Annotated in this window: 55 protein-coding genes and 1 pseudogene (2 of these 56 only partly in view); 34 read left to right on the top strand and 22 right to left on the bottom strand. The window is 41.5% G+C overall.

The window, feature by feature from the left end:
- Window positions 1-1,826 carry the 3' portion of an ATP-dependent DNA helicase DinG gene (dinG, locus tag PR699_RS07690; RefSeq protein ID WP_014657781.1) on the top strand. Its footprint begins 283 nt before the window's first position, so only the last 1,826 of its 2,109 coding nucleotides appear in the window; the start codon falls outside the window, past its left edge; it ends in the stop codon at window positions 1,824-1,826.
- Window positions 1,827-1,916: 90 nt separating this feature from the next.
- Here the strand turns inward: dinG and dps are convergent, their stop codons facing one another.
- The gene (dps, locus tag PR699_RS07685; protein ID WP_004917871.1) at window positions 1,917-2,420 is read right to left on the bottom strand and encodes a DNA starvation/stationary phase protection protein Dps; all 504 of its coding nucleotides are present in this window, start codon (window positions 2,418-2,420) and stop codon (window positions 1,917-1,919) included.
- 289 nt (window positions 2,421-2,709) lie between these two features.
- Window positions 2,710-3,597: a threonine/homoserine exporter RhtA gene (rhtA, locus tag PR699_RS07680; RefSeq protein WP_014657782.1), complete on the bottom strand. Its 888-nt coding sequence runs from the start codon at window positions 3,595-3,597 to the stop codon at window positions 2,710-2,712.
- Window positions 3,598-3,960: 363 nt separating this feature from the next.
- Here rhtA and PR699_RS07675 point away from each other — a divergent pair, with 363 nt between their 5' ends.
- The 13 genes from PR699_RS07675 (at window position 3,961) to PR699_RS07615 (ending at window position 16,185) form a co-directional block, all read left to right on the top strand.
- Entirely contained in the window at window positions 3,961-4,536 is a 576-nt protein-coding gene (locus PR699_RS07675; protein ID WP_004917874.1) for a TIGR00730 family Rossman fold protein, read from the top strand.
- A gap of 17 nt (window positions 4,537-4,553) precedes the next feature.
- Entirely contained in the window at window positions 4,554-5,012 is a 459-nt protein-coding gene (locus tag PR699_RS07670) for a GNAT family N-acetyltransferase (protein WP_004917876.1), read from the top strand.
- A 355-nt stretch (window positions 5,013-5,367) separates the two neighbouring features.
- Entirely contained in the window at window positions 5,368-6,966 is a 1,599-nt protein-coding gene (locus PR699_RS07665) for an ABC-F family ATPase (RefSeq protein ID WP_014657783.1), read from the top strand.
- A gap of 982 nt (window positions 6,967-7,948) precedes the next feature.
- The gene (locus PR699_RS07660) at window positions 7,949-8,275 is read left to right on the top strand and encodes a helix-turn-helix domain-containing protein (RefSeq protein ID WP_004917882.1); all 327 of its coding nucleotides are present in this window, start codon (window positions 7,949-7,951) and stop codon (window positions 8,273-8,275) included.
- Between the two features lie 141 nt (window positions 8,276-8,416).
- On the top strand, window positions 8,417-8,932 hold the full coding sequence (locus PR699_RS07655) for a fimbrial protein (RefSeq protein WP_014657784.1): 516 nt from the start codon (window positions 8,417-8,419) through the stop codon (window positions 8,930-8,932).
- A gap of 45 nt (window positions 8,933-8,977) precedes the next feature.
- Window positions 8,978-9,508, top strand: coding sequence for a fimbrial protein (locus PR699_RS07650; RefSeq protein WP_004917888.1), 531 nt, complete (start codon window positions 8,978-8,980; stop codon window positions 9,506-9,508).
- Window positions 9,509-9,545: 37 nt separating this feature from the next.
- Entirely contained in the window at window positions 9,546-12,044 is a 2,499-nt protein-coding gene (locus tag PR699_RS07645) for an outer membrane usher protein (RefSeq protein WP_014657785.1), read from the top strand.
- Window positions 12,045-12,123: 79 nt separating this feature from the next.
- A complete protein-coding gene (locus PR699_RS07640) occupies window positions 12,124-12,873 on the top strand; it encodes a fimbria/pilus periplasmic chaperone (protein ID WP_014657786.1) in 750 nt (249 codons plus the stop codon).
- A gap of 32 nt (window positions 12,874-12,905) precedes the next feature.
- Window positions 12,906-13,517 (top strand): fimbrial protein, encoded by a 612-nt coding sequence (locus PR699_RS07635; protein WP_014657787.1) that lies wholly within the window; start codon window positions 12,906-12,908, stop codon window positions 13,515-13,517.
- Between the two features lie 11 nt (window positions 13,518-13,528).
- Window positions 13,529-14,032, top strand: coding sequence for a fimbrial protein (locus tag PR699_RS07630; RefSeq protein ID WP_014657788.1), 504 nt, complete (start codon window positions 13,529-13,531; stop codon window positions 14,030-14,032).
- Entirely contained in the window at window positions 14,029-14,565 is a 537-nt protein-coding gene (locus tag PR699_RS07625) for a fimbrial protein (RefSeq protein ID WP_004917896.1), read from the top strand. The genes PR699_RS07630 and PR699_RS07625 overlap by 4 nt, the downstream gene beginning before the upstream one ends.
- A gap of 9 nt (window positions 14,566-14,574) precedes the next feature.
- The gene (locus PR699_RS07620; RefSeq protein WP_014657790.1) at window positions 14,575-15,120 is read left to right on the top strand and encodes a fimbrial protein; all 546 of its coding nucleotides are present in this window, start codon (window positions 14,575-14,577) and stop codon (window positions 15,118-15,120) included.
- Between the two features lie 54 nt (window positions 15,121-15,174).
- On the top strand, window positions 15,175-16,185 hold the full coding sequence (locus PR699_RS07615; protein ID WP_014657791.1) for a hypothetical protein: 1,011 nt from the start codon (window positions 15,175-15,177) through the stop codon (window positions 16,183-16,185).
- 386 nt (window positions 16,186-16,571) lie between these two features.
- Here the strand turns inward: PR699_RS07615 and PR699_RS07610 are convergent, their stop codons facing one another.
- The 4 genes from PR699_RS07610 to moeA form a co-directional block, all read right to left on the bottom strand.
- Window positions 16,572-16,919 carry a hypothetical protein gene (locus PR699_RS07610; protein ID WP_171830753.1) on the bottom strand — a complete coding sequence of 116 codons (348 nt, stop codon included), beginning with the start codon at window positions 16,917-16,919 and terminating at the stop codon, window positions 16,572-16,574.
- Window positions 16,920-17,135: 216 nt separating this feature from the next.
- Entirely contained in the window at window positions 17,136-17,471 is a 336-nt protein-coding gene (locus PR699_RS07605; RefSeq protein ID WP_004917906.1) for a zinc ribbon domain-containing protein YjdM, read from the bottom strand.
- Between the two features lie 162 nt (window positions 17,472-17,633).
- On the bottom strand, window positions 17,634-18,392 hold the full coding sequence (gene moeB, locus PR699_RS07600) for a molybdopterin-synthase adenylyltransferase MoeB (protein ID WP_004917908.1): 759 nt from the start codon (window positions 18,390-18,392) through the stop codon (window positions 17,634-17,636).
- Window positions 18,392-19,633: a molybdopterin molybdotransferase MoeA gene (moeA, locus tag PR699_RS07595; protein WP_041705217.1), complete on the bottom strand. Its 1,242-nt coding sequence runs from the start codon at window positions 19,631-19,633 to the stop codon at window positions 18,392-18,394. Before moeA ends, moeB begins: the two co-directional genes overlap by 1 nt.
- 248 nt (window positions 19,634-19,881) lie before the next feature.
- On the opposite strand from moeA, the gene PR699_RS07590 reads away from it, so the two are divergent.
- The 3 genes from PR699_RS07590 (at window position 19,882) to yeiB (ending at window position 23,089) form a co-directional block, all read left to right on the top strand.
- Window positions 19,882-21,051 carry a YbfB/YjiJ family MFS transporter gene (locus PR699_RS07590; RefSeq protein WP_014657795.1) on the top strand — a complete coding sequence of 390 codons (1,170 nt, stop codon included), beginning with the start codon at window positions 19,882-19,884 and terminating at the stop codon, window positions 21,049-21,051.
- Window positions 21,052-21,265: 214 nt separating this feature from the next.
- Window positions 21,266-21,925, top strand: coding sequence for a GTP cyclohydrolase I FolE (gene folE / locus PR699_RS07585; RefSeq protein ID WP_004917919.1), 660 nt, complete (start codon window positions 21,266-21,268; stop codon window positions 21,923-21,925).
- 6 nt (window positions 21,926-21,931) lie between these two features.
- Entirely contained in the window at window positions 21,932-23,089 is a 1,158-nt protein-coding gene (gene yeiB, locus PR699_RS07580; RefSeq protein WP_014657796.1) for a DUF418 domain-containing protein YeiB, read from the top strand.
- A gap of 54 nt (window positions 23,090-23,143) precedes the next feature.
- Here the strand turns inward: yeiB and sanA are convergent, their stop codons facing one another.
- A complete protein-coding gene (sanA, locus tag PR699_RS07575; protein ID WP_004917922.1) occupies window positions 23,144-23,845 on the bottom strand; it encodes an outer membrane permeability protein SanA in 702 nt (233 codons plus the stop codon).
- A gap of 277 nt (window positions 23,846-24,122) precedes the next feature.
- Between sanA and PR699_RS07570 the strand changes: the two genes are divergently transcribed.
- Both PR699_RS07570 and PR699_RS07565 read left to right on the top strand, forming a co-directional pair.
- Window positions 24,123-24,965 (top strand): MurR/RpiR family transcriptional regulator, encoded by an 843-nt coding sequence (locus tag PR699_RS07570; protein WP_014657798.1) that lies wholly within the window; start codon window positions 24,123-24,125, stop codon window positions 24,963-24,965.
- Window positions 24,966-24,971: 6 nt separating this feature from the next.
- Complete coding sequence (locus PR699_RS07565; protein WP_014657799.1) at window positions 24,972-25,754, top strand: sulfite exporter TauE/SafE family protein; 783 nt, start codon at window positions 24,972-24,974, stop codon at window positions 25,752-25,754.
- Between the two features lie 12 nt (window positions 25,755-25,766).
- Here the strand turns inward: PR699_RS07565 and PR699_RS07560 are convergent, their stop codons facing one another.
- Window positions 25,767-26,612: a rhomboid family intramembrane serine protease gene (locus tag PR699_RS07560; RefSeq protein WP_004917931.1), complete on the bottom strand. Its 846-nt coding sequence runs from the start codon at window positions 26,610-26,612 to the stop codon at window positions 25,767-25,769.
- 338 nt (window positions 26,613-26,950) lie between these two features.
- On the opposite strand from PR699_RS07560, the gene PR699_RS07555 reads away from it, so the two are divergent.
- On the top strand, window positions 26,951-27,301 hold the full coding sequence (locus PR699_RS07555) for a hypothetical protein (RefSeq protein ID WP_004917933.1): 351 nt from the start codon (window positions 26,951-26,953) through the stop codon (window positions 27,299-27,301).
- Window positions 27,302-27,722: 421 nt separating this feature from the next.
- Here PR699_RS07555 and PR699_RS07550 read toward each other — a convergent pair whose 3' ends face one another.
- From PR699_RS07550 to metG, 5 genes are all read right to left on the bottom strand, one after another.
- A complete protein-coding gene (locus PR699_RS07550; protein ID WP_004917935.1) occupies window positions 27,723-29,420 on the bottom strand; it encodes an NAD-dependent malic enzyme in 1,698 nt (565 codons plus the stop codon).
- Between the two features lie 547 nt (window positions 29,421-29,967).
- On the bottom strand, window positions 29,968-30,855 hold the full coding sequence (cdd, locus tag PR699_RS07545) for a cytidine deaminase (protein ID WP_004917936.1): 888 nt from the start codon (window positions 30,853-30,855) through the stop codon (window positions 29,968-29,970).
- A 177-nt stretch (window positions 30,856-31,032) separates the two neighbouring features.
- On the bottom strand, window positions 31,033-31,728 hold the full coding sequence (locus PR699_RS07540) for a CidB/LrgB family autolysis modulator (protein ID WP_004917940.1): 696 nt from the start codon (window positions 31,726-31,728) through the stop codon (window positions 31,033-31,035).
- Window positions 31,722-32,195, bottom strand: coding sequence for a CidA/LrgA family protein (locus PR699_RS07535; protein ID WP_014657800.1), 474 nt, complete (start codon window positions 32,193-32,195; stop codon window positions 31,722-31,724). The genes PR699_RS07540 and PR699_RS07535 overlap by 7 nt, the downstream gene beginning before the upstream one ends.
- Before the next feature lie 155 nt (window positions 32,196-32,350).
- On the bottom strand, window positions 32,351-34,378 hold the full coding sequence (gene metG / locus PR699_RS07530) for a methionine--tRNA ligase (RefSeq protein ID WP_014657801.1): 2,028 nt from the start codon (window positions 34,376-34,378) through the stop codon (window positions 32,351-32,353).
- Between the two features lie 225 nt (window positions 34,379-34,603).
- Between metG and apbC the strand changes: the two genes are divergently transcribed.
- From apbC to htpX, 3 genes are all read left to right on the top strand, one after another.
- Window positions 34,604-35,716, top strand: coding sequence for an iron-sulfur cluster carrier protein ApbC (gene apbC / locus PR699_RS07525; protein WP_004917946.1), 1,113 nt, complete (start codon window positions 34,604-34,606; stop codon window positions 35,714-35,716).
- Between the two features lie 238 nt (window positions 35,717-35,954).
- Window positions 35,955-36,515, top strand: a complete 561-nt coding sequence (locus PR699_RS07520; protein ID WP_004917948.1) for a LemA family protein — start codon at window positions 35,955-35,957, stop codon at window positions 36,513-36,515.
- Window positions 36,516-36,584: 69 nt separating this feature from the next.
- Complete coding sequence (gene htpX, locus PR699_RS07515) at window positions 36,585-37,541, top strand: zinc metalloprotease HtpX (protein ID WP_014657802.1); 957 nt, start codon at window positions 36,585-36,587, stop codon at window positions 37,539-37,541.
- Window positions 37,542-37,679: 138 nt separating this feature from the next.
- Here htpX and PR699_RS07510 read toward each other — a convergent pair whose 3' ends face one another.
- Window positions 37,680-38,465: a helix-turn-helix domain-containing protein gene (locus PR699_RS07510; RefSeq protein ID WP_004917951.1), complete on the bottom strand. Its 786-nt coding sequence runs from the start codon at window positions 38,463-38,465 to the stop codon at window positions 37,680-37,682.
- 386 nt (window positions 38,466-38,851) lie between these two features.
- Between PR699_RS07510 and PR699_RS07505 the strand changes: the two are divergent.
- From PR699_RS07505 to asmA, 8 genes and pseudogenes are all read left to right on the top strand, one after another.
- A pseudogene (locus PR699_RS07505) lies at window positions 38,852-41,273 on the top strand (DMSO/selenate family reductase complex A subunit).
- Complete coding sequence (locus PR699_RS07500) at window positions 41,270-41,911, top strand: DMSO/selenate family reductase complex B subunit (protein ID WP_014657804.1); 642 nt, start codon at window positions 41,270-41,272, stop codon at window positions 41,909-41,911. Before PR699_RS07505 ends, PR699_RS07500 begins: the two are co-directional and overlap by 4 nt.
- Window positions 41,908-42,810: a DmsC/YnfH family molybdoenzyme membrane anchor subunit gene (locus tag PR699_RS07495; RefSeq protein ID WP_014657805.1), complete on the top strand. Its 903-nt coding sequence runs from the start codon at window positions 41,908-41,910 to the stop codon at window positions 42,808-42,810. Before PR699_RS07500 ends, PR699_RS07495 begins: the two co-directional genes overlap by 4 nt.
- Window positions 42,811-42,821: 11 nt before the next feature.
- Entirely contained in the window at window positions 42,822-43,394 is a 573-nt protein-coding gene (gene dmsD, locus PR699_RS07490; protein ID WP_004917969.1) for a Tat proofreading chaperone DmsD, read from the top strand.
- A 218-nt stretch (window positions 43,395-43,612) separates the two neighbouring features.
- Window positions 43,613-43,864, top strand: coding sequence for a uridine/cytidine kinase (locus PR699_RS07485; RefSeq protein ID WP_014657806.1), 252 nt, complete (start codon window positions 43,613-43,615; stop codon window positions 43,862-43,864).
- Window positions 43,865-44,697: 833 nt separating this feature from the next.
- Window positions 44,698-45,342 (top strand): uridine kinase, encoded by a 645-nt coding sequence (udk, locus tag PR699_RS07480; RefSeq protein ID WP_004917981.1) that lies wholly within the window; start codon window positions 44,698-44,700, stop codon window positions 45,340-45,342.
- Window positions 45,343-45,393: 51 nt separating this feature from the next.
- Window positions 45,394-45,975 (top strand): dCTP deaminase, encoded by a 582-nt coding sequence (dcd, locus tag PR699_RS07475; RefSeq protein ID WP_014657808.1) that lies wholly within the window; start codon window positions 45,394-45,396, stop codon window positions 45,973-45,975.
- Between the two features lie 123 nt (window positions 45,976-46,098).
- Window positions 46,099-47,946: an outer membrane assembly protein AsmA gene (asmA, locus tag PR699_RS07470; protein WP_004917985.1), complete on the top strand. Its 1,848-nt coding sequence runs from the start codon at window positions 46,099-46,101 to the stop codon at window positions 47,944-47,946.
- Between the two features lie 76 nt (window positions 47,947-48,022).
- Here asmA and PR699_RS07465 read toward each other — a convergent pair whose 3' ends face one another.
- Together PR699_RS07465 and PR699_RS07460 are read right to left on the bottom strand one after the other, a co-directional pair.
- Window positions 48,023-48,568 (bottom strand): hypothetical protein, encoded by a 546-nt coding sequence (locus PR699_RS07465; RefSeq protein ID WP_076914363.1) that lies wholly within the window; start codon window positions 48,566-48,568, stop codon window positions 48,023-48,025.
- Window positions 48,569-48,741: 173 nt separating this feature from the next.
- Window positions 48,742-50,316: a TerC family protein gene (locus PR699_RS07460; protein ID WP_004917989.1), complete on the bottom strand. Its 1,575-nt coding sequence runs from the start codon at window positions 50,314-50,316 to the stop codon at window positions 48,742-48,744.
- 244 nt (window positions 50,317-50,560) lie between these two features.
- Between PR699_RS07460 and gndA the strand changes: the two genes are divergently transcribed.
- Window positions 50,561-51,967 carry an NADP-dependent phosphogluconate dehydrogenase gene (gene gndA, locus PR699_RS07455; RefSeq protein WP_014657811.1) on the top strand — a complete coding sequence of 469 codons (1,407 nt, stop codon included), beginning with the start codon at window positions 50,561-50,563 and terminating at the stop codon, window positions 51,965-51,967.
- 135 nt (window positions 51,968-52,102) lie between these two features.
- Here the strand turns inward: gndA and PR699_RS07450 are convergent, their stop codons facing one another.
- On the bottom strand, window positions 52,103-52,303 hold the full coding sequence (locus PR699_RS07450) for an Imm53 family immunity protein (protein WP_272572885.1): 201 nt from the start codon (window positions 52,301-52,303) through the stop codon (window positions 52,103-52,105).
- A 787-nt stretch (window positions 52,304-53,090) separates the two neighbouring features.
- Here PR699_RS07450 and PR699_RS07445 point away from each other — a divergent pair.
- Both PR699_RS07445 and PR699_RS07440 read left to right on the top strand, forming a co-directional pair.
- Window positions 53,091-54,281: a multidrug effflux MFS transporter gene (locus tag PR699_RS07445; RefSeq protein WP_014657812.1), complete on the top strand. Its 1,191-nt coding sequence runs from the start codon at window positions 53,091-53,093 to the stop codon at window positions 54,279-54,281.
- 120 nt (window positions 54,282-54,401) lie between these two features.
- Window positions 54,402-55,037, top strand: a complete 636-nt coding sequence (locus PR699_RS07440; RefSeq protein WP_014657813.1) for a CatB-related O-acetyltransferase — start codon at window positions 54,402-54,404, stop codon at window positions 55,035-55,037.
- Window positions 55,038-55,090: 53 nt separating this feature from the next.
- Here the strand turns inward: PR699_RS07440 and PR699_RS07435 are convergent, their stop codons facing one another.
- From PR699_RS07435 to hisA, 5 genes are all read right to left on the bottom strand, one after another.
- On the bottom strand, window positions 55,091-55,333 hold the full coding sequence (locus tag PR699_RS07435) for a DUF883 C-terminal domain-containing protein (RefSeq protein ID WP_014657814.1): 243 nt from the start codon (window positions 55,331-55,333) through the stop codon (window positions 55,091-55,093).
- Window positions 55,334-55,423: 90 nt separating this feature from the next.
- Window positions 55,424-55,924: a YbaK/prolyl-tRNA synthetase associated domain-containing protein gene (locus PR699_RS07430; RefSeq protein ID WP_036944158.1), complete on the bottom strand. Its 501-nt coding sequence runs from the start codon at window positions 55,922-55,924 to the stop codon at window positions 55,424-55,426.
- A 296-nt stretch (window positions 55,925-56,220) separates the two neighbouring features.
- On the bottom strand, window positions 56,221-56,832 hold the full coding sequence (hisIE, locus tag PR699_RS07425) for a bifunctional phosphoribosyl-AMP cyclohydrolase/phosphoribosyl-ATP diphosphatase HisIE (protein WP_004918003.1): 612 nt from the start codon (window positions 56,830-56,832) through the stop codon (window positions 56,221-56,223).
- Complete coding sequence (hisF, locus tag PR699_RS07420; RefSeq protein WP_004918004.1) at window positions 56,826-57,602, bottom strand: imidazole glycerol phosphate synthase subunit HisF; 777 nt, start codon at window positions 57,600-57,602, stop codon at window positions 56,826-56,828. The genes hisIE and hisF overlap by 7 nt, the downstream gene beginning before the upstream one ends.
- On the bottom strand, window positions 57,584-57,671 hold the 3' end of the coding sequence (gene hisA / locus PR699_RS07415) for a 1-(5-phosphoribosyl)-5-[(5-phosphoribosylamino)methylideneamino]imidazole-4-carboxamide isomerase (protein ID WP_014657815.1). The gene runs 650 nt beyond the window's last position; the window shows 88 of its 738 coding nt (coding positions 651-738); the start codon falls outside the window, past its right edge; the stop codon is at window positions 57,584-57,586. Before hisA ends, hisF begins: the two co-directional genes overlap by 19 nt.

Below are 57,671 nucleotides of genomic sequence, written 5' to 3'. Positions count from 1 at the left end.
AGGATCTGCCCTTACTCAGTAAAATTATTCCTGATCTTAAATATACAGGGGCTTTTGGGCGAGCACGCTATGTGTGTCCACGCAATCTGGAAGCAATCTGTGCCGCAGAAGGCGAACAAATTGACTTAATGTTGCTGGTGGAAGATAAAACCGAAATCGCAAACAGTGAAGAGAGAGCGATTTGCCAGCAGCTACGTAATGATTTTCATAGTTTTGCATGGGATGGCTTACGGGATCACCATAAGCGTGCTTTTAGCGATAGCTTATGGCGTAAGGTCAGCACTGACAAAATGAACTGCTTAGGCCGTAATTGCCAATTTTATCAGCGTTGTCCCTTTTTTATTGCTCGGCGGGAAATTGAAGATGCGGATGTGGTGGTTGCAAACCATGCGCTGGTGATGGCGGCAATGGAAAGTGAATCGGTATTACCTGATCCTAAAAAACTCCTTTTAGTACTGGATGAGGGGCATCATGTGCCTGACGTAGCAAGGGATGCGTTGGAAGTGGAAGGCGAGATCACACTCGTTCAATTAACAGCACAGGTGGATAATTTTCTTCATCATGTGGGGCAATATCTCGCTCAGTTTAGGCCTGCCAAGCCGCCAAAATTAGCGAACCCAGAGCGGTTACAGCAGCACGCGGAAAAGTTAAGAGAAGCATTTCGTGATTTTTCGCTACTAACCAACGCATTATTACCAGAAACCTCAAAGGATAATGAGTACTTATTTCCGATGGGGCTGTTGCCTGAGGCAATGCAGCTATGTTGCCAAGAACTTTTCAAACTGACCGACGGGCTAAGAGGGTTAGCGGAATCAATTCTCAATGATTTAACCGAGCAAACGGCTAAACAGGATATTGTTCGCTTACATCGCTCTATTCTATTAACTAGCCGAGCAATGGGCTATTTTGAAAATATGGCGAAATTATGGCGGTTAGCGTCAATTGACCAAACATCAGGAGCGCCAATTTCGAAATGGCTTAGCCGTCGTTATGAGAAAAACCAGTCTCGTTTATTTCTGCACTGTGCTGGGATACGGGTTAGTGAGCAATTACAGCAGCTATTATGGCGCAATGTGCCACACATCGTGATCACATCAGCGACGTTACGCTCACTTAATAGCTACTCTCGTTTTCAAGAATTGAGTGGGTTATCAGAAAAAAGTGATGACCGTTTTGTGACGCTGTCTTCACCCTTTAATCATATTGAACAGGGTAAACTGATTATTCCTCAAATGAAGTACGAACCAACTATTTCGAATGAAGAGCTGCATTTAGCGGAGATGGCAACGTATTTCCGGCATCAATTAGAAAAAGGTACTCATCGAGGTATGCTGGTGTTGTTTAGTAGCCAGCGAGCGATGGAAGGGTTTCTGGAACATGTAAAAGATTTACGTCTACAATTGTTAGTGCAAGGGGATCAGCCGCGCTATCGGTTAGTTGAAACCCATTGTGACAGGATCAATAAAGGGTTAACCAGTGTACTGATAGGGTTGCAGTCATTTGCGGAGGGGCTTGATTTAAAAGGTGAGTATTTAACACAGGTACATATCCATAAAATCGCTTTTCCACCGGTGACTAACCCCGTGATTATTACTGAAGGTGAATGGTTAAAATCGCTTAAACGTTATCCGTTTGAAGTACAAAGTTTACCAAGTGCATCATTTAATTTGATTCAACAAGCAGGAAGGTTGATCCGTAGCCATGAATGCTATGGTGAGATTGTTATCTATGATAATCGATTGATCACCAAAAATTATGGTAAGCGGTTGCTGAACGCATTACCCGTGTTCCCGATTGAACGGCCGGCTATGCCAAGCGGTACGTAACGTTAACGTCTTTCTTAATAGTGTAATAACAATAAGGCCACACATTAGTGTGGCCAAGGGGTCAATCAACGTTGACTATTTTTATCGACATTACTCAATATTAGCTTCTAAGAACCATAAGAACTTATCGAGGTCGCGTGATGCCGCAGTAAACATATCCGCGGTATCTTCATCTTCGACTTCATCGATAGCTTTACGAATATCGTTAGCCACAACCGCATAACGGTCTGCTAATGCTTTTAGATGATCTTGAACATCGTGGATATCAATTGGATAAGCTTCTAACGATGTAAATTTATTGACTTGCTGAGTCGTACCAATTGCAACTCCACCAAGTTGTACAGCACGCTCAGCAAATTCATCAAGGTGCTCAACTAAAGTGGTACGGAAGCCATCTAGCATTTCATGTACGGCAATAAAGTTACGACCGCGCATATTCCAATGTGCTTGTTTGGTCATTAAAGAAAGATCAGTAAAATGGATGACCATAACATTCAAAATATTGATAGACTCTAATTTAACGCTATCCTCAACATCATTGCGGGTATATAAAAGATTTGCTTGAGGTGCTTTTACTAATTTAGCTGTACTCATAATCTTCCCCTTATAAGTAATTAATTATTCAATAATCTGTTTCTGTTAATTAATATAAAACAACAGAACCAACTTGTCATAATGTAATATTCTATTACTTTGATAGGTAAAATTGATAACGGCTTATAATTAAATAAACGCTTAATAAATATTACTATAGGATTAATAAGCTAATATTTCAATGATATTAAAGAAAGTTTACAATAAATAAGGTTAATAAAGAAAATGTTGTTAACTTTATTAACCTTTATACAAATTAAATAATAAAGAAATTTCTTCCTCTATTTATTTAAGAAACCTCTTCTATTTTTGTTTTAGAGCGTGCTGTGGATGTTGAGCCTATTGAGGCACAAACAATACATAATAGTGCTAACCATTGAGTAACGGTTAAATGCTCTTGGAGGAAGACAATTCCAAGGAATGCCCCCATACAAGGCTCAAGGCTCATCAAAGTCCCGAAGGTTTTTGCTGGAAGTCGGGTAAGCGCTATCATCTCTAAGGTATAAGGAAAGGCTGTAGAGAGAACAGCAACAGCCAACGCCAACGGCAAAATAGCAGGGTCAAACATAACTTCAACACCTGTCTGCATTAGCCCAATAGGGAAAAAGATCAGGGTTGAAATAAAGGAGCCTATTGCTACGGTTGCGGCACCATAACCTGCGCCAGCCCGTTGGCCAAAAATAATATAGATCCCCCAACAAACGCCCGCACCAAGGGCATATAAGGCACCGACAAGATCTAGGCCATTAATATCATCACCGATAGGCAATAAAAAGAGCAGCCCAACGATGACCAACGCTATCCATAAAAAGTCAATGGGGCGGCGGGATGAAAACATTGCGACAGCCAGTGGCCCTGTAAACTCAAGTGCTACCGCGATCCCAAGTGGAATTCGTTCTAAGGATAAATAAAACAAATAGTTCATGGTCCCCAAAGAAAGACCATAAGTTAACAGGGGAATAAGAGAGTTTCGCCTAAACTTTAATCGCCAAGGTTTAAAAATGACAAATAAAATAATGGTCGCAAGCAATAAGCGTAGCCCAGTCACTCCTGGTGCACCGATAACAGGAAACAGTGTTTTAGCTAGAGATGCTCCGCTCTGAATTGAGGTCATTGCCAGTAATAGCAATCCCACGGGTAATAGAGGAAAGGCACTCTTTTTAGTATCGGCAGACATGGATCGTTGAACCTCAGAAATACGTAATAAAATCAGCAAAAAAATGGCTGATTATTCTTCAATAAAAGAAAATTTTGACAAAGAAAATGTACGTGCTGACTATTAACAACTCAGGTACATAACATAAGCGGTGATTATGACATAAATTTAACATGGATAATATGTATTTATAAAATAGAGAGCACGATAAAACATAGCATTTAATATTTATTTTGTTGACTATATACCCCATGTGTAGGCGCTTTAATTAATTTTAGACAGAGTTTTATATGTTGATGAGGGCGGGATGAGAATGTGTGTTGAGCTTATCCTTATGTAACGTATAATTATTTTCCATAAAAACACGATAAAAACGAGGAAAAAATGAGAAAAATTAACAGTATTGCCGTTTATTGTGGTTCCAGCATGGGAGCTAATGAAGTTTATAAGCAACAGGCGATTAAATTTGCAGAAGAAATGGTCAAGCGCAATATTACTTTAGTTTATGGTGGGGCAAGCGTTGGTATTATGGGCACGGTGGCCGACACTATTTTATCTCAAGGTGGTCAAGCAATTGGAGTTATTCCTTCACTACTTGAAGAGCGTGAAATTTCTCATAAAAATCTGACTAAATTGTATAAAGTTGACACGATGCATCAACGTAAAAGTAAGATGATTGAGCTTGCCGATGGCTTTGTTGCTCTACCTGGAGGTTACGGCACTCTTGAGGAATTTAGTGAGGTGTTCACTTGGAGTCAAATAGGGCTACACACTAAGCCTTGTGGGCTATTTAATATTAATAACTATTGGCAGCCACTAATTGATATGACGAACAAAATGGCTGATGAGGCTTTTTTACAGGAAAAATATCGCCATATGGCGATAGTTGAAAATGATCCAGCAGCACTACTCGATCGTTTTGAAACCTATCTTGCGCCATCGGTTAAAACTTATGATTAAACTTCGGTGAGGTATTTATGATCCGCTGTGCAGTAAAACACGATATTGAAGCTGTGCTGTCTCTCTATGAGCTGTTATTTACTGAAATGGCAGCGCTTGATAGTGAAAGAATGCAGCCTGCTAAACAGATGAGAGATTTTGTTGAAAATACCATTAGTGATGAAAACTTTCATTTGCTCGTGGCGGAATATGATGGGCAAGTTAAAGGCTTTTGCATTGCTCAAAAGCAAACGGCACCGCCTTATAATTGTATGGTTCCTCGGCAATTTGCCTATATTTTTGACCTTGTCGTATCTCCCGAGTTGAGAGGCCAAAAAGTGGGGCATCAATTAATTGAGCAAATGAAAACATGGGCAAAAGACAATCAATTAAGCCATTTAGAGCTTACTGTGTTAGCACAAAACCATAAGGCAATTAAGTTTTATGAGAGAGAGGGGTTAACAGAAATCACGCGTACCATGGGAATTAAGTTATAAAATACCATTGATGGTCTAATAATAAATATTAGGCCATCACGACATTATAAATAAATTCTATCTTTTATTATCGCGATATTAAGTTGCCTTAGCGAGCAATATTTTTATTTAGAACTTAAAGTTCATCATACGACTTTTTAATTCCATTTATTATATCGCCATAATAGCAATAATAAGTATTGGTATATTGTGGCATAACCGATAAATGCTTACCTCGTTTGATTATATACAGGGCTGGATGGATTACTATTCATCTAGGGTGATGCAATCAGTACAAGATCTAAGCGAATGATTGTGGCATAATGCGCCGCTATTTGGTTGGGTATCCTCGACATCGTAAATTAAAGGCATAGAAGTGTTACAGACAAGCAATATCACTATGCAGTTTGGCAGTAAGCCGCTGTTTGAAAATATTTCCGTTAAATTCGGAACAGGGAACCGTTATGGTTTAATCGGGGCAAATGGCGCCGGTAAATCGACATTTATGAAGATATTAGGGGGCGATCTTATACCAACTGCGGGGAATGTGAGTACCACTGACCCTAATGAGCGCATTGGTAAACTTCGTCAGGATCAATTTGCCTTCGAAGAATACACAGTGCTCGATACTGTCATTATGGGGCATGTTGAGCTATGGAATGTAAAACAAGAGCGCGACCGTATTTACGCACTTCCTGAAATGAGTGAGGAAGATGGCTACCGCGTTGCTGATCTTGAAGTCGCTTACGGTGAAATGGATGGCTACAGTGCGGAAGCTCGTGCGGGTGAACTGTTACTCGGTGTGGGCATTCCTGTCGAGCAGCATTACGGCCCGATGAGTGAAGTCGCTCCAGGTTGGAAATTACGGGTACTGTTGGCTCAAGCACTGTTCTCAGATCCCGATATTTTGTTACTCGATGAACCAACCAACAACTTGGATATTGATACTATTCGTTGGTTAGAGCAAGTGTTGAACGATCGTAATTGCACTATGGTCATTATTTCCCATGATAGGCACTTCTTGAATACGGTTTGCACGCATATGGCTGACTTAGATTACGGTGAATTGCGTTTGTTCACGGGTAACTATGATGAGTATATGATTGCTGCAACACAAGCCAGAGAGCGCCTACTTGCAGATAATGCGAAGAAAAAAGCGCAAATTGCCGAATTGCAATCCTTTGTGAGTCGCTTTAGTGCGAATGCTTCAAAATCAAAACAGGCCACTTCTCGAGCACGTCAAATTGATAAAATTCAGCTTGAGGAAGTTAAAGCTTCTAGCCGTCAAAACCCATTCATTCGTTTTGAACAAGAGAAAAAATTATTCCGTAATGCCCTTGAGTTGGAAGGGGTGACGAATGGTTATGATCAAGCTCCGCTGTTTAAAAACTTAAATTTATTACTTGAAGTAGGGGAAAAAATGGCGGTTATCGGTGCGAACGGTATCGGTAAAACCACATTTTTGAAAACACTCGTTGGCGAACTTCCTCCTAAGAGTGGTACGGTTAAGTGGTCTGAAAATAGTGCTATTGGTTATTATGCACAAGATCATGCAGAAGACTTCGAAACAGATCTGACCGTTTTTGACTGGATGAGTCAGTGGAAAAGTGAAGGCGATGATGAACAAGCGGTTCGCAGTGTTTTAGGACGCTTACTCTTCACTCAAGATGACATCAAGAAAAAAGTATCAGTACTGTCGGGGGGTGAGCAGGGTCGTATGTTATTTGGTAAGCTAATGATGCAACAACCAAATATCTTAATTATGGATGAACCTACCAACCACTTGGATATGGAATCTATTGAGTCCTTAAACCTAGCCTTAGAGCTTTATAAAGGCACATTGATTTTTGTCTCTCACGACCGTGAATTTGTCAGTTCATTAGCAAGTCGTATCTTAGAAATCAAAGAAGATAAAGTCATTGATTTCAAAGGAACTTATGATGAATATTTGAAGAGCCAAGGTGTGATTGAATAAGTTTACTGGCGTCAGATAGTCAATGGAAGACCTAGCTTTAAGCTAGGTCTGAGATGACTGAACCTGCAATTTAAATGGCATCGTTACCTGTTTTAGATAGGTTAAATTACCCAATAAAGTAGGTAATATTAAAAAATTAGTGAAATTTGCAGCAAGCCCTCGACCCGTTTTGGCGCCTTCATGTGGTTTCGTCAACCGAAAATGACATTCAGTGCCGCTAGGGTTATTTTCGGCTCACCATTACGAAATACTCAAAAACGCATTTCCTCAAGTAATACGCATTCAGCTTAACTCAACTGACAATATCGTTTTCACTAAACATTTCCCGCGAGCAGTTTTAATGGCCTGTGACCACATAATGTAACTTTCTACTTTGGTAGCGAGTGCTAGAGGTAGTGGCTCCTCTGAGAGATATCATTAAGTTTATATAACTCAATATTAAGCGATATATGGTGATCTCAATATAAAACATGTGCTGTATTAGGAAATAGCCTCAGAGCCATTGTCATTAATTTATTAATTTAATTTATTTGTATAAAATATCTTTTCAATGTCTTATATCCCTATAAATTAAGTCGATATTAACATGTTATTGTATTTTAATAAGAAGTAGTTAAAAAATGAGTAAATAGATGTACATGATTTACAATTGACTTTTTACTCATAATTTGATGGTTAATTGTTGAGCAGTTATAACTTAAATGACCAAAAATATGCCTTATTTTTATAATATATATCGTCATAAAATCACCAGAAGTGAGTAATTGTGGTGATTATCATCTTCCAATAAAGACTATCAAAATTAGATCATCATAACTCATTGTAATCAAATGAGATTATTTTTTTGTATTGATGGTTTTTTTTATATTTAGATAAAGTGAGATTTTCACAGGTATTTAAATAATAAATTAAATTCGTATAATTATCGCGACAAAAGGAAGTAGTAAGTATTAGTCTTAAATATCAGGAGTGGAGACGCTATATGCATATAGAAAAATTTAATTATTCTAGCACCAATGATGGTAAGTCTATTACAAAGATAGTTGGTGCCTCCATGAAAAGAGCAAGAAGAGAAAAGGGATTATCTGGATATGAAATTGCAGTTAAATTAAATATCTCTCAACAACAAATCTCGAGATATGAAAGGGGAATTAATCATATTAGTGTCGATACGCTATTTAATTTTATATTAGCGCTAGATATTAGTTATGAAATCTTAATTCAATATATATTAGAAGAAATGAAGTTAAGTGATATTTATATATTAGATATTAACAATGCCAGTAGGAATGACTTTTTAGTTATATAAATTCTTTTTATTTAAAATCATATGTAAGAATAAACATAATATCCATATTGGATATTATGTTTATTTTCTCAATGGGAAATAAAACGAAACAATACCCCTTATTATAATGGGTATCTATTATCTTATTTTATAGAGGCAGTTATGAGTAAAAAAATTATTTTAGCAGCATTAATTTCCGGGGTAATGAGTTCATCCGTTTTTGCCGCAGGAAGTGGCACGGTATCTTTTCAAGGTGAAATCATTGATGCTCCATGCGGTATCAGTGCTGACACTGCTAGCCAAATTGTACCAATGGGTAAAATCTCCAATGCTTCATTAGCGGATGGTGGTAAATCTACTGCACAAAATTTTAATATTCAATTAGTTGATTGTGATGTTAGCACACTGAAAACAGTTGATGTTTCTTTTACTGGCGGTGCAATTGGTACTGATAGCGATATGTTAGCGATACAAGGTTCAGCATCAGGTGCAGGTGTTGTGGTTATAGGCATGAATGGTGAAAAAGTGAAATTCGATGGCTCATCGGTCACTAACCAAAACCTACTAACAGGTCGAAATACACTGAACTTTTCTGCTTATTTACAAGGATTAAGTGGCCAAGCGATTGTTCCTGGTGATTTTACCGCAGTATCTAATTTCTTATTAGAGTACAAATAATACTTGAAAAGTATTGATATTTAATTTTGAACATAGGACTTCAGTATGAAAGAAAATATGTATTATACCACTATGGCCTTCTTGATTTCTGGAGTCCTTTCATTTGCACATGCTGATGAAGAAACAGGGTTGTTAACTATTCAAGGAGAAATTACAGATGCAGCATGTGCAATCGCGACAGGCTCGAAAGAACAATCTATTGATTTAGGAACGATTCCTATAAGTTTAATTAAACAAGATGGCAAAGGTCCGGAAAAAAGTTTTTCAATTCATCTTATTAATTGCAATTTAATAAGACATAACAGCCAGAATCAATTATGGAATGCAGTTGAATTAACTTTTGATGGTCCATCTGAAGATAATATTTTTTCAATTTTTGGCGATGCTCAGGGTGTGGGGTTATCTTTAAGAAATTCGAGCGATATAAATATTATTCCCGGTAGGCCAGTATCAAAAATAGATATTACTCCACCATCAATGAGATTGGATTATCATGTGAGATTAGTCTCCAATACCAAACCATTACAATCAGGGTCTTATTACTCTGCGATTCGATTCAAACTTGAATATTATTAAAAATCATTGATGAAATTATTTAATTAGGGATGCTTATATGTATTCATATAAATTGGTTTCCTATCGGCCAAATATGGTTTATTTATATATTTCAGTTGCGTTAAATATATACCCAATAAACTCTATTGCTCATAATGATATTGAATTTAACACGGATGTGTTAGATGTCGAAGATAAAAAAAATATTAATTTAAATCATTTTTCCCGCGCCAACTATATTATACCGGGTAGCTATTCTTTGACTCTCAGAGTGAATGGCGATGAATTATCAGAAATACCCGTTAAATTTATTACGCCTAAAAATGATCCAAAAGGAAGTGAACCCTGTCTTTCACCTGTAGAAACACAAAAGTTGGGGCTAACGAAAGACGCTTATAATTCACTGGCATGGTGGAACGATAATCAATGTGTGGATCCTAATAGCTTAGCAGGGATGTCAATTACTGGGGATTTTTCAACATCTTCTTTAAATGTAAGCGTTCCTCAGGCTTATTTAGAATATAGTGCACCTAATTGGGATCCACCTTCTCGTTGGGATGAAGGTATTCCAGCAATAATGTTGGATTACAATTTAAACGCGACAGCCAATCATTCTTACAATGATGGTAACGATATTTATGCACTAAATGGTAACGGGCTTGTCGGCATCAATACAGGTGCTTGGCGCTGGCGTGCAGAGTGGCAAAGCCGTTTAGATTATAATACTCAGTCATACGTAAAAACGAATAACGATTTTCGTTGGAACCGCTTTTATACCTATCGTGCAATTCCATCATTACAGTCAAAACTAACACTGGGTGAGGATTACTTACAGTCAAATATTTTTGATAGTTTCCGCTTTATTGGTGGTAGCTTGCGCTCGGATATCAATATGATGCCACCGATCTTACGTGGTTATGCGCCAGAGGTAACAGGGATCGCACAAACCAACGCGACAGTGATGATTAGCCAACAAGGACGCACTATTTACGAGACACAGGTCGCACCTGGCCCATTTCGTATTCAAGATTTGAGTGATGCGGTTTCCGGCAAGCTTGATGTCACTGTAAAAGAGCAAGATGGTTCGACGCAACAGTTCCAAGTAGATACGGCAAGTCTACCTTTCTTAACGCGTCCGGGACAAGTGCAATATAAGTTAGCTTTAGGGCAGCCAACGGATATCGATCGACATAGCCAAGGTGATAGCTTTGCCACAGGGGAGTTTTCATGGGGGGTGACTAATGGCTGGTCTTTGTTCAGTGGAACGCTAAATAGCCAAAATTATAATGCACTCTCATTAGGCCTAGGACGTGATTTGCTCAGTTGGGGGGCTATTTCAGGAGATATTACGCACTCGATTTCTAAATTACCGAGTGAAGAGCGCATACATGGTGGCTCATATCGTGTGAATTACTCAAAACGTTTCGAAGCGATCGACAGTCAAATTCAATTTGCGGGCTACCGTTTTTCTGATCGCAACTATATGACTATGTCTGACTATCTAAGTGCTAGGCAATATGGTGAACGTTACGGCAGTAGTAAGGAGCAATACACCGTATCGATGAGCAAGAATTTTAGTGACGCAGGCGCATCTGTTTACCTCAATTATAATCATCAAACCTTCTGGGATCGTCCTGATAATGATTATTACAGCGTTATGTTTTCCAAATATTTTGATATTGGAACGATTAAAAACGTCAGTCTAACGGTTTCGGCAAATCGTAGTATTTACCAAGAGAGCCATGACGATAGCGGTTATTTATCGGTGAATATTCCATGGGGCAGTGGGGTACAAATCGGCTACTCGCTCGATACTAACCGTCACGATACAACCAATCGTATGACGTATTACAACAGCACTGATGAACGTAATAGCTATCAATTGAGTGTAGGGAATACGCGTAAGGGGCTATCAAGTAGTGCGTTCGTGACTCATCAAGGCGATCTTTCGCGCATTACAGCTAATGCTAGCTATATGCGTGGGCAATATAGCGCAGTGGGAGCTTCTTTTAATGGTGGTTTAACACTAACACCAAATGGCGGTGCTTTCCATCGTATGAGTTCGATGGGAGGAACGCGTCTATTAGTTGATACTGATGGTATTTCTGATGTTCCTATCAAAGGTTATGGCAGCCCGATAACGTCAAACCGATTTGGTAAAGCGGTAGTGACTGAGCTCAGTAGCTATTATCGCAATAAAGCCAGTATCGATCTCAATGCGTTGCCTAATGATGTTGACGCTCAACAATCTGTTGTTCAAGCCACTTTGACAGAAGGTGCTGTTGGTTACCGCAAATTCTCTGTCATATCAGGGCAAAAGAGAATGGTGGAGATCCGTTTGGCAGATCATTCTTTCCCACCATTTGGGGCTCAAATCTTTAATCAAAAAGGGCAAGAAGTCGGCATCGTCGGTGATTCAGGAAGCGCTTACGTTAGTGGGATCAACGCAAATGAAGTGATGAGTGTGCAGTGGGGTGGTGATGCTCAATGTCAAATCACCTTCCCTGAGCCACTTCAAAATAGTGAACACGCATTGTTATTGCCGTGCCGTGTATAGCTGTCATGCATATAGCTTAAATACCCAGAACAATCATTGATAAACCACATTAGGTACTACATAGGAAGGTAACGATTAAATGAAACTAAACACCAAATTTATTGCAGGGGTTGGGTTAGCCAGTTGCGTGTTATCCAGCACCAATGTATTAGCGGCTATTTCAATGGACCGAACGCGTATCATTTTTGAGGGAATGCAGAAATCGGTATCGTTAAATGTCGCTAATAATAACAAACAACTTCCGTATTTAGCTCAAGGTTGGATAGAAAATGAAAAAGGAGAAAAAATCACCTCTCCATTAATTGTGTTACCGCCTATTCAACGTATTGAGCCTGCGAAATCAAGCCAAGTAAAAATTGAAGCATTACCCGCTATCAATTCATTACCACAAGATAGAGAGTCGTTGTTTTATTTCAACTTACGGGAAATTCCGCCTAAAAGTGATAAACCCAATACATTACAAATTGCACTACAAACACGGGTCAAACTTTTTTATAGGCCAAAAGCCATTATTAGCGGACCAAATACCGTTCCTTGGCAACAAAAATTAACCTTATTAAAAGAGGGGAATAGCGTAACGATAAATAATCCAACGCCTTATTATGTCACCGTTATTGAAGCTGGTGAAAGTAATCAGTCTGCACCAATTAAAGATTTTAAGCCGATTATGCTAGCCCCTTTTAGTGAGCAAAATCTTGGCGTGAATAGTCATCAACTCGGTAATACGCCAGTGCTGACTTATGTTAATGACTATGGTGGTCGCCCTAATCTCACTTTCAGTTGTCAAGGAAGTACGTGCCATGTTGATCCAGATGCAGCAGAGAAATAAGGCTAATGGTGCCTATGAAAGAGGGTAGATAAATGACTTTACATAAGCGATTGGCTATCTTTTGGACGCTGCTAATAGGGGCGCCATTGGGATGGGCAATGAATGAAAATACTCAGCTATATAATTCAGCGAATAATTGGGATGTCGATGGTCAACAAGGCGTGTTGTATGTTCGTGGTTCTTTATCGGAAAGTCCGTGCCGCTTAGCGATGACATCTGAATACCAATCTATTGATATGGGTAATTTTGAAACTGCGCAACTTAATCGTATTGGGGCAAAAGGGCGGGCGGTTCCTTTTCAAATAGAGCTATTAGATTGTATTTCTCATCCAACATCATTACTTGATGAAAAAACAGGACAAACAGCGTGGAGTCACTCTCAGCCAGCGGTAAAAATACGCTTTGTAGCACCATCAACAAATGAAATGCCTAACTTGGCTTTAGTCGAGGGGGCAAAAGGGTTTGGGTTACAGCTAAGTAATGCGTCAGGTACGGTTTTGTCTTTAGGGGAAGAGAGTCACCCTGTGTTATTACCCTCTGGCCAACGTCAACTGACCTACACGATTACACCGATTAGGACGGGATCACTCTTAATCGCTGGAGCATACCATGCGGTGATCTCATTCCAGATGCTCTATGAATAGGAGCAGTGATAATGAAAAAATCGTTTATTCATCGGGTGAGGTGTTTGCGTAGCCTAGTGCTCAGTAGCATTTTATTAGTGAGTACCAATACTAGTGCGGATATTTATACTTTAAGGATTAAAGTCAAAGTATTACAGCAAACCTGTACCGTTAATCAAAACCAAATTATCACTGTTGATTTCCCTGACATGGTTATTAAGGATATTGATGGACAGCGTTATGAAACGTCGATCCCTTACACATTAGCTTGTGATGGCTCTGCGAATAATCCAGCATTGAAACTCAAATTTAGTGGAACGCCAGCCAGTTTTAACACCCAGTATCTTGAAACATCAGAGAGTGATTTGGGGTTAGAAATTCGCGTTGATGGCACGGCAACTGAGCCAGGACGTTGGGTTGATTTCTACTTTAACACATTACCTAAATTAACCGCAGTCCCTGTATTAAAAAATGGGGGTTCGGTGAATGCTGGGGTATTCAATGCATCAGGCACATTAAGTGTGGAGTACCTATGATGAGCAAACAAAACAGGCGTCTAATAAAGCCCATGTTTGCCTTTATGATAGGCGCTTATATGTCGCCTGCATTAGCCAATACCGTGGATGTGAAATTTAAAGGAACATTACTTGAAAATCCCCCTTGTGATGTTTATAGCGATAAAGGAATTAATCAATCAATACAGATTGATTTCCAAGACATAGGTATCAATAAAATTAACGGTATCGACCATCAACGGCCTTTTACCGTAAATATAGATTGTCGAAGTTATACGTCACGACCTTCATCTTTAGCACTGTCTTATAGCGGTGATGCTGCGAATGGTTTTGATGCCAATGCGTTACAAGCCGATGTAACAGGTCTCGGTGTACGTTTATATCGAAATGAAAATGGAAGTGTTGTGGCACCAAATAGCCACTTCACTTTTAATTTGCCTAGTAATGGCTTTACGGCGCTGAATTTCTATGCCGTACCTGTAAAGGATCCACAAGTGAACTTACAGGAAGGCCCTTTTGAAGCGATTGCAACCATTGCATTGCAGTACCCCTAAGGAGGAAAAATGAAGCATATGGGTATTTTTTTAGGGGTAAGTTCGTTGGTGGGGGCGCTTTCTGCAAATTTATATGCTGCCACAAATAGTAGCCAAGTGACATATGGCGGCACATTGGTAGCAGAACCCTGCGAAATTGTGCCTGAATTTGAGAACTTTTCTGTTGAGTTCAATAGTATCTCAACGAAAGAGTTGTACTCAAACAGCAGGATCTTAAGTAAGGAATTTGAGCTTCAATTGAAAGATTGTGACGCTTCAATTGCAAATTCAGTAACGACTATTTTTAATGGCAACGCCACGCCGGATGGGCTTTTAGAGTTTGATGCCAATAGTGAGGCATCGGGAGCCGCAATCGGTATTGAAACGTTAAGTGGTGTGAAACTCCCATTGAATCCGACGAGTGGAGTATCTTATCCATCACAGCCGATAAAAAATGGTGCCATGACGATCCGATTACGTGCTTATCTTCAAGGAAAAGCTGGAGCGATTGCCAATAACAGCATCAAACCCGGTAATTTTTCTGCCACCATGACATACACCCTAAGCTACCAATAAGTGGCTGAAATATGTCTTCAACGGGCCAATAATTCAGTTTAAATCGAGGATCATATGAAAAACATATGGGGTCAACGTTTATTTAAAAATTATCTGTTATTTAGTGTATTGTTATTGTTAGGCACTAAAAGTTTTGCATCAACACCTTGGATAAATTCGCAGTGGATCGGTGTTAACAGTTATGAAGTGAGGATCCCTTCGAGTTCAGGGCGCTGTTATAACCCCCAAAATTTAACGAATGGGAGTTGTTCTAATGTCAATATTTCTTCATACCGTCTTTTCCACTATGCGCCAGTGAATCAGTTTCCATGGATGAGAACAGTCAACCAGTGTACTGTGGAAATTGAAATAATTTTGTTACTAAGAAGCGTTGTTTATGATAGGTATGGCGCTTTTCTCTTAACTCCACCACCGACAGGAACACGCTACATCAATTCATCTGGACGATTAAACCATTCATATTATAGGTATACCGCAAATCGGAGTTGTGAAAGTGTCTTAAATGATCTATCGCTGTTTCAAATGTCAGGTACTAGAGGGGTAGGCCAAGCGGCTCCAATAATTATATCTAGTGTGGCGAATCCGAACGATTTTAGACAAATATGTTGGCGGGTGAATGTATATGGTGCGAATAACACATCATCTTCTTTAGTTGCAGGTAGTGGCATCGATGAAGCGGACTGTACACGTTCTACACCCCAAGTACCGATTGCTTGTACATTTGAGATGTCGACATTACTGGATCATGGAACGGTAGATTCTAATCAGCTCAATGGACATAAGGCAACGGCCACAGGGTATGTAACCTGTACAGGGAATACCAAAGTGACCACACAGTTACTCGGTAACGGCACTACCAGCAATACCATTCTTGCACCAGGCTTATATTCAGAAGCAAAGGTCTGTGCACGCAACACTTGCTCTTCAGGTAATGAACAATACACGATTGATACGGCTATGAATGTAAAAACGCCTTTTAATGTGGAATCGACATTACATAGTTCAGGAAGTATTGCTGCTGGGGAATATCAGGGAACTGTGGTATTAGTAACGAGTATGTTTTAAAGAGTATTATATAGACTTTAAACGGCTCGCTTTCGTTATTGTGAGCCGTTTGCTTTATTGACTGACCAATCCTTTTAAGCACGTTTCTAAAAATTATTTAGCAGATTATGTATTGATAACATCGGGAACAGTGTGGTTTCCCAATGTGTATTGTCGGTCAAAAAATGATTTTTCTAATCATCATTTATTATGTTTCGAGACCGAATCTAAGCCTCATTAAGTTTGTGAACGCTCTGAAACCTAGCTGAGCTGGGCCAACAGACTGTTATCGTTAAATGAGTTCTCAAAGGTGATGACTAATCTAGACATCATTCTTTCTAAGAAATTAATTCGACAACAAGCATATAGAGATGAACGTAGCGCCCTGATCATACAGAGAGGCTACGCTACTCCCAACCGTTCGAATGCTCTTTTGATAAATGCGGTAAAAGTGATAAAAAGACCTCGATTTTTCGCTCGACAGTCATATTCACAAAATCATCCATCGCAATCTCTACGCGTTGTATCGTTCCATCACGGATCGTGAATTTATACATCAAATGCCCAGTCCAGCTTCTGTGAACGAAAACACAGCCATCCTCACTGTATGATAGCCATTTATCTTCCATGCATGAAGGAAGCCAGCCATTCAGTATGTTTCTTTCGGCTGTTTCCGACAGAGGGTAATTCAAATGGTGAACCAATGGCTCATTTTCAAAAAACTTCAGATTTTTAAATTGGCTCTTATCGATCACTTAATTTACCAGACTAATAATATCTTACGGTACAGCCTATACAAACATCCGATTGAGATCAAAGTTAATCATAGTTTCATGGGGGGAATTTTGTCAGCTGACGAGGTGGGGATACTGGAACCTTTTTAGATCAAACTCCTCAATAAAAAATGAGGACTTTATTCGCACTTTGAGACCTAGCTGAGCTAGGTCTTAGTATTTAACTGAACAAGTTAATTAATTCTTTTTCACAAACTCAGATTTCAGCTTCATTTGGCCGAAACCATCAATTTTACAATCAATATTGTGGTCGCCTTCGACTAAGCGAATGCCTTTTACTCGAGTACCAATTTTCAACATTGATGAGCTACCTTTCACTTTTAAATCTTTAATGACAGTGACGGTATCGCCATCCGCTAATAGGTTCCCGTTAGCATCTTTAACGATCAACTCATCGCTTTCTTCTACAGGCTCGGCATCATTCCATTCATGCGCACACTCAGGGCAGATATACATATCGTTATCAGTATAGGTGTATTCAGACTGACATTTCGGGCAAGGAGGGAATTGCATATTAAATACTCTCAGTAACTTATTTAAAAATGTAAAGTGATGACTGCTTATTGATGTCAGCCAACACGAAAGGGGATAGTATAAGGTTAAAGCAAAAATAATTTATTTTTTAGGAATATTCTTAATCGAGCGGTGCGTTTGTCACCGCCCTAATGGAAGAAATTATTGGTGTGCGCACACTTCACAATGGGGGTCTTTGGTCAGTTTGAATTGGCGGAATTCCATCGTCATCGCATCAAAAAACAACACGTTACCAGTATTGACCTTGCCATATTGGGTGAGCAATTTGAGGGTTTCCATTGCTTCGAGTGTACCTATCGTACCAACCAAAGGCGCCATTACGCCGGCTTCTACACAGGTTAGACTATTTTCACCAAACAAGCGGCTCAAGCAGTGGTAACAAGGCTCTCCTTCTTGATAGGTGAAAACAGATAGCTGCCCTTCCATACGGATAGCGGCACCGGAAACAAGTGGTTTCTTATGCTGGAAACATAAGCGATTTAACTGCTCTCTAATAGCCACATTATCAGTGCAATCAAGGATAACATCATGGGTCATTATCCGTTCATTCAGTTGCGCATCGTCCAACTGTGCATTGACCGTTTCAATACAAATATGTGGATTGATTGCGGCTAACTGTGCTTTAGCTGAATCAACTTTAGGTTGACCAATCGTCGCATCACGGTGCAAGGTTTGTCGCTGTAGATTAGACAGTGAAACAGTATCGAAATCGACTAAAGTGAGTTGACCTACACCAGCGGCAGCTAAGTATTGTGTGGCTGCGCAACCTAAACCACCAAGGCCAATGACCAGCACTTTGCTGGCCTTGAGTTTCTCTTGCCCGTCAAAATCAAATCCACGTAAAATGATTTGGCGGTTATAACGCAACATCTCTTGATCGGTAAGCTCTTGCACGGTCATTATTCGCTTTTGAGTAAGTCATTAAACATTTCGACATCAACGGTTTCGCCTACCGCGACATGCCCACGCTCCCTTTCTAAGACGATAAAGCAGTTGGCTAAGCTAAAGGAGCTAAATACATGAGAGCCTTGGTGGCCAGTTGTTGCAACTTGCAGTTGCCCATGTTCATTGACGCTTAGGATCCCGCGTTGAAAATCCAGACGACCGGGGCTTTTTTTCAACGGTGTGGTAACAGGAACTTTAAATTTCATTGGCGCTTTCCATTGGCTATTCCCAGAAAGGCGAGCAATCAACGGCTGCACGAGTTGATAAAAGGTGAGTGCTGCGGAAACTGGGTTACCCGGTAATCCACAAAACCACGCTGAATGGAGTTTACCAAAAGCAAATGGTTTACCGGGTTTGATTGCTAGCTTCCAGAAGCCGATTTCTCCTAGCTCCTCTAAAATTTGTTTGGTGTAATCCGCTTCACCCACGGAGACGCCACCACTACTAATCACTAAATCAGCTTGGTTATCTGCATCAATAAAGGTCTGCTTGAGCTTTTCAGGGGAATCAGGAATAACACCAAGGTCGATAACCTCACAGTTAAGTTTTTCGAGCATTAGGCGAACAGTAAAACGGTTAGTGTCGTAGATCTGCCCCTCTTTGAGTGGTTGACCCACCGCTTGCAACTCATCTCCCGTAGAAAATACCGCAACTTTTAGACGGCGGTGTACATCAACCGTTGAAATACCCAAAGAAGCAATAAGAGGCAATTGAGCCGTGGATAGCAGAGTACCCGCGGGGATCACACTACTACCTTTTGCGATATCTTCCCCAGCACGGCGGATATTGCTGCCTTTTTTAACTGTACCTGTAAACACGACCCCTTGAGCTGTCTCTTCCGTTTCCTCTTGCATGACGACAGTATCGACACCTTGTGGAATAGGGGCGCCAGTCATAATGCGCACACAGCTACCGTGCGGAAGCTTCCCTTGCATTGGTTGACCTGCGAATGATTTTCCTGCTACAGGCATAGGGGTTTTCCCATCCCACTCAGCGAAACGAAAACCATATCCATCCATTGCAGAGTTATCAAATGGGGGAACATTCATTGGCGAGGTGATGTCGGCTGCGGTGATGCGTTGGGCCGATTCTGTGAGCGGAATGCGCTCTGAGTGAGTCACTGTTTGTGTTTGAGTGAGTATTTTATCGAGTGCTTGCTCAAGTGAGATCAACCCAGCGGTATGACACATGTCCATTAGTACCCCTATTATTCTGCTTTGCCATTGAGGCTTAAGATTTTGTCGTGCTGCTTATTATGGCAGAGATATCGCGAGGGGTGAATGAATAGAAATTGATTAAGAATAGCTTTTCGTTGGATTTTACGAGAAGTCTCGCGCGAATAAATGCCTTAGATAGCCCTACGGACATAAATTGTATTTTTGTTAATGTTATGTTAAACAGTAATCTGATTAATTATTGCATTCTAAATGAAACTAAGGAATTTATGGTTTCCGCCAATGAACAGGCGCACCCTAGCCGTAGCGCAGCCGCCTTCCATATTGCTTTTAGTGGATTTCTTTCGCTCGTTGTTGTTATGGGGATAGGGCGCTTTACGCTAACTCCCCAAGTCCCTTTAATGATTGAAGAGCATCAACTTACACTCTCTACAGCCAGTGTGGTCGCTGCTTTTAATTATTTAGGGTATTTGTTGGGCTCCTTTGATGCAATGCGTGCGCGTCAACACGTTGAAAGACGCATGTGGTTGGGAATATGGGGAGCCGTTGCGATAACCTTGATTTCCGCACTTCTTGATGGCCCTATTTTACATAGTATTGCCCGTTTTTTTATTGGCTGGGCGAGTGGCATGGCACTGGTACTCGTGGTTGCTTGGGCTAATGAGAATTTAGCAAAATTAAATCGACCTGCATTAAGTGTGGCGGTATTTGCTGGAACCGGAGCTGGAATATTTCTTAGCGGTCTGTTTGCGGTAGCCATCCAAGATTGGCAATTATCTGCCAGCCAAGGTTGGTTAATCTACGGTGGGTTAGCACTAATTTTTAGTCTATACATTAGCTGCCATATTCCACGTACGGGGCAGTGGCATCGGCCTGTCGGGGAAATAAAAAAACTTCAGCTTACGTCAGAAATCAAGCGACTGGTATGGAGCTATGGATTGGCTGGCTTTGGTTATATTTTGCCAGCGACATTTTTATCACAAATGGCCGCGCAGCGTTTCCCTGATAGTTTATTTGCCCAATTTGTTTGGCCGGTCTTTGGTATATCCGCGGTGGTGGGCATTCTAATCGCCATGCTACTACGTAATTTCTCGACAACCCAAAACCGATTAGCGATCACTTTATGGTTACAAGGGATCGGAATATTAATCTCAGAAGTTATTTCGGGTATTTCAGGGTTGGTGATTGCCGCAATCCTAATTGGTGGGGGGCTTATGTGTGCGGTACAGTTGTCAATGCAACTAGGACGTGAATTGGCCCCGGAACATAACCGTTTTATGGCGGGTTTACTCACGACATGTTATGCAATCGGGCAGCTTATTGGCCCTATGTTGTCTTTTATTTCCACGACATTCACCGGAAAACTAGAACCTGCTTTATACAGTGCGTTTATCGCATTGTGTGTCGCGGGTGGGTTAGTTTATCGCCGTTCTCGATAAAGAATAGCTCTGAAAATATGTTATTAATTATAGTTAAATGATGATATATCCGAGGGGAGCATCAAAGGCTATCCTGATAAAATGAATATTTGTTGATGCAAATATTTCATCTGATCTATGGATGTAATGCTGGATTATCTAAACTTGCTGTTTTAGAGTACAGCGCACACCTGCATTTTCATAAAAAATCGTTATATCGTTTGTGGAGAATCTAATGTCATCTCTGAGTAAAGAAGCCGAATTGGTGCATGCTGCTTTGGAAGCAAGAGGGCTTGAAACCCCGTTGCGTATCCAACCAAAATCAGGCGAAGAGCGTAAGCAACTGATTGAAGGGCATATGACAGAGATCATGAAGTTACTGAATTTGGACTTAACTGACGATAGCTTGGCGGATACACCAAAGCGCATCGCTAAAATGTATGTCGATGAAATTTTTTCAGGTCTAGATTACGCGAACTTCCCAAAAATCACCGTCATTGAAAATAAAATGAAAGTTGATGAGATGGTCACTGTGCGTGATATTACCTTAACAAGTACATGTGAACACCATTTTGTCACTATTGATGGTAAGGCTACAGTTGCTTATATTCCGAAAGATAAAGTGATTGGCCTGTCAAAAATCAACCGTATTGTTCAATTTTTCTCACAACGTCCTCAAGTACAAGAACGCTTAACTCAGCAGATTTTGGTGGCCTTGCAGACATTGCTAGATACTAATAATGTTGCGGTATCAATTGATGCTGTGCATTACTGTGTTAAAGCTCGGGGTATCCGTGATGCGACCAGTGCCACCACCACTACTTCGTTGGGTGGACTGTTTAAATCTAGTCAAAACACACGTCAAGAGTTTTTGCGCGCAGTGCGTCACCTGTAATCTATTATGACTGCCATATTATCGCATCGCTCCCAAGAAGGGCGAATTGATAGGCTTGATGCAACACGTGGCATCGCAATCTTAGGTATTCTATTAATGAATATTTTTGGGTTTGCTTTGCCGCAAATGGCTTATATTAATCCTGTTTATTCTCAATCTATTAGCCAAACTGATATGGCTATTTGGGTGGTTTTTAACCTATTTATTCAGGGTAAGTTTTTAACGATTTTTTCGATTTTATTTGGTGCGACGTTAGCATTATTACGTCGCAAAGGCGACCGATGGAATATGAGTCGTTTAGTCATTTTGGCGGTACTAGGGCTGATTCATGGTATCGGTTTTTGGTCAGGAGATATTTTATTTGCTTATGCAGTAACGGGATGTATTGCATTACTGATATTTAAACAATATGACCCTGGCAACCTATTAAAAATAGCAGGCTTTGTCTATTTTATTGGATTAGTGAATTTATTGTTGTTAGGTAGCACGGTGGGGTCGAGTGATTTTTGGGTCGTTTCTGAAGAGCAAGCGTTGTACGAATCACTGGGAAACACTGCGGGGGGGAGTGTTAGCTTAATCTATCGCACTCAATCGATGTTAACCATGGTGGAAATGCTGTTTATTCAGTATGGGTGGCAGCTGCTGGGGCTAATGATCGCGGGGTATGTCGCGATGCGCAGTGGATGGTTAAGCGGGCAATTCAGTTCCCAGCATTATCGACGTATGGCAATGCTATTAATTATTCCCGCTTTGCTTGTTCAAGCCGTATCTCTTTATATGCAAAGCCTATCAGGATGGAGTTATTTTGCGACAGCCATTGTGGGCTATGTTATCAACGAATTGATGTCCCCATTACAATCTTTTGGTTATATCGCCCTTATTTACGGTTTTTGGGGAACGCTACAGCATAGTGTGTTGGCCAAAATGCTACAGTGCACGGGGCGAATGGCATTAAGTAATTACTTATTGCAAACCTTAATTTGTGTGACGATTTTTTATTATTTAGGCTATTTCAACCATTTTTCACGGTCTGAGTTGTTGCTCTTTATTGTGCCAATTTGGGCGGTAAACCTATTATTTTCTTATTTCTGGCTCTCCTTTTTTCATCAAGGCCCGATGGAGTGGGGGTGGCGAAGGTTAACCGAAAAGTTAGATAGAATATAGAAAAGGCGAGATAAAACAATTCAGGCAGTTACCCTGCCTGATTGCTAGAAATTTTTAAATTTTGTTGATTTCATCGGGAGAAACAGCCGGATAGCCCTTGATCCCTTCTGGCATTTTAATGGGCGCAGGGATAGACTCTTGCTCCCCTAAAAACTTAGGTTCGCGGTTTAAAACATAGAGATCCGCTAAAGCCCCCAACCGAGCAAACACTTCACGTATTCTTACTTTAAACATCGCTTTTGGTGTTGGCACCGCTAAACATTGCGCATCTATCCCTTTGTGCTTAGCGATAAACAACGCGCGTTCGCAATGGAAGCGCTGGGTAATAATCGTAAAATTGTCGGTATCAAATACTTTCCGTGTGCGCACGACAGAATCCAATGTTCTAAACCCTGCGAAGTCGAGAACAATTTTTGAAGCGGGCACGCCTGCTTTGATTAAATCCTTACGCATGGCGATGGGTTCATTATAACTGTGTGCACCATTATCACCGCTAAGCAGTAGATACTTCACCTTTCCACTGTGATAAGCATCTGCTGCCCCCTGAATTCGGTAGCTATAGTATAAATTTTGGACGCCACTTGAATAATATTTAGATGTACCCAATACCATACCAACATCACGTATTGGCAGATCAGCGACATCTTCATAAATATCAGGAGCCGTATCCCACGCTATCCAACGGTCAAGTAAAATAATAGTGACTAACGCTATCCCTAAAATCGCTATCAGACCATAAAGCAGACGTTTCCTCATTGTCCTTGCCTTTAATATTAATAGTCATGGTGATAAGGCTACTTGAGTTAAATAGGGGAAGCAAGTCGGGCAACGTAAAGTCCTGTCAATCGATTTAAGGGAGGGTTCTGTCGATAGTGCAAAAATGCGAATTGGCGGCTAATAAGAAAAATCTAACCTAGTTGATGTAGATCAATTTTCTATCTATCACTTGCGGCAGTAGGTACATGATTGTCGATTTTATTGTCAGTATGATAATAGCTCCCAACTACCCTACAAAGAATAAGAAGGAATGGGTATGTCAACATTGACATCAAAATTGGAAAGCTTATTGAATAGAGGTAAAGGAACTGAACAGCGTCTTGCCCGTTTTTTGCTAGATAGTCGTGATAATTTTGTTGCAATGAATGTGGCGGAGTTGGCTCAAGCTGCGGGAGTGAGCAGCGCATCTGTCATTCGTTTTACTCGCCAAATGGGGTATCGCGGATATTCTGATTTTAAAGTGGACTACTTATCGGATGAAAAACAATATAAAGCTGAAAGCCTCAGCGGTAGCTTGAACCCTTATGATGATACAGAGCAAATTATCGCTAAATCGGGGCAAATGTTTATTACAGCCATTGAAAAATCGCTGGAATTACTTGATCCCAACACCATGGATGAGATTGCGCAAAAAATAGTTGAAGCGAAACGTATTGTTTTATTTGGGGTTGGTACTTCTGCGATTGTGGCTTATGACATCTTCTATAAATTAATCCGTGTAAACAAGTATGCACTATTTAGCCCTGACTTACATGTACAGCTAAGTTATTCGTCTAATGTAGATGCCGATGATCTGGTTATCGCGATCACGGCAAAAGGGAATACGCCAGACATTAACCATATGTTAAAGTTAGCAAATAAAAAAGGGTGTAGCACCATCGTATTAACCCGCTTTGGGCAAGATGAAGCCGTGCGTTTGGCGGATTTAGTCCTTCCCTATTTCTATGATGAACAGCTCTTTCAGACTGGCGTGATCACACCACAAGTTTTGCAAATGGTCGTTTTTGATACGCTGTTTTTTAAATATTTAACACTCACCAATGAAGATGTCGTGCTTGCATTACAGAAGGAACGAGAAGCCATAATACAATTAGGATGAGGCAGAATGATTTTTACTGAGTTAGTTATCGGTGCATTGATTGGTTTGGTTATTAGTACAACGGGGGTCGGGGGCGGAGTTATTGTTTTGCCAATATTGACCTATTTTTTTGGTCTTAATGCGCTGGCTGCTGTGGCGACGGCTAATTTTCTTTCGATGTTGATGAAAGTGTCATCGTCATATATGCATTTTCGTTTAGGGAATATTCCCCTTAAAGGGGCATTAATTGTGCTTGCTATCATGCTACCTAGCACATTTCTATCAAGCCTCCTTGTTACTTGGTTGGGGAGTCTGCCTGAATATACCCAACAAGTTGAGCGGGGGATCAATCTACTTGTTGCTGCCGCTATTATTTTTTCGCTGTACTTATTTATTCACCGTATGTTTTTTGCCACACCGATACAAAAAACGACCCTGAAACAACATCAAATTGGGGGAATGTTTTTTCCTGCTGTGATAGCTGGGGTCGTGCTTGGTGCGACGGGGGTTGGAGGTGGGGTGGTGGTTTTACCCATGCTATTACGTTATATGCAATTAAACATTAAGCAAGCGATTGGAACTTCTATTGTGGTGACTACTGTCTTATCCGGCTCTTCTGCATGCGCTTATGCGCAAGATGGACACACCGATTTAACATTGGCGTTAACCTTATGTGTTGGTGCATTACTGATTATGCCACTCGCAAAATATTTGCTGCTCAAACTATCAGAGCGTACCTTTCAATATCTGACATTGCTGCTGATCTTATGTAGTGCCATTATGATGACACTTAAGGTGGTGATAAACTGACCCTTCTCAAAATTATTGGTTGGCATCAGCAAGCTCTGTATAGACTTCCTGATAAATAAACTCACGCTCCTCTAGTAAGTGCTTATTTGTAGAAAATGAATAGAGGTAGATCATCATCGTAAGCAAACTTGCTGCAATGACCGTAATACAGAGATTAGCAACACGTAACTTATGGGGAACAAGTATATAAGCGATGCTGATTAAGGCGCCGATGATAGCACCACCAATATGTGCTGCATTATCAACGCCGGACTGCAATCCATTAATTAACGTTAATGCAATCATGGCAATCAGATTATAGAGTTGGTATTTTTGTCTACGCTGTATTACGGGATGAGGATTGGGTTTATTGATAACCACTTTAATTAAATATATCACTGAGGCTGCTGCAATTCCCATAATCGCGCCAGAAGCCCCAACACCGATAGTAATGTATACAGTACTATCAGTCCAAAGGTCGCTATTTGATATTTCGTAGTATTGCCAATATGCACTAAATAAGGCCGCGCCGATGCCTGAGATAATATAAATAGCTAATAATTTGAATTTGCCGTAGGCACGTTCACAGCCGATACCTATCACAAACAATGCTAAGCAATTGAAGGCAAGGTGCGTGCCATTAGAATGTAGCATCATACTGATTGGATAGCGCCACCAATCACCCGTTAATGAAAGCTGATAAATATTCGCTCCAAACAAAATAAGATTACTTTCACGAGAATCAAGGGGGGATGCAAAGACGATTTGATAGAAATAGACAGCAATATTCAGTAAGACTAAAGTCAGAGTCAGCGCTATCGCGCCCAAAGAGAAGCGAGCTTTTGATTTTATTGAGAAAGGATTTTGCTGCTCTGCCATATTATTACTCTACAAGACGACCACTATAGTTGAAATATTATAATATAGTAATATATTTTCGTTAATTTTAATATAATTGAATGAGGATTGACGTTATCCAAAGCATAATGTGCTGTTCTCAGTGCTTTTAGTTATGACCAGTGTTAGGAAATAAAATTATTCCATATTAAGAGTATTACCTTTTAAGTATATTCCTAATGTTGAAATAAAAGTGATCATTTCGGCAATTTTAACATAATAGTATTTCACTTAATCCAAATTTTTTATTACCATGCGTGGTTACTTTTTAATGTTTATCAAAAAATAAATAATTATCTTTTTAAGATAGGGAGATATCGATGTCTTACGAAAACAAAAGTGTTCCAAATGAAATCAAACGCTGGAATTGGGGGGCATTTATTTTTAATATCTATTGGGGTATTGGTAATAAATCTTATTTGCCATTACTCACATTAATTCCTTTATTGAATATAGTCTGGATATTTGTTTGTGGTATTAAAGGCAATGAATGGGCTTGGAAAAATGGCGATTATGACTCTGTTGAAACCTTTATGAAGGTACAAGAGACATGGAACAGAGCTGGGTTATTTTGTTTCATTATAAGCATTGTTGTCACATTTATTATGTTCTTCTTCTTGTCTTCAATAATCGCAATATTTGGAGCAGCATCAATGCAAGGGCACTATTAATAGCGAATATGTCAGCAAACGCTGATAATACATCAAGATTATATAATATGTTCGCTTATTTTCAGTCTAATCATGATTGAAAAAGAGAAAGCTGAAAAAGGCCGTTAAGGTGCTATCAGATTAAAACCCCATGTTATTATCCTCATGGGGTTTTGTTTTTGAATAAGTCAGTTTAAGTGACCACAATTAGGCAGTTTTCATTAGCTATTGGCATAAAAGATATGCAGTGGCAGTTGAGTAAGTTCAAAATCGATAGCAGTCTTCATTTTCGGTATGAAATGGCCTTGATAAGAGGATTCATTGAGAGGCTGGTTTTCAATTGATATAGATGAAAAAAGTTTTTTAGACTCTAATTGATTAAAGCCCTAACCAAAAGGTTAGGGCTTTGCCTGTAATATAAGGGTAACGTCCTTAATTACAACTAAAAAGAAGTACGTTTATAAGTACGATACTCTGGTTTCCAGAAGTTACGTTCAATGGCTTCATCCAATGCATTATCAGACGTTACGGTTGCAACACCTTGCACCTGTGCCTCTTTGGCGACTTGTTTTGCAATAATACGTGAAACTTGTTGGATATCAGATAGAAGTGGTAATAGTGGGCCTTCCCCTTCTTTAGCAAGTGGTGAACATTCGGCTAATGCACGGCTTGCTGCCATTAACATTGTTTCAGTGACACGTTTTGCACCTGAAGCAATTACACCTAAACCAATACCAGGGAAGATATAGGAGTTATTGCATTGAGCGATAGGATAGACTTTATCCTTGTAATTTACAGGTGAGAACGGGCTACCTGTTGCCACCAGTGCTTTACCATCGGTCCAGTTAATAATATCTTCTGGGCGAGCCTCAACTCGTGATGTTGGGTTAGATAATGGCATGACAATTGGGCGTTCACAGTGTTTATGCATCTCTTTGATGATCTCTTCTGTGAATAGGCCTGCTTGACCTGAAACCCCAATTAGAATAGTGGGTTTTGCATTACGTACAACATCCAGTAAAGAGATTGAATCACTGTTTACATCCCAATCACTTAGGTTGTTGCTGCTTTGCGTTAGCTTACTTTGGAAATCGAGGAGGTTAGGCAGTTTATCGGTTAATAAACCAAAACGGTCGACCATGTAAATGCGTGAACGCGCTTGTTCATCGCTTAACCCTTCTGATTTCATTTGTGCGATGATTTGCTCTGCAATTCCGCAACCAGCAGAGCCAGCGCCTAAGAAGGCGACACGTTGATCACTGAGTTTACTCCCCGCAGCATGGCTAGCGGCAATCAAACTACCTAAAGTGACAGCAGCAGTGCCTTGAATATCATCGTTAAAGCAGCACAACTCATCACGGTAACGGTTGAGTAATGGCATCGCATTTTTTTGCGCAAAATCTTCAAATTGCAGCAGTACATTAGGCCAACGACGTTTTACCGCTTGAATAAACTCATCGATAAATTGGTCATATTCTTCGCCTGTAATACGTGGATGACGCCATCCCATATACAATGGGTCATTTAAACGTTGTGGATTATTAGTGCCGACATCAATAACAATCGGCAGGGTATAGGCTGGGCTTATACCACCACAAGCGGTGTACAGTGAAAGCTTACCGATTGGGATCCCCATACCGCCGATACCTTGGTCACCCAAACCTAAAATACGTTCGCCATCAGTGACAACGATCACTTTAACATTTTGTTTGGTCGCATTTTGTAGCATATCATCAATATATTCACGGTTTGGATAAGAGATGAATAAGCCACGAGCACGGCGGTAAATATCAGAGAAATGCTCACATGCTTCACCGACTGTTGGCGTATAAATGATGGGCATCACTTCAGTCAAATGAGCATCAATCAGGCGGTAAAACAGGGTTTCGTTGGTATCTTGGATATTTCTTAGGTAGATATGTTTGTCGATATCGGTTTTGAAATCGATTAACTGGCGATAAGCACGCTCAACTTGTTCTTCAATAGTTTCTACCTGTTCAGGTAGGAGACCATATAGGTTAAAGCTAGCACGTTCTTCTTCGCTAAAAGCACTACCTTTATTTAGCAAAGGAAATTCAAGCAGGATAGGGCCTGCATAGGGAATGTACAGAGGGCGTTTTGTTTCGTATTCATGTTCCATGAAAAATCACTCTTTGGACGATTAAAAAACAACAGTCGATGTAGATCCTAAGGTAAACAGAAAATATGTACAGTGATTATTGATACAAAGAGTTAAAATATTTGTTAAATAGCATTATCTATATGATAAATAATATAATCGATTTTTTCACCATGGAAAGAAATTGTACTGGAATGGTTTTTTTAGCCCTTACTTTTTGTCAAATGGAAGGGATGGCCTATCTATCTCGATTGTAGGGAAGCAAAGTGTAGGTTAAGTAAGATGTTTTCAATTAGAGCAATGTGTTAAATATACATAAGAAAAATTATAGAGTTAACCTTTTCTAAGCGATAAATATTATTCTTTATCTTACGAATTTTTTATTTTAATCGCAGCGAGCTTTGTGAGTATTAATATTTTTGATAAGAATGGTTTTATAGAAATATTAAAAGATCGTATAAATCAATTGATAATCTTTAAGTCGAATTGGGCAGTACACTAAAAAGTAGAGAAGGGCTATATAACAAATTGCCGCCATACTCTCTGGCGGCAATCAGCGATAAAACGATTAATTAAGATAAATTAACTCTTTTTGTTGGCAGCCTAGTGCCTGCAATGTATTTTCAGTGATACACCACTGTTTAACGATAGCATCTTGTTTTTCAACAAGTACCGCTTGCTCAATAGCGTGTAGGTCTTTACCTGCCATGTTTACCATAATCAACGCGGCTTGTAGAGGAGGTAAGCTTGGGTTAAATGCTGCGTTTTCAGCATAGCGACCCGTGAATAATGAGCCATCTTTTAGCTGTAGCGCAATGCCTGAGTGAGATTGGCTATAAGGGGCATGAGACTGGTTTGCCGCTTCGATAGCAGCACATAACAAGCGATTACGGCTTGGTGTGCTATAGCCGTGATCAACACTATCCATTAACAGCGTTGTGATTGCTAAATCAGCCGGTCCAAACGAATCGGGTAAATAGTCATGTAATGTTGCAGGCTGGCGCTCAGGTAAACGGATTGCGATTTTACCGCCACCGCGTAATTCATTCATAAACTGGCGGCAGTGGCCACAAGGTGTGTGGTTTACGGTGATGGAAGTGAGCTGTTTTTCACCTTTCATCCATGCATGGGTGACGGCACACTGTTCCGCATGGATGGTTTGTGCGATAGCGACATGGCTAAATTCCATGTTAGCACCGAAATAGAGGTTGCCACTGATGCCTTGAGCAATCGCACCGACATTAAAGTGGGAAATTGGTGTGACGGCGTAAGCGGCTGCGAAGGGCAATAATAAAAATGCCAATTCACTATCACTATAACCACAATCAGCTTTAAGCTGATTAACTTGTTCAGCACTCAGCATCCCTTGAAAGTCTGGCGTATCAATAATGGGTTTGAGTGCGGTTTGCAACTTTTCTGGAAGTTGAGACCAAGCGGACTTAAATCTTGAATGCATGAGATACCTCCCTAATCACTTATTTACATTCTATGTAATAAATCATTAAACCATATGTGATCAATGTCACTTTTCAAATGAAATAAATGAAACTCATCTTATAATTGAGAGATGTATCTCAAATTTTTGACGCGGTAAAAACCAAAAGAGGCAAATAAGCCTCTATTGGTTTTGAGTCTAGCCGAAAAGATGAAGAATAACAGGGAAGACAAAGGGGGCGAGCAGTGAGGTAATCACCCCGCAGGTCATTAAGGCTAAAGAGCTATATGCGCCTTCAATATAGTTGATTTCAGCACATCTAGCTGTACCGAGCGCATGAGAAGCGGTTCCCATTGCTAGCCCTCGTGAGGCGTGAGTGCGAATGCGCAATGCATCAAATAAGGCGTGACCAAACATGGCTCCTAGTATCCCGACAAAAATGACACAGGCGGCGCTAATAGCAGGGATCCCACCAATGGAATCAGCAACCGCCATAGCAATCGGCGTTGTGACGGATTTCGGTAAGACAGAGGCGGCGATATCCGGTGTTGCGCCGAGCCATAAAGCAATTGCAGTACCTGTAAACATAGCAACTAGGCTACCTGCTAAACAGATACTCAATAATGACTTCCATTGCGCTCGAATTTGGTGCATCTGCTCGTATAGAGGGAAAGCTAATGCAACAACAGCAGGTTGCAATAAGTCATTTAAGATCTTACTTCCCGCAAAATAGTGCTCATAAGGCGTATTGGTGAAAATCAGTAATGGAACAATGATGGCGATTGCGACTAACAATGGATTCAATAAAGGCAGTTTTAATTTTACTGACAATTTTCTCGCAATATAAAACACAATAATTGTTAGTGGTAACGACCACCAGATATGTTCTAGCATTTGTCATTCCCCTTATTTTGTTCAGTATCGCTAGTCACGCTGATAGTGTCTTCAGGCGGGAGGGGAACTTCATCAGGTTTAACCCCAACAATTTGGCGCTCTTTATGGATATAGTGGGAGCTAAAAGCCACCACAACCATGACGATTAGCGTGCTAATAAAACAAGAAACGAGAATAGGAACCAGTTGCTGACTTAATTGACCATAATAATTCATGATGCCGATACCTATTGGTACAAACAGCAAGGTCATATTTTTGAGAAGAATGGAACAACCAGGTTGCGCCCAGTGGGCTGGGATAATTTGCAGAGCTAGCAACATAAACAGTATTAGCATACCGATGATGCTACCGGGAACAGTAAATGGAAGCAGTGTTGATAACAGGTTCCCAACGATCAGACAGAGATAAAGCAGCGCAAAAGCGCGCAAATACTGCCATCCGGTTATCAGCACATATTTTAATGACATGAGACTCGTCCTATTATGCTAAGTATATTCATCATACAATTAACTTTATAATTGTGCTATAGATCACAGTTAAAACTGCATAAAAAAAGCGGAGAATTCATCATTCCCCGCTTTTCGCTTAATAATTAACTCTTTCCCGTTTGGGAACTGTTATTTTATTTTACTTGCATACCCGGTTGAGCACCGCTGTCTGGGCTTAGCAGGTAAATATCTTTACCACCAGGGCCTGCGGCCATTACCATACCTTCAGACAGACCAAAACGCATTTTACGTGGTGCCAAGTTTGCCACCATCACGGTCAGTCGACCTTCTAATACTTTTGGATCAGGGTACGCACTGCGAATACCAGAGAACACTTGGCGAGTTTCACCGCCAATATCCAATTGCAGTTTTAATAGCTTGTCAGAGCCTTCAACAAAGTCGGCTTGTTTGATAAGCGCGATGCGTAGATCGATCTTGGCAAAGTCATCAAAGGTAATCGTCTCTTGGATTGGATCATCGGCCAGTGGACCTGTTAACACCTTAGCTGGCTTAATGCTCTCTTTAGAGGCTTCCACCATAGCTTCGACTTTCGCCATTTCAATACGCGTAAATAGCGCCTTAAATGGCGCAACATCGTGGTGAGTTAACGGCGTGGTGATAGAATCCCATGTAAGCTCGATATTGAGGAAAGCCTCTGCACGTTTTGCCAGCCCTGGTAAAATAGGTTTCAAGTAAGTCATCAAGACACGGAATAAATTGATGCCCATTGAACAGATATCTTGAAGCTCTTGATCTTTACCTTCTTGTTTAGCGACAACCCAAGGGGCTTTTTCGTCGACATAACGGTTAGCTAGATCGGCGAGAGCCATTATTTCGCGCACCGCTTTACCATATTCACGACTTGTATAGGCGTCACCAATAATTTGTGCCGCGTCAATAAATTGTTGATAGAGCGCTGGGTCTGCGATGTTATCGGACAATTTCCCGCCAAAGCGTTTTGCAATAAAGCCCGCATTACGTGATGCTAGGTTAACCACTTTATTGACGATATCGCTGTTAACGCGTTGAACAAAGTCTTCTAAGTTCAAGTCGATATCATCAATGCGCGATGAAAGTTTCGCGGCATAGTAGTAGCGTAGGCAGTCGGCATCTAGGTGATCCAGATAAGAACGTGCTGTGATAAAGGTACCACGAGACTTAGACATTTTGGCGCCGTTAACGGTCACATAGCCATGAACAAATAGGTTAGTTGGCTTACGATAACCACTGCCTTCAAGCATTGCAGGCCAGAATAAGCTATGGAAATACACAATATCTTTACCGATAAAATGGTAGAGGTCGGTCTTTGAATCTTTATTCCAAAATTCGTCAAAATTGATATTGCCACGTTTGTCACACAGGTTTTTAAATGACCCCATATAACCAATTGGCGCGTCTAGCCACACATAGAAGTATTTACCCGGTGCATCTGGAATTTCAAAACCAAAATAAGGCGCATCACGGGTAATATCCCACTGCTGTAAGCCTGATTCGAACCACTCTTGCATTTTGTTGGCGACTTGCTCTTGCAGGGCACCTGAACGAGTCCACGCTTGTAGCATGTCACTAAATGCAGGCAGGTCGAAGAAGAAGTGCTCAGTATCACGCATCTCTGGTGTCGCACCAGAAACTACGGAACGTGGGTTAATCAGCTCTGTCGGGCTATAGGTCGCACCACAAACCTCACAGTTATCGCCATATTGATCTTCTGCTTTACAGGTTGGGCAAGTACCTTTTACAAAGCGATCGGGTAAGAACATGCCTTTTTCAGGATCGTAAAGCTGTGAAATAGTGCGATTTTTGATAAAACCGTTGTTTTTAAGCTTCTTATAAATGAGCTCGGATAACTGTTTGTTTTCTTCACTGTGTGTTGAGTGATAGTTATCGTAGCTAATCGCAAAACCAGCAAAATCGTCCTGATGCTCTTTGTTCACTGCTGCAATCATATCTTCAGGAGAAACACCTAATTGCTGAGCCTTCAGCATGATTGGTGTGCCGTGCGCATCGTCCGCACAGATAAAGTGAACTTCTTTGCCGCGCATTCGCTGATAACGGACCCAAATATCAGCCTGAATATGTTCCAGAATATGACCGAGATGGATTGAACCGTTAGCATAGGGTAACGCACAGGTTACCAGTAGTTTATTCGCGACTTGAGACATAGTAACTTTCTTACTTCCATTATTGAAAAGGGACTTTGATGTTAACCGATCAATTGTTTCGCGGCTAGGGTAATAAAATATTAATCCGTAATTTATGTGAAAAAGGAATTTTTTACTCTTAGTGGCTTTTCGTTAGTAAGGCGGTCACTATTTTGATGGTTCTCTGTTATGATAAATAGCAGTGAAAGAACGATAGTGTTAAAAATATAAAATAAAGGAGCCGGGATGAACGATAAATCCCCCGAGCAGAACAATCCAGAACTGCTGACTGAAAAAGTCTCCACCGTTTTGGCTTCATTTACACACCCAACACTGAAGCGTAATCTGATTTCTATCAAAGCATTACATCACTGTGCAATGTTGGATAATGTGTTGCATGTTGAACTAGTTATGCCATTCGTATGGAAGGGGCCTTTTCAGACTCTGATCAGCGAAAAAACGGCGGAACTGAAACAAGCGACTGGCGCTCATGCGGTTGAGTGGAAATTGCGTCACGATATTACCACGTTAAAACGGGCAAATGATTTGCCGGGTATTAACGGTGTTCGTAACATTTTGGCCGTCAGTTCCGGAAAAGGTGGGGTCGGTAAATCCAGTACCTCTGTCAACTTAGCGTTGGCACTTGCCCAAGAAGGGGCGAAAGTCGGTATTCTTGATGCGGATATCTATGGCCCATCGATCCCAAATATGTTGGGAACCACCATGGAGCGACCAACTTCACCAGATGGTCAGCACATGGCTCCGATTATGGCCTACGGTCTTGCGACAAACTCTATTGGATACTTAGTCACCGATGATAATGCAATGGTGTGGCGCGGGCCAATGGCAAGTAAGGCGCTAATGCAGATGCTACAAGATACCTTATGGCCTGATTTAGATTATTTGGTTATCGATATGCCACCGGGAACGGGGGATATCCAATTGACACTGTCACAAAACATTCCTGTTACAGGTGCTGTTGTTGTCACTACGCCGCAAGATATTGCGCTGGTGGACGCAATGAAAGGGATTGTGATGTTCAAAAAAGTCAATGTACCCGTTCTTGGTATCGTCGAAAATATGAGTGCACATATCTGTAGCAATTGTGGTCATGTGGAACCTATTTTTGGCACAGGCGGCGCAGAGAGACTCGCTGAGAAATATAACACGCAATTGTTAGGGCAAATTCCTTTACATATTTCTCTACGTGAAGATTTGGATCGTGGTCAACCTACTGTGATGCGTGATCCTGAAGGGGAATTTGCGGATATCTACCGTGAAATTGCCTCAAATATCTCTTCATTGATGTATTGGGAAGGGGAAAAAATCCCGACCGAGATCTCATTCCGAGCAGTTTAATATCGGTCTCTATTTGAAGGGGCTATTTCAGTTTTCTGGGATAGCCCCTTATATTTCAATCTACTAACCATACGCCTTATCGACCAATCCCTTTCCAACTTTTCTTATTTGTTATTTGCGTATTTCTCTATTTCATTATGATAGCGTAGAATGTTTACTATCTGTTTTTTATTAATGCTTACTCGTTAGGGCTTTGATATTGCATTTTTTTCCTATGGCGGATGCCTAAAAGGTGATTATGAAATTTTTAATTTTGATTGTCGTATTAGTATTGATTGTTATCTACTTTTATAACCGAATTGTGGCAATGCGTGAGGCTGTTATATCGAGTGAAACTGAGATTTCGGTACAATTAGACCGCCGTGGAAAAGTATTTGATAGTTTACTAGCAACGGTCAAAAAATATTTAAGCCATGAGTCAGAAGTTTTCAGTAAAATTACTGAATTAAGAACTCAGGCGAAAACAGCAACAGGGGCTCAGGCGAAAGAAGCGGAAGATGCCTTGTCTAAAATGGTCTCTAGTGGTGCGATTAATGTTGCAGTAGAAGCGTATCCTGAGCTGAAATCTGATGCCATCATGGCTAATTTGCAAGAGGAGATCGTCTCCTCTGAAAATAAACTGTCATTTGCCAAACGCGGTTATAACCGAGCATTGGAAGCGTATAAAGCCTATATTGCCTCAATGCCAGCCGTTTTTATCGTTAACCTCATTCCGAGTTTAAAAATTGATAAAGATTATTGGCGTCTTGATGAAGAAGCCATAAAAAGTGAAGAGTCCCGCCGTATTAACTTTGATTAACGATAACAAATCCATTGTATTTATCAGGGAGCCTTATGCTCCCTGAAAAGTTAGGCAGGGTATAGTGTTATGGATTTTAGAAACGTCATACGCAAAAACAATATCCGTACACGATTAGTCGTGGTGAGTTATATCTTCATTATGCTGATTGTTGGATTATTAGTGGATACAGCGACACATCCTGATGAGTGGGGTGGTTTTTTTGAAAATATGCTGGCATTTGCGACCTTTAAACGCTTTCCCGTTGCTACATTAATTATTTTAGGACTTACTTTTTTAGGATTAATTTATATTCATTTTCGCGGACACAAAATGATGTTAGCGGGTATGAATGCTAAAGAGATTACTGCGGAAAATGCCAGTACCGCGGAAGAAAAGCAGCTTTATAATATATTAGAAGAGCTAAGTTTAAGTGCGACTTTACGTTATGTGCCGCGTTTGTATATTTTAGATAGCGACGAGCCAAATGCTTTTGCTGCGGGTTGGAGTGCTAAAAATGCGTTAGTAGGTGTTACGCGTGGTTTATTACAAACGCTCAATCGCCATGAAATTCAGGCGGTGATGGCACATGAAGTTGGCCATATTATTCACGGCGATTCTAAATTGACACTGTATGTTGGTATCTTGGCGAATGTGATTTTGACCATCACAAACATAGTTAGCCAAATTTTTATTCGTACGGCAGGACGTAGCCGAAATAGTGCATCCAATAAAGCACAGGTGGTTTTATTAGCGCTTAATTTTATTCTGCCGTGGATAACGCAAATTCTCTATTTTTATCTTTCACGAACGCGCGAATATATGGCAGATGCGGCAGCCGTTGATTTAACAACCGATAACCAAGCAATGATCAGCGCCTTACGAAAAATCTCCGGTCAGCATGAGAAAACAGACTATGATCATTCGAGTATTGGAGATGCTTATCGTAGTGCGGCCTATATTTTTAATAAGGGGGATTCCGTGTTTTCGACCCATCCTTCGATTGAAAATCGTATTGCTGCCTTAGAGGGGCGTAAAACATTTTAATATCCACCGCGCCCAATGGCACAAACCTTAAATAACCATCTGCGGCTAAAATTGAGCGCATCCTCATTATTATTTAGTTGTAAAAAATCGTGGGGAAAATATCGGCAAAGGTTGAATTTGTATTTGTCAAAAAACAAGTTAAAAATGGTGGATATCCGAATCGTCATTTTTAAAATGAGAAGGGGATTGCCCCATCTGTTTTTTAAACATAATTGAGAATGCCCCTGCACTGTTGTAACCCAACTCATAAGCCACTTCGGTAATCGATTTCCCGGACAAAATATGGGAAAGCGAGTTCAGTAGGCATGCCTGCTGACGCCATTCTGAAAACGACATGCCAGTCTGGGTACGAAAGAAACGGCTGAAGGAGCGCTCGCTTTTGTGCAGCTGTTCTGCCCACTCCCCCGGTTGCGAAGTAATAACCGGTTTGCGCATAAACTCACGGCAGAGGCGGCCGAGCTTTTCATCTCGCGGGATCGGGGCGAAAAACGGCAGTGGGGGCATACGTGCCAGTTCGCAAAGAATCAGCTGCATCAGCACCCCGTCACGCCCCTGAATATCATATTCCGCAGGGATGTCCACTGCTTCCAGCAGTAACTGACGCAGCAGCGGAGAGACACTCACCACCTCACAACTAACGGCGTGGCGCGGCTTTGCTGCTGGTTCGATATACAAACTGCGTGTGCTGACATTCAGCATCCGAGTTTCATGGGCGACCTGTTCGGGGATCCACACTCCGCAGGAAGGTGGGATCACCCATTCACCGTCTGCGGTGCTGATTTCAATCAGTCCGGTGGCCGGATATAAAAATTGTGCCCGACGGTGCGCGTGGTATTCCAGTAGGGTATCGGGCAAATAATCTGTACCGAGAGCAATGACATCCCGCGCGATATTATCCACGCTTTTTAACGGAATATTTCTCATGAAGGCCGCGCTCCCTATCTAACGGAAAGAAAAATTAGAGGGTGTTATATCAGATCCTGTTACCGTAAAACAGGTCTTTTATGGCAATAACAGAACTGAGTGCCATATCTGTATTTTTACGGCAACAAATATAAAACGTTCAGTTAACAGGAGCAGGGATCAGGCCGGAATTCAAATGCCGTTGTCTGATTTTCGCATGGCGGCAATATATTAATCCATTACTATTTTGCTGCCGCCATTCTGTTTATACAGACTTTAATTATTACCGGCTATTAAGCGATTGCCGGTGGTGTAATGTTATTTCCGGTCATTTGAAATTAAATAATATTTATTATTTCCTGATTTTTAAATGCCGCACTGTATTTCTCACTCAGGGTAAATCCATTATGAGTCATCAATCCGGTCACGTTAATGAAAAATCCGGCACTCTCGGCGAAATAAGCCGACGCCGTTTCATACAGGCCAGTTCTGTATTATCTGCGGTGCCGTTTCTGGCATCCGAAAGTATTGCATCCGTTCCGTCCGATCCTACACAGATTCCTGTTCATCAAACGGATGACGGGGTTCGCATTGTACCGACATGCAGCAGTTTTGACTGCGGTGGGAAATGTGATATCCGGGCACATATCAAAGACGGAAAAGCCATCCGCATCAGTACCCGACCGGATGCGGAACTGAATGAAGATATGCCGATCATGCGGGCTTGTGTGCGCGGACGTGGTTACCGGAAATTTATTTATCACCCAGACCGCCTGAAATACCCGATGAAGCGGGTCGGTAAGCGCGGTGAAGGGCGTTTTGAGCGCATCAGCTGGCAAGAAGCAACCAGCCTGATCGCCGCAGAATGGCAACGTATCAGTGACAAATACGGCCCTGCGTCACGGTTTGTTAGCCTGAGTACAGGCGTGACCGGCGGGATTTTTTCCGGTGCGAATATGCTGCGCCGTCTGTTTAATCTGACGGGCGGGTTTCTGGAAAACTACCATTCCGTCAGTAACGGTAACACCATGGCAGCCACGCCGTATACCTACGGCACCGCCGCCAGCGGCAGCACACTTGATACCCTAGAAAATACCCCACTGGTGATCCTGTGGGGGGCATAACCCGAACGAAACTATTTTCGGGCACAGTAACCACTATTTCCAGAAGATGAAAAAGAACGGCACTCGGTTTATTGTGGTCGATCCGCGCTATTCCGATACCGCCTCCTCATTAGCCGATCAGTGGATCCCGATCCTACCGACGACAGATAACGCCATGATGGATGCGATGATGTATGTCATCGTCACAGAAAATCTACATGATCAGGCGTTTATTGATAAATACACGCTGGGTTTCAGCGAAGAGCAGATGCCGGAAGGTGTAGCGGATAATGAATCACTGGTGGCCTATCTAACGGGTAAAAAAGACGGCATAGCCAAAACCCCAGAATGGGCAGAGAAAATCACTAAAGTTCCGGCGGAAACTATCCGTCAGCTGGCGCGTGAATATGCCACAACCAAACCGGCGGTGCTGATGCAGGGCTGGGGACCACAGCGTCATATCTGCGGTGAACGCAGTGCGCGCGGTGCAACGCTGCTGGCAACCATCACTGGTAATGTCGGCGTGCGCGGCGGCTGGGCGGCAGGTTACGGCATGGCACTGAATCCGGAACTGCGCAAAACCATCGCCGGACCAAAGCTGTTTGATAACCCAGTAAAAGCCAAAATCAACATCACCAACTGGGTGCAGGCGTGTGAGGACAAAAATCTGGTCACGCCGGATAACGGACTGAAAAATGCAGACAAACTCGACACCGAAATCAAAATGATTTTCTCAATGGCGGGTAACTATTTGACCAACCAAAATACCGATATTCTCCATGCCGCAAAAGTGCTGGAGGATGAATCGAAAGTCGAATTTATTGTCTGTAGCGATCTCTATCTTACCCCGAGTGCGAAATATGCGGATTTGCTACTGCCGGAAACCAGTTTTTTGGAACGCTGGAATATCGGCGGCACTTGGAGTTACGGCGATTACCTGATCCTATCTGAAAAAGCAATTGAACCGGAATTTGAACGCCGTACCGATTACGACTGGCTGTGCGACGTGGCGGAAAAACTGGGGGTTCGTGATGCATTCACCGAAGGGCATGAGACAGATCGTGACTGGATAGAATTCCTCGTCAATGATGCAGCACAAAAGCGCCCAGAAGATAATATTCCGACGTTTGATGAGCTGCTGATAAAACGCCGTCATTTATTAACTCATCGTCCGCATACCCAAAATGTGGCTTTTGAAAAAAATATTCAGGATTTTGAGAACAACCCGTTCCCGACTCCGTCCGGCAAAATCGAGATTTTCTCCAAACGCCTGTATGACATGCACAATCCGGACATTCCCGCACTATCTCATTATGTTCCAGCCATCGAAGGACCGGAAGATAGCCTTACCGCGAAATACCCGTTACAGCTGATCACTTGGAAAGGTCGCAACCGCGCGAACTCCACGCAGTTCGCTAACCCGTGGTTGCAAGAAGTGCAGCGGCAGGAGCTGTGGATCAATCCCTTAGATGCGGCGGATCGCGGTATCAGTGACGGTGAAAAAGTGAAAGTACATAACGATCGCGGTATCACCATGATCCCTGTAAAAATCACACAGCGCATTATGCCCGGTGTGGTTGCATTACAAGCCGGAGCTTGGTGGCTGCCGGACAACAATGGCATTGATCAGGGCGGATGTGCCAACGTGCTCACCTCGTCACGCCGTACCGCGCTTGCCCACGGCAATGCGCACCAAACATTATTGGTTGAGGTGGAAAAAGCATGAGCAAATTCATCGTTTATCCGGCAGTCAGCAGCAAACAGTTAGGTTTTTATATTGATTCCGCCCGCTGCTCCGGTTGTAAAGCGTGTCAGGTAGCGTGCAAGGACAAAAATAATCTTGATGTCGGCCGCCGCTTCCGTCGGGTGTATGAAATGACCGGCGGCGGGTATAGCCGCAATCAAAACGGCGCACTGATTAATAACGTGTTCGCCTATACGCTTTCTATTTCCTGTAATCACTGTAAAGACCCGATCTGTGTGCGCAACTGTCCGACAACTGCGATGCATAAACGCGAAGGGGATGGCATTGTGATGGTCAATACTGATAAATGTGTTGGCTGTGGTGCCTGTGCGTGGTCGTGTCCGTACGGCGCGCCGCAGATGAATCCGGAAACAAAGCAGATGTCGAAATGCGATTTTTGTATCGATCTTCAACAAAAAGGTGAACAGCCAGTATGCGTTAGCACCTGTCCACTCGGGGCGATTCAGTTCGGCCCAATAGACGAACTGAGGGCGAAATACGGCGACCTTGATTACGTGACTGGGCTACCAGATCCGTCAATAACTCATCCGAATCTGGTGATTAACCCGCACTGGGGCGCGAACTTTGATGATATGAACAGTGAGAGAAAAGAAAAATGAATGAGTGGTCACTTTTAATTTTCACTTACATGATGAATGCGGCGGTGGGGCTGTGCGTTGTGAGTGGGGTATTTGCCATGCATTTCAGCCATCGCCTCCCGACAGACAGCTTTAAGCGTTTTATGATGCTGATGATTTTTATTATCTGCGGTATTGCGGGTGTGGGATCTGTTGCATCAATTACTCACCTCGGCGTGCCACTCAATGCGCCGAATGCCATTAATAACGTATTCAGTGCTTGGCTTAGCCGTGAAGTAGTGGTTACCGCATCATTTGTTGGCGTATTGGGTATCAGTTTTCTCTGGTTGTGGAAGACGGGCAAATTCTCTTTTCTGTTATATGGTGGAGCGATGGCGATCGGGCTGTTCGATATCTTCTGTATGGCATCGATTTACCGTTATACCTCGATTCTGACTTGGAATGATATCAATACCTATCTGATGTTTTACGGTACGACGCTGACACTTGGTGCAGTGCTGTTTATTCTGCTGGTGGTGATAGTTGAGAAAACCGGACACAGAGTTGGGATTGCGCTGCCCGCTGATACATTGTCATTATCACAGCTGTGGCTGTTGTGGGGGATGATGGCGGTAAGCCTAGCTGGTCGTCTGCTGTATCAGCCATTTTATGAGCATTACCTGACCCTCACACAGCTGACTCACAAATCCATTACATTTCCGCTGTCACCGATTGATGCGTATGACAGTATCGCCGAGCTGCGGATTGGTGTCCTAGCGGCAGCCGCAATTGGTGTGGCACTCTGCTGTATATCTCTTGTTCGAGCGCAGAAAAAAGCACATAACGGCGTACCGGTCTGCGGTGGGTTTATCACCGGCGGTTTACTGACTATTGCGGCAGAATTTATGTTGCGTTATGTGTTCTATTATATTCATATCTGAAGGGAGATGTAATGAATAAGACAGCTCACTATGCGGCCGCGTTTAATGTACTGGGGATCTGCTATCTGTTCCCGCCGGATGATGACAGCAACCGGATGGCGATGCGTCTGTTTACCCTGCCGGGATTTGCCCAGCAGTGGCCGTGTGAGGTGGATAGTACACTCTGCATGCAACTGAGCCGCACGGCCGCTGAGGGGGCGGAGGTACTGAAATCGGCATGGCAATCTCTGTTCGTCGGGCCAGGGTCGTTACCGGCGCCACCTTGGGGCTCGGTGTATCTCGATGCGGAAGGATTGTTGCAGGGGGATTCGACTCTTGCGCTGAGCGCTTTTCTAAAACAGGAACGGCTAAAACTAAATACCCCGTATCCGGAACCCGCTGATCACATCGGGCTGATTTTGTTTCAGGCGGCGGTACTGGCATCTGAAATGCGAGAAGTAGCGGTTAATACACTGCTCAGTCAGCACCTGATGAGTTGGTTACCGCGTTATTCGCAGCGTCTGGACACGCACGGAAACAGTCCGTTTTACTCCGCACTGACCCGACTGACAGTGACCACCGTGCAATCATTTATAAAAGCATAATCTTCACAGTGATTGATTACATCCCCATAATCTGATGCGCCTCTTTCTCTGGGGCGTTTTTTTGTGGCAGCACCAAGTGCCTTTCCTTAAGGTAAATTACCCGCCTAGGCATCACTGTGTTTGCGTTTGGTAGCCATTTTATAAACGATACGTTGAGTAACGATTAGACCCAATTGAGCTATTAGCCTTCGAACATAAAGATTAACGAGATAGACCAATTGGAAGAGCGGTTAAAAGTCAATTATAACCACGCAAATTTCATGGATCACAGCTTGCGGCATCAATACCTCAAAGCACCCAAAAGCGGTAAATCAGTAGAAATTCCTCAATACGACTATGTCGCTTATACATACAAAGAAACCAGCATTTACTTCAAACCTAACAAAGTTGGTATCGAAGGGGTCTTGCTACTGACAGATAAACGTTTATATGAAGAGAGAGATTTTTCGATCTTGTCGGTACTTGTTTGATAAAAGGGATAAAACGGATAAACGTACTATAATAAAAAGGAATATATTTTTGTTGTGCAGAAATTAGTATTGTGTGAGTTTTTGTGGTGCGTAGCAGATAAAAAATGAAATGATTTCTGACGGCACTGGTCATCTTGCTAGTCGTGATTATAGTTAGGCCAACAGCGTTGGCATGTCTGGTCGACCCCTAGTATGATGACAGGACTTGCTTCGAACACCGCTCTTAATGCAAGCCAACCTGTCTTGAACGTTGAAAATATGCGTCTTGACGTAGAATTGTGGCCTTTGCTTTCTTATCGCTTATCTCTATCGTTTATCCATTGAACAAATTGTTTTTAAACGATGCCGTCGTTCATCATACGCCAGAAAGTGAAACTCAAATGGATGTTAACCCACTGATTGCGCCAATGGGTAACAAACTCCAAACTCTATAGAGAAGAGTCAATGGTATTGAAAAAGTTGAAGTATCAAATAGTTTAGCGCTCAGGAAAACTCAGAATGATGAGTATAATATTACGTAACATCAACCTTCCCTTAAAAACGATGAGCGAAAAATAACGGATAATAACTGCCTTAGAGGGAGAAGGGCGTAAAACGTTTTTATTGTGCCTGCTGTAGGTTGATAAATAACGGCATGCCGATAACAGGGATCTAACCGCAATTGAATTCCCCTTTTATGGATATTTCTTCTTATTATTTAGTGTTTTTTTAGCGAGTTTGCTTTGTGAAGCTGGAACCTCACGCCATTAACTCCTATAATTCCGGCAACCATAACTTCATCAATATGAAGTCATGCATTTCATTTCAGATTTATTTAACCAGGTTATCATTTTATGACTGACATAGCGCATCACTGTACCATTGTTGGTATATCAGGAGCTTCTGCATCCGGAAAAAGCCTTATCGCGAGTACGTTATATCGAGAGTTACGGGAAAAGGTTGGTGATCATAATATCGGTGTTATACCAGAAGACTGCTACTATAAAGATCAAAGAGATATACCAATGGAAGAGCGGTTAAAAGTCAATTATGACCACCCAAATTCCATGGATCACAGCTTGCTGTATCAACACCTCAAAGCGCTCAAAAGCGGTAAATCAGTAGAAATTCCTCAATACGACTATGTCGCTCACACACGCAAAGAAACCAGCATTCACTTCAAACCTAAAAAAGTTATTATTATCGAAGGGATCTTGCTACTAACAGATAAACGTTTACGTGAAGAGATGGATTTTTCGATCTTTGTCGATACTCCGCTTGATATTTGCTTGATGCGACGGATAAAACGTGATGTAAATGAGAGAGGCAGAACGCTGGATTCTGTGATTGAACAATATAATAGAACCGTTCGTCCGATGTTTTTACAGTTTATTGAACCGTCAAAACAGTATGCCGATATTATTGTGCCTCGTGGCGGTAAAAACCGCGTTGCCATTGATATCTTAAAAGCGAAAATCGGCGAATTTTGCCAAGACTAAACAGCATTAGACAGTCTGGCGATGGAAAATAATGAAAGGGGGGATACCATCATGCGTCTTTGTGACCGCGATATTATTCAATGGATGGATGAGGGAAAATTAGTCATTAGCCCACGTCCACCTATTGAACGGATCAATGGAGCAACGGCGGATGTGCGCCTAGGAAACCAATTCCGCGTTTTCCGTGGGCATACCGCAGCCTTTATTGACCTAAGTGGCCCGAAAGATGAAGTTAATGCGGCGCTTGACCGTGTCATGAGTGATGAAATAATTCTCAAAGACAATGAGCCTTTTTTCCTCCATCCAGGGGAATTAGCACTTGCAGTCACTCTCGAGTCTGTTACCCTGCCTGATAACCTAGTGGGGTGGTTAGATGGGCGTTCATCGTTAGCACGATTGGGGTTAATGGTGCATGTTACTGCTCATCGAATCGACCCCGGTTGGTGTGGGCAAATTGTGTTAGAGTTTTATAATTCAGGTAAACTCCCATTGGCCCTGCGCCCTGGTATGGTGATTGGCGCTTTAAGTTTTGAGCCATTATCTGGCAGCGCAGATCGTCCTTATAATAGCCGACAAGATGCAAAATATAAAAATCAGCAAGGGGCGGTCGGTAGTCGTATCAGTGAAGATTGATAACGAGAAGTATTGCGGAATTATCTTTATGTTTAATTTGAGGTAATTCCGCATATTGTGCAGGGATAGGTGTAGTGTGAGCCTTTTGTGTGGCGTAGCAGACATAACTTGAGTGAGGGAAGAATGAAACGATTTCTGACGACACTGGTCATCTTGCTAGTCGTGATTGTAGTTGGGCTAACAGCGTTGGTCATGTTAGTGAATCCAAACGACTTTAGACAGTATCTTGTGGAGCAAGTCGAGAAAAAGAGCGGCTATCAGCTCGATTTTAAAGGCGATATGCGTTGGCATGTTTGGCCGACCCTTAGCATTATTACAGGACCTGTTTCGGTCACCGCACCTAATGCAAGCCAACCTGTCTTGAGCGCTGAAAATATGCGCCTTGACGTAGAATTGTGGCCTTTGCTTTCTCATCGTTTATCTGTTGAACAAATTGTTTTAGACGGTGCAGTCATTCGTCATACACCAGAAAGCGAAGCTCAAACTGATGCTAACTCACCGATTGCGCCAGCAGGTAACAAGCAAACACCAAGCTCTACGGAGAAGAGCCAATGGCTATTGGATATTGAAAAAGTTGAAGTATCAAATAGTTTAGTGATCTGGAAAACTCAGAATGATGAGTACAACTTACGCAATATCAACCTTTCCTTAAAGAAAAATGATGAGCGAAAAATTACGGCTAAATTCAGCGGTAATTTAAATAAAAACCAGCAGGAGCTGCGCTTTGATGCGCGAGCAGAGCTTGATCTCTCCCAGCTTTCACATCAAATTAGTGGGCAATTAACTCAATTTGATTACACCTTTACAGGTGTTGATTTGCCTGAAGGTGGCATAACGGGTCAATTCACCAGTGATTTTGCTTACATTAAAGAGAATGTTGCGACAGCCAGTTTAAATAACATTGTCATTAAGGCGAATGAAAGTGAATTAACCGGTAAAATCGCAGCACAATTAGGCAATATCCCTGATGTTCGTGTTCAGTTATCTTCTCATCGCTTAAATTTAGATAAATTACTGGGTACACCGCATACAAATGCAGGCTCCCATAATGCGAATGAGTCCGATAATCCTGCTCGAGTGGGGGTTAAACCTGTTATTTCTGGGAAAGAAACCCAAAAATATGATTTATCGAATTTAAAATCCTTTACTGCCAATATTGATCTCAATATCGATAATTTGATTTATCGTGGAATGGAGGTAAGCGCAGTAAAACTTGCAGCACAAAATCAAGCGCCTCAATTAGTCATTTCTCAGTTAGAAGGGAAGGCGTTTGGGGGACTATTCTCACTGCCTGTGACCATTAATTATGCTGCGATCCCCGCGCAAGTCATGGCGAAGCCTAATATCCAAAATATTAATTTAACGCCGTTATTAAAGGCATTTAATATGCCCGAAAAATTGAGCGGTATTGTGACTATCAATGCGGATTTATCGGGGCCTGGTTATGATGATTATGCCGTGAAACATTTATGGCAAGGTCCTGTGAGTTTCAGTTTACAAAATGCACGCTTAGCGGGCTTAAATATTCCGTTATTGATCCAACAATCTATTTCACGGGTGACCAATAAAATTAATGCGCCGGTCAATACGGGAAATTATACGGAAGTTGAATTGTTTACCGTTAATGGTCGTTTAAATAAAGGAACCGTCAATATTGCCTCAATGAATGCAACGTCTCCACTCATCTCGATTACCGGACAAGGTTGGGCAAATGTACCAGCCGAAACCCTAGATGTGAACTTGGGCGTACAAATCACTAAAGGTTGGGGCGGTGATTCTCGCTTTATTCAGCAGTTACAAGCGATGACTATTCCACTGCGTATTTATGGTGGATGGAGCAATCTGCAATATCAATTGAATGTCGAAAAATTGCTACGTAACGAATTAAAGACACAAGCAAAAGAGGCATTAGGTAACTTTTTGAAGAAGGAAGAACAAAAAGGGCTAAGTGATTTGTTGAACGCATTATAGTTTATAAATCAGAAGAACTCCGGCTATAAGCGGGAGCTCTTCTTTATCTATTATTGACTATCAATAAGTTACATTATTATTCATACTTTGATCTGCTAGCTTCTTGGGTTATTCTTTCATTAATTTTTTCTTGGCTATCTAATCCAATAGTATTGTTTTGTCGGCGTTCAAATTGGAATTTACTTTCCGCCAGATGAATTTTACCTTCAGTGCTTTTTACTAAATTATTCAGCTTGGTTATTGTTTCTTTCTTACTTGTATGATGTTTGTAAGAAGAACTATCTAATTTAGTTTGGTAAGATTTAATCTCATTTTTTAATGAAGACAATGTTGTTGAAATATCTTTCATATTGACACCATTTCGACTAAAAACATCGCCGCTTTGAGCGGTTTTTAGCTGGCTCACAATTTTTTTAATACTATTTTTAATTTTCGTATTAAGTTGTTTAACATCTTTTACATGTACAGTTTTCTCTGCTGTGACAATTTTAGGTTGTTGGTTTGATGTATTACTAACATTTGATGTAGAGCTTGCAATAGAAGAATTATTCGCTTTAATTGGGGGCGATTGAATATTTTGTTGCGATTGAACATTATGGATGCTTTGACTAGATACTTTCATCTCTAACCTCGAATAACATTATTAAGTTGCCTAAATTATTGAACAACTCAATAATTAATTCTTTTAAAAAACGCTACCATTTTTGTGTTTTAAGACATCGGATAAAGCAACTTTAAATATTTATGTAAAAAAATACCGGCTCACTGGCCGGTATGGTTCTAAATGAAGCTTAATTACTCTTCTTCATCTTCTTCAGGCTGTTTAGGTGGAATAATCAGCACCTTGCTAATACGGTGGTTCTTGACCTCAAGCGGTTGGAAAATACAACCGTTCACCTCAATTTGTTCACCTTCTTCAGGAACACGTTGAAGATGTTCCATCAATAGGCCTGCAATGGTTTCGTATTCACGTTTTTCATCCAATTCCATTGGAACAAATAAGATCAGGTCTTCTAATGGCATAAAACCATTGGCAATCCAGTGACCATCCTCCAACTTTTGGATGTCATGACGCGAATCATTTTCTTCTTCCCCATCTGGTAAGTTACCAGCAATGGTTTCCATTACATCGGTTAAGGTGACGACACCCTCAACAGTACCAAACTCATCGACAACAAAGGCAAAGTGTGTTTGAGCTTTACGGAACTGCTCTAGCGCTTTTAGCAGCGAAAGGCCTTCAGGGAAGATCAGGGGTTGAGTAATAAGAGCACGTAAATCAAGAGGTTGACCACTGAGCTGCTGTTTAACTAAATCAAGCACATGGATAACACCAACAGGCTCATCACTGATATTCTCATCAATCACCACAAAGCGTGAATGCGGATTTTTTTCCAGCAATTGTAGTAATTCACTGGCTGATTTATTGATATCTAAATATTCCACATCATGGCGTGATGTCATGATACTTTCGACATTACGTTCCGCCATTCCCAAAACTCGGGCAATCATTTGACGCTCTTGTGGATCAAAAACAGATTGGTTATCCGCTATCAAGTCCGATGTATGAGCATCCAATTCCGCACGTTCATGGTTACCGCTTAGAATACGTAGCACCGCTTCTGCTGTGCGCTCACGTAATGGGCGACTACCTTTTAGGAATTTGCGACGGTTAAATTGTGCGAACTGATTTAAGACTTCAATCATGATAGAGAAACCAATCGCAGCATATAGATAGCCTTTCGGTATCGAGTAACCGAAGCCTTCAGCAACCAAGCTAAAGCCTATCATCAACAAGAAACTGAGACACAGGATAACGATAGTAGGGTGGTTGTTAACAAAACCAGTTAGTGGCTTACTTGCCCATATCATCAACATCATGGCAATCGTCACAGCAGCAACCATAACACCAATATGGTCAACCATCCCAACGGCGGTAATTACCGAATCGAGTGAGAAAACTGCATCAAGGACGATGATTTGTGCCACAACAGCCCAGAAATTCGATGTTTTCCGCTGGGTATGCGCGTGTTCATCCCCACCTTCTAGCCGTTCATTAAGCTCCATTGTTGCCTTAAATAGCAAAAAGAGACCGCCGACCAACATGATCAGATCTCTGGCACTAAATGGATGATCGAATAGTGTAATTAAAGGCTTGGTGAGCGTGATTAGCCAAGACAAGCTAAATAGCAGAATGACTCGCATCACTAGTGCTAGCATCAGACCCGTTACACGAGCCCTATCACGCAATTTTTGCGGAAGCTTATCTGCCAAAATGGCAATAAAGACGAGGTTATCAATACCAAGAACGATTTCTAGAACGATAAGGGTGGCAAGCCCCGCCCAAATCGAAGGATCTGCGATCCATTCCATACAGTTTGTTTTACCTTCTGATATGACGGCATATGCCGACTGGTGAATAATGCGGTTTGTTTACTCAAATTTCAATAAAAATTCACGTTAATGAGACGATAATCTACAAATAATATTCCGTTTGCGTCATCGATTGCATCAATAACTACCCACCAGAACAAACCTGAGTTAACATGTGATCCTGTTAACAGAATTGCCAGCAAGTAAAATGCTGGCTTAGGTCCTAATCAGACAGGAGTTTTTCATGTCAAAGCAACAGATTGGCGTTGTCGGTATGGCTGTCATGGGGCGCAACCTTGCGCTGAATATTGAAAGCCGTGGTTATTCCGTCTCTATTTTCAACCGTTCTAAAGATAAAACGGATGAAGTTATTGCTGAAAATCCAGGGAAAAAATTAGTTCCCAGCTACACTATTGAAGAGTTTGTCGACTCTCTGGAAAAACCACGCCGTATCCTGCTAATGGTGAAAGCAGGTGAAGCGACAGATAAAACGATTGCTGCATTGACTCCGCATTTGGACAAAGGCGATATCCTGATTGATGGTGGCAATACGCTATATAAAGACACAATCCGTCGTAATCGCGAGCTATCAGAGCAAGGCTTTAACTTTATCGGTACAGGGGTTTCTGGTGGTGAAGAGGGGGCACTAAAAGGCCCATCGATCATGCCGGGTGGACAAAAAGAGGCTTATGAACTGGTTGCACCAATTCTAAAAGAAATCGCCGCTAAAGCAGAAGGTGAGCCTTGCGTGACTTATATTGGCCCAGATGGTGCTGGTCATTATGTTAAAATGGTTCACAATGGTATTGAATATGGTGATATGCAGCTTATCGCTGAGGCCTATTCATTATTAAAAGGTGCTTTAAACCTAAGCAATGAAGCGCTTGCAGAGATTTTTGCAGATTGGAACCAAGGTGAACTAAGTAGCTATCTGATTGAAATCACCGCTGATATCTTTAAGAAAAAAGATGAAGATGGCAAATATCTTGTTGATGTTATTTTGGATGAAGCGGCAAACAAGGGCACAGGTAAGTGGACTAGCCAAAGCTCTTTAGATTTAGGTATTCCAGTAACACTTATCACTGAATCGGTATTCGCACGTTATATCTCTTTCCTAAAAGATCAACGTGTTGCTGCTTCTAAAGTGTTAACTGGTCCGGCATTAAAAGCGGTTGAAGGTGATAAAAAACAGTTTATCGAAAAAGTACGCCGTGCGTTATACCTAGGTAAAATCGTCTCTTATGCTCAAGGCTTCCAGCAATTAAAAGCGGCTTCTGACGAATATAACTGGGATCTTAACTACGGTGAAATCGCGAAGATTTTCCGTGCTGGTTGTATTATTCGTGCTCAGTTCTTGCAAAAGATTACAGATGCCTACAATGAAAACGCACAGATTGCGAACTTGTTATTAGCGCCATACTTTAAGCAAATCGCAGATGAATATCAGCAAGCGTTACGTGATGTGGTTTGTTATGGTGTACAAAACGGTATTCCAACACCCACATTCTCAGCCGCAATTTCTTATTATGATAGTTATCGTTCAGCGGTATTGCCTGCTAACTTAATTCAGGCGCAGCGCGATTATTTCGGTGCTCATACTTATAAACGTACTGATAAAGAAGGCGTATTTCATACCGAATGGATGGAGTAATTCATTAAAACAATGAATTACATAAGTGAGGGGGCTGGTGATCCAGCCCCTTTTTTTGTGCATACAACTCCCCCTATTAGGCTGGGGAAGTCATGAATATTAAAAACATTATGCTAGGCTGAAGGAGATATACTGTTATGACCCATTAAGCCATTTAATAGCGTAATCTAAGATGATATTTAAATTTTGTGGGCTTCCATAGCCTTTAAATTCTTTATCAGTTGTAATGATATTTAACCAATCATCATTGCTATTATTAACAATAAGGTTTGATTTATTTTTTCCACTCTCACCATTAATATGAACTCGCCAGCCTGGATTGTCTAACGTACTGATGTCTAATCCATATTAATGCTCCCAAATTCCATCGCATTGAGATTTATACCAATTTTGTAATTGAGTAATTAGATTATTATTCATTTTTTAAGTATTTATTTCTCAGTTCGCTCTCTTATTATGCTAATACTCGTCAGAACTCAAAGTTGATAATGTCATAAATGTAGGTAAATCAACTGGGGTTGTCAGCTAAAACAAATTAGACAAGAACTCGCAAGAGACAGCGTAAGGGGAATAGAAGGCTTATGCAAATTATGGTGTGACTTCATGGATTGCCATTACTCGAGAATATCGCCTTATTGAATTGATGATAATACTATTTTTATTGAAGTGAGCTTACCCTACGATAGGGTGAGAAAATAGGCTTCGACTAGGAATAATACATAGCGATTATTTACCTGATGGATCCGCAAGAGAAGAATTTTGAATAACAAACCATAACTAATAACACTATAAAAAATGAACTGGTATTCATCAATTGGCTATTACGTTGCGGGGAGTGACTGATACGACGCTGTTCATTCGCTTAGTCTAAAATACTCGTTTACTTAGTGATAGTTAGAGGATCATAAGTTGCCTAACAGAGCATCTGTACTCTGCATTCAAGCGTTAAATTTACTTAACGGTGAGTTTTTTATGCTGAAAGATATTCGGACAAGAAAATCGGGTATCGCTTTGATTGATTCTACTGATAGAATTATCAGTTCATTTTTATTATTAGGCTGAGAAAGCTTCACTGCAAAGCCTAGATTGATCATTTGATGATTGTTCACTAAGAATTCTATTTATGCGAAAGTTCCTTGTCCTGTTACTGTTACTCGTACTACTTAGCCCACTGGCGATTGACCTATATTTACCGACAATCCCTGCTATTGCGATTGCCCTTGGCTCCCCAGAGTCACTGATACAATCAACAATCGCGCTGTTTATTTTAATTTTTGGTATAGGGCAGTTGGTCTCAGGGCCTTTAATTGATCGATATGGACGTAAACCTATCGCCATCATAGGGATCTTAATTTATATCATCGGGTCGACAGTTGCAGCATTATCAACTGCGGTGGAGATCTTTATTGCTGCGCGAGTGCTGCAAGGTGTCGCGGTCTGCTGCACAGGTGTAGTTGCTTTTAGCGGGGTGCGAGACCGTTTAAATGGTACAGAAGCGGCGCGTGCTTTTGGCTTCCTGAATGGCACATTAAACATTGTGCCAGCGCTTGCTCCGCTATTAGGTGGCTTTTTGGCAGAATATTGGGGATGGCGCGCACCTTTTTGGTTCCTTGCCCTCTATGCATTACTGCTCTTAGTATTGGTGATAGCTTTTTTACCTGAAACTCGCCCTGCAAGTTTGCAACATGTGAAAAAACTGCAACTTAACCATTATCTGCACATTTTGCGTAATAAGTATTTTATGATTTTTGCATTGGTTAATGCGGGTAGTATGGGAATGGTACTGACTTATGTCTCCTTTGCACCGAGCGTGTTAATGGGGGATTCAAAGCTAACCCCGCTAGAATTTTCGCTTGTGTTTGGGGCAAATGGTTTTTGGATCATGTTTGCTAGCTATATTGCTAACCACTATATCCCGAAAATTGGTCGCCCTAATTGCTTAAAAGCAGGTAGCTTATTTATGGGGATCGGGTGTTTAGGCCTCGTATTAGGCTTAATGTTACTGCCCTATGCGTTACAAAACCATTGGTTAGTCTATATGTTACCTGTTGCTTGTGCCTGTACAGGACTCGCTTTTATGATGGGAACCGCAACCAGTTACGCGTTAGAACCTTTTGAAAAAGAGGCTGGAACGGCCTCTGCACTGGTCGGGTTTATTCAAATGGCGGTTGGTGCGGGGTTAAGTTTATTGGCGATTAATGCCTTCTTACCAGCAAAGTGGGCGCTAGCTATTTTAATGTTGTTAGGCTGTATCATTGCGCTGGTGGCAAGGAATGTCAGCTTAAAATTAGCCGCACAGAATGAGGCAGCATAAATGATAAATCCCTTATTAAAACAGCCTAGGGTGGCTAAAGGTGATGTATTTTTGAGCGCGAATACATCACCATAGACAGCGTTCTATGGTAATAATAATTTTACGACGAGGATTGTTACCATGAATCAAAAGCATTGGTCAAAATATCAACTATTACACGAAGTTGCCCAAAACCCCAATATCCATATTAAAGGGCGTCACAGTTATTACAGTGACTGTTGGGATAATGGCTTTGAAGCCTCCGTTGTTCGTTACCTACAAGGAGATGAAGGGAGTCGTGACTGGCAACTTCCTTGGCAAGTCGATCAACTCTATATTGGCGATTATGTCTGTATCGGCAGTGAAGCCGTGATTTTGATGGGAGGAAATCACACTCATCGAATAGACTGGTTTTGCTTGTATCCTTTTATTGAGCATATTAATGAAGCCTATGTAGGGAAGGGAGATACGATAATTGGTGATGGCGCATGGATTGGTATGCGAGCATTCATCATGCCAGGCGTTCATATCGGTGAAGGCGCTGTTATTGCCGCCAATAGTGTTGTGGTAAAAAATGTGGCGCCATATAGCATTGTTGGGGGCAATCCAGCGAAACAGATTGGATACCGTTTTTCGCCTGAAATTATTAGTGAGCTGCTCGCATTGAGAATTTATGATTGGCCTGAAGAGCAATTCAATGCGTTAAAACCTCATTTATGTCATTCTGATTTGGCCGCATTAAAAGCGGCATTGTTGGAATATCAAAACAAATCATAACAATGACCGATAGGGAATGATGATATGTCATTCCCTTTATCGCATATATAAATTTACTTCTTGCTGGCTAAGTAACCAAATATAAAGCCGACTCCGGCAGCGATAGTGGCTGCGGCAAGTGGATGGCTTTTTACGCTATCCACAGCGGAATTTAAGGTATCACAGCCTTGAGCCGCACATTTTTTAACGGCACCTTTAATTTGATGTTCTGTAGAGTCGGTGACTTCACCATAGGCTTGCTGCGCCGTGCCAGCGGCTTCTCTTGCTCTGTTTTCTGCTTTGTCGAATAAACTCATGATATTCTCCTTTATACTGAACAACAGTTATAACTAAGTGTAGCAGCCGCATAAAAGCGCGAGACCTATTTTACTTAAAATCAAGTTATTTTACGTTGTTTCACTATCACGAATAAAACTAACTAGCGTGGGATTAGCAATACGCCGATAGTCTTCGGTATTGAGGATAACTGAGCGTTCAAGTGTGCCAGCATTAAAGGCTAATTCTTCAAAACGGGCAAATAAATAAGGATCAGCAATTAATTTTAGCGAGGGGTGGAAGCTAAAAGGAGGAATGGCGCCAAATACACATTGGGTTAAATCATCCACTTCTTTTGGACTCGCTAATGAGGCTCGCGTTCCGCCAATGGCATGGGCTATTTTGCTTAAATCAGCCTGTTTATCCGCAGGAAGAATAGCTAAAACATGTTGGCGGATCCCATTTCCTTTGACATGGCATACCAGACCTTTTGCACCTTGACCTAATTGGGTTCCTCGTACTTTAGCGACTTCCTCAGATTTACCTGCGGTTGGGTGTTCCATCACACGGTATCTGGCATTATGTTTATCAAGTAACTGGGTTAATTGAATAAAAATAGGGCTTTCTGACACGACGGTTCCTTTTTTATAAAAATAAACAGTTGAGATAGTAGCAAAATTAGATAACAAGCTAAATACCATGGATATTATCTGAAAATTGAAAGAAGCAATGAGCGTGTTTTTAAGTTAATAGCGAAATCATTGCCTAAATAGCATTTTTATTAAAATAGGCTTTCACTTGAATTAATTGACTCAATTAGCTAAACAGTCATTTATAGGTAAGATAATAGGAGGGCTTAGGTCGACGAACAATAATCAGTTCACCTTTTTTATATTGGGTAGCCCACCTTAAGCAGGCTACCGTATTATTATTGATGGCGCTCTTTCAGTCGTTTGATGATAGTGCTTAAATCAAGATCTTGGTCTTGTAAGAGTACCAGCAAGTGATACATCAGATCTGCGGCTTCATTCGTGAGTTCAGCACGATCATTCACGGTGGCAGCTAGTGCGGTCTCAACCCCTTCTTCTCCTACTTTTTGAGCGATACGTTTAGTTCCACTAGCATATAAACGCGCGGTGTAAGAGCTTTCAGGATCTGCTGTTTTACGTGATTTTAGTAAGGTTTCCAGTTCAAATAAGAAGCCCCAATCACTTTGGGCTGGAGCAAAACAGCTTTCAGTGCCCTTGTGACAAGTTGGTCCAATAGGTTGTACTAAGGCGAGCAGGGTATCGCTGTCACAGTCTGGATAGATATCTACCAAATTGAGAAAATGGCCAGACGTTTCCCCTTTGGTCCATAGGCGCTGTTTGGTTCTTGAATAAAAAGTGACCTTGCCACTCTCTAAGGTGGTTTGTAAGGCTTCAGGGTTCATATAACCCAACATTAGTACATCACCAGAGGTGGCGTGTTGTACAACAACAGGCATTAGCCCATCGACTTTTTGCCAAGCAAGTTGGTGACATTGTTCTGTGGTTAACATACTCTAATTTGAACTCCATTTTCTGCAAGGTATTGCTTTAATTCACCGATATTGATGATTTGCTTATGGAACACAGAAGCAGCAAGTGCGCCATCAACGTTTGCATCGCAAAAAGCATCAAGGAAGTGTACTTTTTCACCCGCGCCACCAGAGGCAATTAAAGGCACTTGGCAGATTTCGCGGACTTTTTTCAGTTGTAGCAGATCATAGCCTTGGCGTACACCGTCTTGGTTCATCATGTTTAGAACGATTTCGCCAGCACCGCGTTGTTGAACCTCTTTAACCCAATCTAAGGTTTTCCAGCGAGTTTGTGTGGTGCGCTTTTCATCCCCAGTAAATTGATAAACCAGATAATCTCCGCTGTCATGGTCAAACCAAGTGTCGATACCAACCACAATACATTGAACACCAAAGCGCTCAGCGAGACGGCTAATTAAGGTTGGATCAGACAATGCAGGTGAGTTAATGGAAATTTTATCTGCGCCAAATGACAGGATTTGTGCTGCATCTTCGACACTTTTAATACCACCAGCCACGCAAAACGGGATATCAATGACTTCGGCGACTTTGGAAACCCAACTCTTATCGACCACACGGCCGTCAGATGATGCAGTAATATCATAAAAAACTAATTCATCTGCCCCTTCTTGGGCATAACGCTGGGCGAGCGGCACGATATCACCAATAATTTCATGATTACGGAATTGAACACCTTTAACCACTTGCCCATCACGAACATCCAGACAAGGAATTATGCGTTTTGCCAACATGCGATTGCCTCCGCGACAGTGAATTTACCTTCAAGTAGGGCGCGACCAACAATCACGCCTGCCGCTCCT

The sequence above is a fragment of the Providencia sp. PROV268 genome (assembly GCF_028477805.1).
In the GTDB taxonomy this organism is placed as follows: domain Bacteria; phylum Pseudomonadota; class Gammaproteobacteria; order Enterobacterales; family Enterobacteriaceae; genus Providencia; species Providencia stuartii.
The sequence above is the reverse complement of the archived record's forward strand: the minus strand, read 5'-3'. Positions and strand labels throughout refer to the sequence as shown.

Coding starts and splice junctions, on each gene's coding strand:
- PR699_RS07630 (WP_014657788.1), top strand. CDS start 13,529: ATGAAAAAATCGTTTATTCATCGGGTGAGGTGTTTGCGTAGCCTAGTG.
- PR699_RS07640 (WP_014657786.1), top strand. CDS start 12,124: ATGAAACTAAACACCAAATTTATTGCAGGGGTTGGGTTAGCCAGTTGC.
- PR699_RS07460 (WP_004917989.1), bottom strand. CDS start 50,316: ATGGAATGGATCGCAGATCCTTCGATTTGGGCGGGGCTTGCCACCCTT.
- PR699_RS07440 (WP_014657813.1), top strand. CDS start 54,402: ATGAATCAAAAGCATTGGTCAAAATATCAACTATTACACGAAGTTGCC.
- PR699_RS07465 (WP_076914363.1), bottom strand. CDS start 48,568: ATGAAAGTATCTAGTCAAAGCATCCATAATGTTCAATCGCAACAAAAT.
- PR699_RS07555 (WP_004917933.1), top strand. CDS start 26,951: ATGTCTTACGAAAACAAAAGTGTTCCAAATGAAATCAAACGCTGGAAT.
- rhtA (WP_014657782.1), bottom strand. CDS start 3,597: ATGTCTGCCGATACTAAAAAGAGTGCCTTTCCTCTATTACCCGTGGGA.
- moeA (WP_041705217.1), bottom strand. CDS start 19,633: ATGGACATGTGTCATACCGCTGGGTTGATCTCACTTGAGCAAGCACTC.
- dcd (WP_014657808.1), top strand. CDS start 45,394: ATGCGTCTTTGTGACCGCGATATTATTCAATGGATGGATGAGGGAAAA.
- udk (WP_004917981.1), top strand. CDS start 44,698: ATGACTGACATAGCGCATCACTGTACCATTGTTGGTATATCAGGAGCT.
- folE (WP_004917919.1), top strand. CDS start 21,266: ATGTCATCTCTGAGTAAAGAAGCCGAATTGGTGCATGCTGCTTTGGAA.
- PR699_RS07560 (WP_004917931.1), bottom strand. CDS start 26,612: ATGGCAGAGCAGCAAAATCCTTTCTCAATAAAATCAAAAGCTCGCTTC.
- PR699_RS07615 (WP_014657791.1), top strand. CDS start 15,175: ATGAAAAACATATGGGGTCAACGTTTATTTAAAAATTATCTGTTATTT.
- PR699_RS07535 (WP_014657800.1), bottom strand. CDS start 32,195: ATGTCATTAAAATATGTGCTGATAACCGGATGGCAGTATTTGCGCGCT.
- hisF (WP_004918004.1), bottom strand. CDS start 57,602: ATGTTGGCAAAACGCATAATTCCTTGTCTGGATGTTCGTGATGGGCAA.
- PR699_RS07625 (WP_004917896.1), top strand. CDS start 14,029: ATGATGAGCAAACAAAACAGGCGTCTAATAAAGCCCATGTTTGCCTTT.
- moeB (WP_004917908.1), bottom strand. CDS start 18,392: ATGACCGTGCAAGAGCTTACCGATCAAGAGATGTTGCGTTATAACCGC.
- hisIE (WP_004918003.1), bottom strand. CDS start 56,832: ATGTTAACCACAGAACAATGTCACCAACTTGCTTGGCAAAAAGTCGAT.
- PR699_RS07500 (WP_014657804.1), top strand. CDS start 41,270: ATGAGCAAATTCATCGTTTATCCGGCAGTCAGCAGCAAACAGTTAGGT.
- apbC (WP_004917946.1), top strand. CDS start 34,604: ATGAACGATAAATCCCCCGAGCAGAACAATCCAGAACTGCTGACTGAA.
- PR699_RS07650 (WP_004917888.1), top strand. CDS start 8,978: ATGAAAGAAAATATGTATTATACCACTATGGCCTTCTTGATTTCTGGA.
- PR699_RS07435 (WP_014657814.1), bottom strand. CDS start 55,333: ATGAGTTTATTCGACAAAGCAGAAAACAGAGCAAGAGAAGCCGCTGGC.
- PR699_RS07660 (WP_004917882.1), top strand. CDS start 7,949: ATGCATATAGAAAAATTTAATTATTCTAGCACCAATGATGGTAAGTCT.
- PR699_RS07620 (WP_014657790.1), top strand. CDS start 14,575: ATGAAGCATATGGGTATTTTTTTAGGGGTAAGTTCGTTGGTGGGGGCG.
- PR699_RS07520 (WP_004917948.1), top strand. CDS start 35,955: ATGAAATTTTTAATTTTGATTGTCGTATTAGTATTGATTGTTATCTAC.
- PR699_RS07565 (WP_014657799.1), top strand. CDS start 24,972: ATGATTTTTACTGAGTTAGTTATCGGTGCATTGATTGGTTTGGTTATT.
- PR699_RS07445 (WP_014657812.1), top strand. CDS start 53,091: ATGCGAAAGTTCCTTGTCCTGTTACTGTTACTCGTACTACTTAGCCCA.
- PR699_RS07570 (WP_014657798.1), top strand. CDS start 24,123: ATGTCAACATTGACATCAAAATTGGAAAGCTTATTGAATAGAGGTAAA.
- sanA (WP_004917922.1), bottom strand. CDS start 23,845: ATGAGGAAACGTCTGCTTTATGGTCTGATAGCGATTTTAGGGATAGCG.
- PR699_RS07675 (WP_004917874.1), top strand. CDS start 3,961: ATGAGAAAAATTAACAGTATTGCCGTTTATTGTGGTTCCAGCATGGGA.
- yeiB (WP_014657796.1), top strand. CDS start 21,932: ATGACTGCCATATTATCGCATCGCTCCCAAGAAGGGCGAATTGATAGG.
- PR699_RS07550 (WP_004917935.1), bottom strand. CDS start 29,420: ATGGAACATGAATACGAAACAAAACGCCCTCTGTACATTCCCTATGCA.
- PR699_RS07540 (WP_004917940.1), bottom strand. CDS start 31,728: ATGCTAGAACATATCTGGTGGTCGTTACCACTAACAATTATTGTGTTT.
- PR699_RS07645 (WP_014657785.1), top strand. CDS start 9,546: ATGTATTCATATAAATTGGTTTCCTATCGGCCAAATATGGTTTATTTA.
- dmsD (WP_004917969.1), top strand. CDS start 42,822: ATGAATAAGACAGCTCACTATGCGGCCGCGTTTAATGTACTGGGGATC.
- PR699_RS07510 (WP_004917951.1), bottom strand. CDS start 38,465: ATGAGAAATATTCCGTTAAAAAGCGTGGATAATATCGCGCGGGATGTC.
- PR699_RS07590 (WP_014657795.1), top strand. CDS start 19,882: ATGGTTTCCGCCAATGAACAGGCGCACCCTAGCCGTAGCGCAGCCGCC.
- dps (WP_004917871.1), bottom strand. CDS start 2,420: ATGAGTACAGCTAAATTAGTAAAAGCACCTCAAGCAAATCTTTTATAT.
- gndA (WP_014657811.1), top strand. CDS start 50,561: ATGTCAAAGCAACAGATTGGCGTTGTCGGTATGGCTGTCATGGGGCGC.
- cdd (WP_004917936.1), bottom strand. CDS start 30,855: ATGCATTCAAGATTTAAGTCCGCTTGGTCTCAACTTCCAGAAAAGTTG.
- htpX (WP_014657802.1), top strand. CDS start 36,585: ATGGATTTTAGAAACGTCATACGCAAAAACAATATCCGTACACGATTA.
- PR699_RS07605 (WP_004917906.1), bottom strand. CDS start 17,471: ATGCAATTCCCTCCTTGCCCGAAATGTCAGTCTGAATACACCTATACT.
- PR699_RS07670 (WP_004917876.1), top strand. CDS start 4,554: ATGATCCGCTGTGCAGTAAAACACGATATTGAAGCTGTGCTGTCTCTC.
- metG (WP_014657801.1), bottom strand. CDS start 34,378: ATGTCTCAAGTCGCGAATAAACTACTGGTAACCTGTGCGTTACCCTAT.
- asmA (WP_004917985.1), top strand. CDS start 46,099: ATGAAACGATTTCTGACGACACTGGTCATCTTGCTAGTCGTGATTGTA.
- PR699_RS07635 (WP_014657787.1), top strand. CDS start 12,906: ATGACTTTACATAAGCGATTGGCTATCTTTTGGACGCTGCTAATAGGG.
- PR699_RS07655 (WP_014657784.1), top strand. CDS start 8,417: ATGAGTAAAAAAATTATTTTAGCAGCATTAATTTCCGGGGTAATGAGT.
- PR699_RS07495 (WP_014657805.1), top strand. CDS start 41,908: ATGAATGAGTGGTCACTTTTAATTTTCACTTACATGATGAATGCGGCG.